The following is a 54,895-nucleotide window of genomic DNA, read 5'->3' as shown; positions in this document are numbered from 1 at the left end:
CTGCCAGAATGATAGTGGGAGGGTGGACGGCAAGACCAGCGCTGCAAAAGCGGCCGAGAGCACCGGCGTGAAATAGGATGCCGTGGCCAGCGCCGTGGGGTTGCCGCGCAATATGCCGACATTCCACGCGGCATAGGCAAAGCCCATCGCCGCTGCCGCCAGAAGGAGGGTGAACAGGGCCGCCGGCTCGGATGTCCAGGCGATGTCGCGGGAAAAGGCAAGCTTGATCCAGAGGGCGCACGCGGTCAGGCCGAAGAACAGGGTGACGCCGTTCAGTCCACCCGAGAGTTTTGGAGTGACCACGCAGTAGGCGGCCCAGATGATGGCGCCGACAAAGGCGAGGCCGTAGCTGAGGGGATTGCGAAGAACATTTTCGGTCATGCCGAACAGATCAAATCCCTGATCGCCGCCAAGGACCCAGACAATGCCCGTCATCGACAGGAGAACCCCAGGGACAATGAGCGGGCTGGTTTTCCGGCGGTGGAAAAGGATGGTGCCGACAAGGGTAAAGGTGGGCCAGAGGTAATTGACCATGCCCACTTCGATAGCCTGCCGGCTGGTGGTGGAATAGCCGATGGAGAGCGACAGGCACAGCTCGTAGCTGACGAAGAGCAAGCCACCGATGAGCAGATAACGTCGGGGAAAGCGCCTGACATCGCCAAGTCCTACGCTCAGCATGAGGCAGACCGTGGCCAGAGTATACAGTAGGGCGGCACCGCCAGTGGCCCCGAAGCTTGTCGATACAGACTTGATCAGGCCGACGACCGACGCCCAAAGCAGAACAGCAACAAGGCCGATTCCGGTGGCCCGCAGGCTGGCGGATGTAGGGGAAATTGGCATATGGGACGCCTTGCCGGACGCGCTAGCGCGCCTCCAGATAGTCCTTGGCCTCCATGGCGGCCTGGCACATGGTCGTGACGTCGGCCTGAGGAGGCAGACCGGCAGCCTTGCCGAGGAGACCCCGGAACTGGCTCAGCTCGGCCTCTGACAACCGTGCCAGGACGCGCGCCTCGACTTCATCCACGGACCGCGCCAGGCGTTTCAGCGTGGCGTTGCCCTGAACAGTCAGATTGACATGTCGAACGCGACGATCGGCCGGGTCGGGCGTGCGCCTAACCAGATCCTGACCCTCCAGGCCGTCGAGCAGGTATGTCACCGTCGTCCGGTCAAGGCCAAGCCGCTCGGCAAGAGCGACCTGGCTATGGCAACTGTCCGAGGCAATGGCTGACATCATCATGTAGCTGCGTGACCCGCCCGGCAGTTCCTCGAGGCGATCGTCAACCTGCCGCAAATAATCACGCAGCAAAGACGTTAGGGCCCAGCCAAGATTGGTGTCTGTTGTCGGCATGTTCGGCGCAGGTCCTTTGGTGTCGTCACCATGTTACCGCCCCCGACCCAAGACGTCACCCCGTTACGCTCAGGCTGCGGCCGCGATGGTAAGACGCGCGGACAGCGAACGACCGTGCTCTTCGGCGCGGGCCTGCGCGGCGGCCAGGTTCTGCGCGGCCTGTGGCCGGAGGCTTTCCATGGCAGGCGTCACATCGGCAAGCGTGAGTTCGCACTCGATCAGCTCAACCTCGAGCTTCAAGACGTCAACCAGCATGCGCATGTACCAGCCGGTGGCGTGGTCCCAGCCATGGCGTGGAGCCTGGGGGCCATAGCCGCCGCCCTTGGCGACGATGAGACGAGCGGGCCGGCCGGCAATGGGGCTCTCGGTTCCAGGAGCAAAACGGGCATCGGTGAGGAGGAGGTCGATCCAGGCCTTGAAGTGCTGGGAGACGCCGTAATTGTAGAGCGGCACGGCAAAGATATAGGCGTCGGACGCCAGCAGTTCGTCCGCGATCGTTGCGGCCAGGGTGAGGCCCTCGACCTGCTCGGGGGTGCGCTGGTCCGCCGGCGTATAGGGGCCAAAGACGGCGCCGGCCCAGGCTGTCGAGGGCAGGGGCGCATTGCCAAGGTCGCGGATGGTGATGGAAAGGTCCGGTCGGGCGGCGGCGGCGACAAGGCGATCAGCGATGTCACGGGTGAATGAGCCGTCCTGGCGGATGCTGGCATCAAGGCGGAAAAGGGAGGACATGGTTCGTCTCACAGATGATCTTAATTTAAGATGATCTATGTTACTGACGATATTTTTTCAAGATGGTTCTTGCTGGACGGAAAAAGAAAAGGCCCGCCGGGTTGGGCGGGCCTTTTTGAAAGGAATGTCATGCGGCGGGCTCATCCTGAGCCCACAAGGCGTCAGCTGGAGCCGGCGCCGTCCTGGCGGACGAAGGCGATACGAAGCATGTTCGTCGCGCCGGGGGTGCCCAAGGGCACACCGGCCGTGATGGCGATCCGATCGCCGGGGCGGGCGAAGCCCTCCTGATAGGCGATGACGCAGGCCCGATCGACCATGTCTTCGAGATTGACCGCGTCTTCGGTCTGCACGCAGTGAATACCCCACACCACCGAAAGGCGACGGATGGTGCGCAGGTTGGGCGAGAGCGCGATGATCGGCTTGGAGGGCCGCTCGCGCGCGGCGCGGATGCCCGTGGAACCGGAGGCCGTATAGGTGACGATGGCGGCCAGATCGAGGGTCTCAGCAACCTGACGCGTGGCGGCCGAAATGGCGTCGGCAGCGGTGGCTTCAGGCTCCGTCTGAGCGGCACGGATGATGTTGCGATAATTGCCGTCGCTTTCGACGGCGACGGCGACCTTGGCCATGGTGGTGACGGCTTCGACCGGGTACTGACCCGACGCACTTTCTGCCGAGAGCATGACAGCGTCGGCGCCTTCAAAAACGGCGATCGAAACGTCGGAGACCTCGGCACGGGTCGGGACCGGTGCGGTGATCATGGATTCCAGCATCTGGGTGGCCACGACCACCGGCTTGCCATAGCGACGGCACATGCGAATCATGCGCTTCTGCAGGCCTGGGACCTGTTCGAGCGGCAGTTCCACGCCCAGATCGCCACGGGCAACCATGATTGCGTCGGAAAGCTTGACGATTTCCTCGAGGCGCTCGATGGCCTGGGGCTTTTCGATCTTGGCCATGACGCCGGCGCGACCCTGTACGATCTTGCGCACGTCGATGATGTCTTCGGGACGCTGCACGAAGGAGAGGGCGACCCAGTCGACCTCGGCCTTGAGCGCTTCGAGCAGGTCCGCGTGGTCCTTCTCGGTCAGCGCACCGGTCGGCAGGAGTGTGTCGGGGAGCGAGACGCCCTTCTTGTCGGAAAGCTTGCCGCCATAGACGACTTCGGTCTCGATGACGCCGCCTCCGACTTTAGTCGCCTTGAGCTGCAGCTTGCCATCGTCCAGAAGGAGACGGTCGCCGACCGAAACGCTTTCGATAATTTCGGGATGCGGCAGGTAAACGCGATCTGCATTGCCGGTGTCGTTCTGCTCGCTGTCGAGCGTGAACTTCTGACCGGCGACGAGATTGACCGAGCCGCCCGTGAACTTCCACACGCGCAGTTTGGGACCCTGCAGGTCGGCGAGAATGCCGATGGGATAATTGAGACGCGCCTCAACGGCGCGGATGCGCTTGACGGTCTGATGCAGGAGCTCATGGCTGGCATGGCTCATGTTGATGCGGAAGACGTCAGCACCGGCCTTGGCCAGTTCCTCGATCATGTTCTCCTCGTGGCTTGCAGGCCCGAGGGTGGCGAGGATCTTCGCGCGTCTGATCCGTCTCATTGCGTATCCGTATTGTCTGGCGTTGAGGATGGCGGGGCGTCTACCAGGAAAGCCGGATCTTCTAGATCTTCGCCCAGATCCGGACCGACGACGCTTGGCACACCTTCATTTTCGGTGAGTTGCAAGGTCCAGTCGGAGCGGTTCTGTGTATCGATTTCAAAGAACCCGGTGCGCTCATAGCCCCGGGCGAGACAATCCTCAACCCCGAATATTGTGAAGGTTTCGTCACGGGTGCACATGAAGACCTGGCCATCCCAGGCGCCCCCGCCAATGTCGTCAACGGCGTAGAGATAATAGAAGCGGCGTTGCAGGTCGCCCTGATAGAGCGTGCGGCAATCGCCCGGAGGGGCCTGCCACCAGCCTTCGCTCATCCAGCCGCGGTCAGCACGATAGCCGAGGGCAAGCGACACAAGATTGGCCGTCTCGTTGCAGACCCGCAATTCCGCATGCGCCGGAGTGCTGGCCGCCATGGCCATGAAGCCACCGAAGCCGGCGAGCAGGAGGGTCGAGCCGAGGCGGAAAGAAGTCACCATTGTGCTGGAAATCACCGAAAAACGTGCCCTTCTTTGATCGCATGGGAGAGGTGAGGTCAATGGCTAAAGGCCCGATTTGACGGAATTGCGGGCATGTCGCACACGGTGGTGAGAGGAGCCATCGCGGCAGCGCGGCCAACGGTTTTCCACCGGGGGGCGGGCGCATGTGGATTGACCCACAAAGGGGTTGAACGGCGCCCGGGCTTGGGGTTCATGGGGGCCGGACAATTCCGGTTTGTTTTATGGGCCGGCAGTGCGCATGTGAGCGGGCTGCCGCGACCACAATTAGAGGTTAGCCATGGCCGTTGAGGACAGCGTCGCGCAGGACCAGCTGCGCGCTTTCATCGAGCGCATCGAGCGCATGGAAGAAGAAAAGGCGGCGATCGCGGCCGATATCAAGGAAATCTACGCCGAGGCCAAGGGCAACGGCTTCGATACCAAGATTCTTCGCAAGATCGTGACCATCCGCAAGCAGGATGCGAACGAACGCATGGAGCAGGAAGCGCTGCTCGAGCTCTACATGTCCGCGCTGGGCATGGTGGAAGCGCCGCCGGAGCGCTGAGACGTCCTAGACGAGAATATCGAGCAGGGCCTTCGACATGTCGGAGGCCGCGCTCACGACCTTGGCGGAGGCCGTGAAGTCGTTCTTGGCGGTAATGACGTTGATCATCTCGGATGTGATGTCGATGTCGTTGCCTTCGACGCCAATTCGCGCAATGCGGCCCGCGCTGACCTCGAGCTGGTGGCTTGCCCGCTGCATACCGGTGGTGCCGATGGAAATGCTGGAAATGGTCATTCGCCGTTCCGCTGTTTGCGGAATGCAGCAAACGCCTGAATGATTGACGGGCCGTTAAGCGGCCAATGACGCAAAAACTTCAAAATCGCGGCAATCGACCTTGCCGTCGATGACGACCATATGAGTGCCCGGCGCCACCGGTCGCCAGAGCTGCGCCGTATCGCCAAACGGTTCCGAGGCCACGGCAATACCTGTCTCGAGCTGGCACCAGTAGAGCGAGGGCGGATGGTCGTCGCTCGACCAGCGAAAAGCATGCAGAGCCTTGCCGTCGGAGAGGATGGCGGTAAAGCGCAGCGGCTGAGCGACGCCGTTGGCTTGCTGGATGCGCCGGCAGGTTCGCAACATAGCGGCGATGGCACCCGCCGGATCCTGGCTCATGCTACCGCCCATAGCGGCCAGGAACATAGCCTCGCTGTCGCTGTTGCCGCGCCGGGAGTGGTAGAGATCATCGGGGATGAGCGCCTCGATCGAGCGGCGGATGCTCTCGTAGCCGCCGATCTGGCCATTGTGCATAAACAGGTGCCGGCCCGAAGCGAAAGGGTGGCAATTGGCCATGGTCACCTCGCCCGACGTGGCCGAGCGCACATGGGCAAGAAAAAGCCCCGCTTCCACCTGATGGCAGAGCGAGGCGAGGTTGGCGTCGGACCAGGCCGGGAGGATGCCCTTGTAAAGGCCGGGTTCGGGCCGGGCGCCGTACCAGCCCACTCCGCAGCCGTCGCCATTGACGACGGTCTTGGCTTCCCGCGCCGCCAGGGATTGCCGCACGAGGGAGGCGTTTGGGGCGATGAGCAATGTGTCGAGAAAGATGGCGCGGCCCGAATAGGCGAGGAACCGGCACATGATCAGGCCGCCTTCACCATGGCGCCTGACAGCGCGAACCGCACCGCCGCATCGGCATGAATGGTGGTTGAGTCATATCCGGGCAGGGCAAGGGCATGGGGGTCGAGCAGCATGCCGATCTCGGTGCAGCCCAGAATGACGCTATCGGCCCCGGCAACCCGGGCCTTGTCGATGATGGACAGATACGCGTCGCGCGACCTGTCACATACATTGCCCTGGCAGAGCTGATCGAAGATCACATCATGCACAAGGGTGCGGTCGTCCGCTTCGGGCACGATCACGTCGAGGCCGAGGGCCTTCATCCGCGCCGCATAGAAGCCGTGCGCCATGGTATAGCGGGTGGCCAGAAGCAGCGGGCGCCTCCGGCCGTCGGCCTTGAGCGCGGCGGCGGTCTCGGTGATGATGTCGACGAGCGGCACGCTCACCATCGAGGCGACCGGTTCGGCCACCAGATGCATGGTATTGGTGCAGATCAGGATGCAATCGGCCCCGGCACGGGCCAATCCGGCACCGGCCTCGCCCAGCATCGCGCCTGCCAGATCCCAGCGACCCGCTTTCTGCAGGGCCACGACTTCGGTGAAATCGAGCGAGCGCATGGCGATGTCGGCCGATGCCAGACCGCCGCGCAGGCGGCGCACTTCTTGGTTGATATGCCGATAATAGACGGCCGTGGATTCCCAGCTCATCCCGCCGATAAGGCCAATCGTCTTCATGCCGCTTCTCCTCGATTGGATGCCAGTGTGACGTGGTTTCGGATCACGTCGAATGCAGAAATGCGGGCTGCCGACGAATCCAATGCATCCAGTTTGCGCATGTCCCTTATTGTGCGCTATTTTCGTGCGTGAATGAGAGGTTAAGCAATGCTTGATGATCGTGACCGAAGGATTTTGAGCCTTCTGCAGGTTGATGCGGATATCGCTGTTGGCGAGATCGCCGAGGCGGTAGCGCTGTCGGCGTCTGCATGCTCGCGGCGGATCGCGCGGCTCAAGGACGAGGGCTATATCGCGCGTACGCTGGTGGAGCTGGATCGCCGCAAGGTCGGACTGCCGACCACCGTCTTCGTGATCGTCCGTACTGGCAGCCATGCCGCAGACTGGCTGGAGCGCTTCCACGCGGCCGTCGGCGCCATCCCCGAAATCGTCGAGGTGCACCGGCTGACCGGCAATTTCGACTACATCCTCAAAATCGTACTGCCCGACGTCGAACATTACGACGTGGTCTACAAGCAGCTGGTGGGCCGCATCGAGCTGTTCGACATGTCGGCCTATATCTCGATGGAAACCGTCAAAGCGGCAAAAGGCGTGCCGACGAATTACGCGTGAGGGATGGTGGCCTAGACCGTCGCCAGGGCTGCCTGCATGGCCGCCTGGTCGTAGCCGAGGGCCGTCAGCGCCGTCGCGACGATGCCGGCGCGATCGAGACCGGCGGCGGCATACATATCATTCTGGCTGGCGTGCTCGACAAAGGAATCCGGGATCATCAGCGGGCGGAAGCGCAGCTTGCCGTCGAGAAGTCCGTTGGACGCCAGGAATGTCGCGACATGGCTGCCGAAGCCGCCAAGCCCGCCTTCTTCTGACGTCACCAGGACATCATGAGACTGGGCGAGGGAGGCGATCAGCTCTTCATCGAGAGGCTTCATGAAACGCGCATCGGCGATGGTCGGGTTCAGACCCAATGCCGCGAGCTTGTCGGCCGCGGCCAGCACTTCGGCGAGACGCGTGCCATAGGACAATAGGGCGATCGTCGAGCCCTGGCGCAGGACACGACCCTTGCCGATGGTCAAGATCTCGCCACGGCTGGGCATGTCGACGCCCATGCCGTCGCCGCGCGGATAGCGGAAGGTGATCGGTCCATTGTCGTAGGCAGCGGCGGTCGCGACCATATGGCGGAGCTCGGCCTCGTCGGCGGCGGCCATCTGCACGATACCGGGGATGGCACCGAGATAGGCGTTGTCATAATTGCCGGCATGGGTGGGGCCGTCTGCGCCAACATAGCCGGCGCGGTCGATGGCAAAGCGCACCGGCAGTCCCTGAATGGCGACGTCGTGGATCACCTGATCGTAGGCGCGCTGCAGGAAGGTGGAATAGATGGCGCAAAACGGCTTCATGCCTTCACTGGCCATGCCGGCCGCGAAAGTGACGGCGTGCTGTTCGGCAATGCCGACATCGTAGATGCGGCTGGGGAACAGTTCGGCGAACTTGTCGAGGCCGGTGCCCGATGGCATGGCGGCGGTGACGGCGACAACGCGCGGATCGGCCTCGGCTTCCTGGATCAGGGACGAGGCAAAGACGGAGGTATAGGAGGGGGCATTGGACGGCGCCTTGGCCTGGGCGCCGGTGATGACGTTGAACTTGGCCACGCCATGATATTTGTCTGCCGAATTTTCCGCCGGAGCGTAGCCCTTGCCCTTCTTGGTCACCGCGTGGATGAGGATCGGGCCCTCGCCGAAGTCGCGGACGTTTTCCAGGATGCGCAGGAGATCGTCGAGATTGTGCCCATCGATGGGACCAACGTAGTAGAAGCCCAATTCCTCGAACAGGGTGCCGCCGGTGAAGAAGGAGCGGGCGAATTCCTCGGTCTTGCGCGCGGGTTCATGAAGGAACGGCGGCAGCTTGTGGACGATGGTCTTGGCCGCTTCGCGCGTGCCGCGGTAGACGGGGCCGGACACGAGGCGCGCCAGATAGCTGCGCAGTGCGCCGGTGGGCGGGGCGATCGACATGTCATTGTCGTTGAGAATGACGATGAGGCGTGCGTCCATGGCGCCGGCATTGTTCATGGCCTCATAGGCCATGCCGGCCGACATGGCGCCGTCGCCGATCACGGCGATCACATTGCGCGAGACGTCGAGATGCTTGCTGGCTTCCGCCATGCCGAGGCCGGCCGAGATCGACGTCGAAGAATGGCCGGCACCAAACGGGTCGTAGTCACTTTCGGCGCGGCGCGTGAAACCGGAAAGCCCATCCTTCTGACGGAGAGTGCGGATGCGATCGCGACGGCCGGTGAGGATTTTGTGCGGATAGGCCTGATGCCCGACATCCCAGATGATGCGGTCATTGGGGGTGTCGAACACGGTGTGAAGCGCCACCGTCAACTCAACCACGCCCAGGCCTGCGCCAAGGTGGCCACCGGTCACCGAAACCGCATCGATCATCTCAGCGCGCAGTTCATCGGCCAGTTGGCGCAGATTTTCGCGCGGCATGGCCCGCAGGTCGGCGGGCGACTGGACGGTATCGAGCAGCGGCGTTTTGAGCTTTTCGGCCAAGCGGGTCCCCGTAAATAAGTGGCAACCCTGTTTAGGCGCAGGGTTCGTGCTTGGCAATGGCAGCGAACCCGGCGCCCTGGGAGGGGCCGACGATCTCTCGTCGAGCATTCTGGCTTTTGCGGGGCAAAACGCCGTCAGTTGACCTGGGCGGGCGCCTGGACCGAGCGGGTAAACCGGTTGTGGACGGGGACGCTGTTGTCGGTGCCGACGCCCAGAACGGTGACGTGCCGGCCCATTTCAGGCGTCGGGTCGAAATCGGCCAAATCGCGATCAAAGATCACGGCATAGCGGTCTGATGTCAGTGACGAGGGGTCGGTGAAGATGTCTGCGACATGTTCGAGATCGGGTGCCACCAGAGCGGGCTTGCGCATGTCCGCTGGGGCGGGGCGTGCTGCCACATGCCGCGCCAGCGCTTGGGCGAGGGGTGTGGCCTTGGCGGCATCGGTGGCGCCGAAGGTATCGCTGAAAAGGCCCTGCGGAGCGGTGGACGCGCCGCCGCCGAGCGAGGCAGTGCGCATAGTGTCGGTAGACAGCTGCCGCAGCGGCGGCAATTCGGTGGATGGAAGGGGCGCGGGCGTGACGCTGGCCGTGGTGTTGTTCTGGATGATCATTTCGAGCGCGCGCTGGGCGCCCGGATCGGCGGCGGGTGCCGCAGCATAAGCGGTGAGAATGTCGGACGGCGGATCGGTCATGATGACGCGCGGCGTCGGCATGGTGGGAGCTGTCAGCGCTGCGAGCGCAGTGACCGCCGAATTTTCACGCAGGTCCGATGGCATGGAAACCGGCATGGTCACTGCGGCGACCGCGATTTCGTCGGACGTGAGTGGAGCGCTTCCGGTGGTGGAAAAGGGAATGGCGGTATTGGACACCGAGGCGACCGCAACCTCGTCACCACCGAGATCGGTAGGACGCAGCACCGGCATGACGGGCGCCACCTGGCGGGTGGGCTGAGGAGCAAGAGACGCGGTCTGGATTTGCGGCGCCGGGGCGGAAGCCGGTGCAGACTGACCGGACGACTGGTTGCCACCAAACAGCACATCCATCAGGGTGCGGCCGGAGCCGCCGGAGCTGGCGACCTGCGTGCCGGAAGACGAGCCGTTGCACGGATAGGCGTGGCAGCGCTTCCATTCGGCCATGGCGACCTGATAGCCCTCCTGCGAGAGCGGCTTGCCATCGGTGGGAAGGTGCATGGTGCGTCCGTCAGGGAAGACTTCCTGCAGCTGCGCACGGGTCATCCGCGGCCAGGCGCGAACCGACCCGGTATCGAGATGAACGAACGGACTGCTCGATGTCGGGTAGTAGCCGACGCCGCCGACCTGCTTTTTCATCGCGGTGGCGCGAAGACGTGCGAGGGGGACGCCGGGAATAAAGAAATCCATCGCCGTGCCGCGCATGTGCTGCGAGTTGTCGGCGACACCCGAGGAATTGGCGGCAAGCATGGCATTGGTCTTGGGCGAGCGATATGCCGAAACGACATTGATCGGCTGCGTGCCGCCCACTTCCTGGTAGACTTCCCAGACCAGGTCGAAAAGTCGCGGATCCATGTTGGCGGGCTCGTTCTGCCGCCAATCGCGCAGGAACTGATTGAGCTCGTTAAGGCCGGACTGAACGTACTGACCATTGCGCTTGAAGACGATCCGCGCCGTTTCCTTGGTATGGGTATAATAGAGATAGAGAGCCCGCTCGGACGCCGCCTGCACCGGCACTGCCGGAAGCAATGTTGTGATGCTCACAACCGCGGCGGCAAGAAGCCGCGCGGCACGTCGCCAAATGTTAGACCCCATAACCGTCACGCCAAACTCTGCCCGGTGGTTTTCGTCAGATGATGGTGGACGTTAGCGCTCAAATCGCACGAATTGATTAACGCTAACCAGTTGTGAACTGGCCAATAGCCCCCTCACGCCCTCGTTATTAAGGGCAAAAGCGGGCGCAACCAAGGCGAAATTGTAAAGCAGCCATTAACGGACTTGGCACGACGCTAAAGGATCAGGGAGAAAGTTCTGCCGGTGCGGTCTCGACCTCAGCGACGATGGCCGGTTCGGCATCGGTCGAAAGACCCAGCGCGCGGATGACGGCCTCGTTGTGGCCGTAGACGTCGCCATAGGCGCGGATCGTACCATCGGCGTCGACGCGCAAGGTGAAGTAGGCCAGGTGGACCGGGATCTGGGTCTGCGGGTTCACCCACTTTTCCGATGGCCCGAACATGCCCTCGAGCGAGGCGCGAGAAATGCTCGGTTCATTGGCCATCAGCGCGCCAGCGAAGGCCATGGGATCTTCGACGCGCACGCAGCCGTGGCTGAAGGCGCGGTAGGATCGGCTGAAAAGCCCCTTGGACGGCGTGTCATGCAGATAGACGTCGTGCTTGTTGGGGAAGAGAAACTTGATCTGCCCCAGGGCATTGCCGGCACCGGGGCGCTGGCGCACGCGGAACGGGAAATTTGAGGACGAGACCTGGCTCCAGTCGACCTGCCAGGGGCTCACCGGCGTGCCGTTATAGAGCAAGTCCATGTTGTGGCTGTCTGTGTAGCCCGGGTTGCGCAACACCGCTGGAGCGATCTCGCCCCGAATGATGGACGAGGGCACATTCCAGTAGGGATTGACCACGAGATGTCGGATATTGTCCGAGAAGACCGGGGTCTGGTTCTTGGTCGTGCCGACGACGACGCGGGTCGTGTATTCGGGTTGGCCGTTGCGGTCGATCCAGAGACGAAATTCGGGAATGTTGACGAAGACGTTGAAGTCGCCCAAGTCCGAGGGCATCCAGCGCCAGCGTTCCATATTGGCGATGATGTCTTCGCGGCGGGTGGCGGCGCCACCATTAAGGGCGGCGACGGTTGCCGGTCCGATGATGCCATCGACCTCGAGGCCCTGGCCTTCCTGAAAGGCTTCCACTGCAGACACAGTCAGGTCGTCGTAGAGTTGGGACGTCGAGGCGGCCAGCTTGAGACGCGCGCGGATCGCCGGCACGCGGGCGTCGGAATTACCGGGCCGCAATACCGCGCCATCGCTGATGGGGGCGGGGCGTTCGGCGCTGGACTGCTCGAAGGTGGCAAGAGCCGCCTTGAGCGCCAGGAATTCGGGGTGGGTGGGTTCGAGCTTGCCCAGCACGGCAGCCGGATCGTCGCTGGCAGCCAGTTCGGCAAGCAACGCAGCTTCGTCGATCGGCTTGGCCTTGATGTCTAGGAGCGGGCTGACGGCGAGCGGATCGAGACGACCGTTATGGATGTGGTTGGCGTAGCGCATGGTCGCGGCGGAGAAGGCCGTTTCCAGGGTCGCCAGGGCAATGCTGTCGCCGGTCAGCTTGTCGCGCGAGATCGATGGGGTCAGGTAGTCGGCCGGGTCAAGGCCCTCGGCGGCCGCCTGTTCGAACAGCGTGACGATCTTGGCGGCGGCCGGCGAGAAGACGACGCCGCCCTGGGCATTTTCAGACAGCCAGATCGGCTCGAAATGTCGTTCGCCGTAAAGAAAATAGAGCCGCTGCGCTTCCTTTTGAACTGCGGTGTCCGGGCGCGCGCCATAGTAGGCCGCGGAGAGGCCGGATTTGATGGTGCGGGCCAGGTCGCTCTTGGGCGGGGCGATGACGATGCGGCTGGTTTCGAGGCTGGCGACCGGTTGTGCGAGCGCCATTCCCACAGGAGCGGACGCCACAACGAGAGCGACCAGACTGACGAGAACCTTGTTCATCACTGCTCCTGACGGCGGCACGTTTGGACGAGGCAGGCCGAATCCGGCTGTCGGGGCCCGCCGCAGAATCTCAATACTCTGCAAACCTTAACGGGAGCAATCGATCGCAGATTCGTGAGCCTACGATGTGGCGGACCTGCAACGCTGCGCTAGTCAGCGGCTGTTTCGAGCGGCGTTTCTGGCGGCTTCTTCGATGGCCTGCGCGTCGATTTCGAAGTGGCGGTAGAGGTCGTTGACAGTGCCTGTCTGACCGAAATGCTCGACGCCCAACGCGATCGTGCGATGACCGAGGACGCTGCCCATCCACCCCAACGTCGCCGGATGGGCATCGATGGCGGTGACGAGGCCGGCATGTCGCGGCACGTCCGAAAGCAGCTTTTCGATATGGCTGGCATCGCCGTCATTGCCGTGGAGGCGCGCACGCTGGGCGGCTTGCCACCCGGCATTGAGACGGTCGGCCGACGTGACGGCCAGAACGGCGACATTGCGCCTGTCGCCACCGAGCCGCCCGGCGGCCTCGATCGCTTCGCTGGCAAGAACCCCTTGGTAGGCGATGACTACGTCGCATTCTGCCGTTGGCGGCTTCAACCAGTAGGCGCCGCGGATAATGTCGTCGGCCAGAGTCGGGTCGACGGTGCGGGGCACCTGATCGATGCTGCGCGTGGAAAGGCGCAGGTAGACCGAGCCGCCGGTGATGTCGCGCGGCCAGTCGGCCAGGTCGGGCCGGGCGTCGCCGCTTCGCTGCATATAGTCGAAGGCCCAGTCGATGATGATCGAGAGTTCGTCGGCGAAAGCGGGCTCGAAGCTGGCCAGCCCGTCCTGCGCCATGCCGATCAGGGGCGACGAAATGGATTGGTGCGCGCCACCTTCACCGGCCAGAGAAACGCCAGATGGGGTCGCCACGAGGAGGAAGCGGGCGTCCTGGTAGCAGGCATGGTTGAGCGCATCGAGGCCCCGGGCGATGAATGGATCGTAGAGCGTGCCGATGGGCAGGAGGCGCTCGCCAAACAGGGAATGGCTGAGCCCGGCAGCGCCCAGCATCAGGAACAGGTTCATTTCCGCAATGCCCAGTTCCAGATGCTGTCCGTCCGGACCGAAGCGCCACTTCTGGGTCGACGGTATGGCTTCCTTTTGGAAGAGATCGGCCATTTCGGTGGAAGCAAAGAGATTGCGGCGGTTCACCCAGGCGCCGAGGTTGGTGGAGACCGTCACGTCGGGCGAGGTCGTTACAATACGGCGGGCCAGTTCACTATCGGTCCTGGCGATGGCGTCGAGGATCTTGCCGAATGCCGCCTGCGTCGATGTCGCGCCCGAACCCACGTATTGCGGGCCGATCGTTGGGACAGGTGGCGACGTCAGGCGCCTCGAGCCAGGTCGGTTGAAGGGCACATCGGCGAGGAAGGTTTCCAGGGCATCGGCGTGGTCGAGACCTTCGAAACGCTCCCATTCGTGGCCTGCCCGAATTCGATGCGCGGACTGCAACTGGGCGATCTGCGCCGATGTCATCTGCCCGGCGTGATTGTCCTTGTGGCCGGCGAGGGGCGTGCCCCAGCCCTTGACGGTATAGGCGATAAACACAGTCGGCTGGTCGCTGCCGGCTGCCCCGAACTGCTCGAGCAGGCTTTCCACGCAATGGCCGCCGAGATTTGCCATCAGCGCGGCCAGTTCATCATCGTTGCGGCGGTTGAGGAGAGCCGAGACGTCGCCCTGGTCGCCGATTTCGTTGTCCAGCCGTTCACGCCAGGCCGGCCCGCCGCGGAACATGAGGGCGGAGTAGAGGGCATTGGGACAGCTATCGATCCAGGCCTTGAGACGCTCTCCACCGGGTTCGGCGAAGGCGGCGCGCTGCAACGCGCCATATTTCAGTGTGACGACCTTCCAGCCGAATGCGGAGAATATCGCTTCGATCCGGTCGTAGAGACCCTCGCGCACGACGCCGTCGAGGCTCTGCCTGTTGTAGTCGATGATCCACCAGCAGTTGCGCAGGCCGTGCTTCCAGCCCTCCAGGAGACACTCATAGATATTGCCTTCGTCGAGCTCGGCATCGCCGGCAAGCGCGATCATGCGGCCCTCGGACGTCTCCTTCCCGGACCAGTCCTTGGCGCGCACATAGTCCTGGATCATCGAGGCAAAGGCGGTGAAAGCAACGCCGAGGCCAACCGAGCCGGTCGAGATATCGACATCGTCAGTATCCTTGGTGCGCGACGGATAGGATTGCGCACCTCCGAAGGCCCGGAAGTCGATCAGCTTTTGCAGGCTCTGCCGCCCCATGAGGTATTGGAGGGCGTGGAACACCGGGGCGGCATGCGGCTTGACGGCCACCCGATCCTCCGGCCGCAGCACGCCGAGATAAAGCGTCGAGAGCAGTGTTGCCATGGAGGCGGAACTTGCCTGATGGCCGCCCACCTTAACGCCATCGACATTGGGTCGGATGTGGTTGGCGTGGTGCACCATCCAGCTGGCCAGCCAAAGCGACTTTCTCGTCAGCGCCTCGATGGCCTCAACCCGCCCCAAGTCCCGCTTCGCCATGGCTATCCTCCCACTTTCCAAAACGGATTTTGCCTCTTGTGAACTGGCGATTTCCGTCTAATTTCACTCCGTTTTCGTATCTCTGCGCATGTTTCCTCCACCATTCAGGTAAAATTCGATGGCATCTGCCAATTTTGACGTCAACGCCACGGACCGACGCATTCTGCGTGCGTTGCAGGAGAATGGGCGCATGACGGTGCAGGCCCTGGCGGAACGCGTCGGGCTTTCTCCCTCGCCATGTCTGAGGCGGATCCGGCAGCTCGAAGCTGCAGGGATTATCGCAGGCTATAGCGCCGTGGTGGAGCAGAAAACCGTTGGCCTGCCGGTGTCGGTTTTCGTGTCGATCAAGCTCGAGCGACAGCGCGCCAACAACCTGGACGCCTTCGGCGAGGCGATCAGGCGCTGGCCGGAAGTGATGGAATGTTACCTGATGACCGGGCAGTTCGACTTCCTGCTGCGCGTCGTGTGCGCAGATCTTGAAGCTTACGAACATTTCCTGCGCGAGAAGCTGACGCAACTTGAGGGCGTGGCATCGATCGAAAGCAGCTTCTCTCTGGGCGCGGTAAAATTTTCCCGCGCCCTGCCGCTTTGAGTTCTCAGGCCGCGCCTGTTTCCATAGCCGCAGCGCGTGCCGCTTCGACGAAGGCGGCGATCCTGGCGATGTCCTTGCGGAAACCGCCACCGGGCAGCGGCTTATTGGTGTGGGTGAGGGAGTCCACGCCCCAAGGCTGAACGGCAGCGATGGCCGGCGCGACATTTTCGGGGTTGAGGCCGCCTGCGAGAATAACGGGCCGCTTGCTGCGCGCGACGATTTCCCGGCTGATCGACCAGTCGTGCGTGACGCCGGCTGCGCCGATGCCGCCGATATGCGGCGCCACGGAATCGAGAATGAACATGTCCGAAACAGCCTCGAAAGCGGCAGCGTGGTCGAGAGCCTCCGGGCCCGTCATGGGAATAGCCTGAAGGATTTCGAGAGCCGGGAAGGCGCCCTTGAGAATATCGCGCAGCTTGCCGACCTGTCCGGGCGTCACCAGGTCGATGTCACCACAGAGATGGAGCACATCGGGGCGTACGGCACGGACCATGTCGGCAATGTCCTCGATGTCGCTCTCGACTGACAGCGCGACGCGCTTGGCCTTGCCTTCGAGTGCATCGACGATCTCGCGCGCGGTTTCGAAATCAATCTCGCCGGGAAGGCCGCGATCCGAGGGGGTGACGCCAAGATAATCGACGCCGACGGCTGCGGCCTGCAGCGCTTCTTCGACGGTTTGCATCGTATAAATCTGGACGATCACTGGGGGCCTCTTTGGCAATCAATCAAATGGATTTGGGCAGGATGGCGTTGACCATCCGCTCTTCGGTTCGCTGGGCGCTTTCGACATTGCGCGCCGCTGCCGCCACATAGAGGGCATCGACCAGCGTCAGTTGCGCGATTTGTGCCGCCATCGGCTCGCTGCCCTGCTCGTGGGAAACCGTGACCAAGACGACATCGGCGAGCCTGGCCAGCGGCGAGCGGCTGTTGCCGGTAATGCAGATGGTCGAGGCGCCGCGCGCCCGCGCTTCCTGCATCAGCAGCACGGGGTCGCTCGTGATCCCGGAATAGGAAATGGCGACGACGAGGTCGCCCGGTCCGGTCAGGCCGGCATGCATGATCTGGAGCTGGGAATCGATCGGGGCATCGCAGCGAAGGCCGAGCCGAAAACAGCGCTGGTAGAAGGCTTGCGCAACTATCCCCGAGCCGCCGACACCGCCGACCAGGATATGCCGCGCGCCGGCCATCAGATCGAGGGCGCGATTGAAGGTGGTCTTGTCGAGAACGCTCAACGTGTCGCTGAGGGCCTGCCGGTTGGCGGCAAAGACGCTGCGGACGGCGCTGAGCTCATCGGCCGGCTGCGGGTTGGCGCTGTCGACCGGGATGCCACGAGGTTCGCGGGCGAGGGCCAGCTTGAGATCGGTGAAGCCCTCGAAGCCGGCGGCGCGGCACATGCGCAGCACGGTCGTGTCGCTGACTTCGCAAGCCTGCGCGATGGCGGACATGGATTGACGAATGGCAGCCTTGGAATTGTCGAGGATCCACAGCGCTGCGCGCCGTTCGGAATCGGAGAGGGTGGGGAGCACACTCCGCAGCCGACTGACTGCCGAGCCCTCGGCAACATCTATTTCTGCGACCATGGTCCGCCCTCGGGCACATTTCATCGAAGCAAAACGCTAGCATGCACATGTTGTGGTGTCACTGTAGACATCCAATTTTTTGTGTGGCACCACTTCATGCCAGTGGCTCCGTACCACACAAGGGAGAATGTCATGAGGTTGAGAGGTCTTTTCGGCGCGGGTCTGGTCAGCTTGCTTGTTGCAATGCCTGCCGTTGCCGGTGAGTTGTCGTTCTGGCACGCCTATGCGGGCCAACAGGACAAGGTGGAATTCATCGATTTTGCGCTGGCCGAGTTTGCCAAGGCGCACCCCGATATCACCCTCGACGTGGTGGCATCCGAGCAATCGGCCTACAAGACCAAGCTCAACACCGCCATGGCCTCGGGCAACCCGCCCGACGTCTTCTACACCCTGCCCGGCGGCTTCCTCGGCGCGTTTGTCGATGGCGGGCAGATGTATGCCCTCGACGACGACCTGGCCAAGGACGGCTGGGGCGACAGCTTCCTCGAAAGCGCCCTTGCCCAGACCACGATTGATGGGCACGTCTACGCTGCACCCGTTGACGTCGACTCCGTGGTCTTCTGGTACGACAAGGGCCTGTTCGAGGAAATGGGCTGGACCGTTCCGACTACCTGGGACGAGCTGATGGCCCTTGCCGAGGAAAGCAAGTCCGCCGGTATCATCCCGTTTGCCCTGGGCAACAAGGACAGCTGGCCAGCCACGTTCTGGTTCCAGTATCTCGAAATGCGCCTCAAGGGCTCGGGTGTCGTATCCGCATTCGTCAACGGCGATGCCGATGCAACGCTGGGAGCGGAAGCGACACAGGCGTTCCAGATCGCCGCCGACGTCGCTGCCAAGGACTATTTCCCGATCGGCTTCAACGGTCTCAGCGATCAGGAAGCCAACATGCTGTTCCTCAACAGCCAGGCAGCCATGATGCTCAACGGCACCTGGCAGATCGGCGCTTCCGCCGATGCACCAGAGGGCTTTGATCTGGGCTACTTCGCGTTCCCATCCGTGCCTGATGGCGCTGGCGACCAAAGCGACGTGCTTGCCGGTGTTGCGGCAGCGTTCGGTATTTCGGAAAAGGCCGAGAACAAGGAAGACGCGGTTACGCTCGTGCGCTTCCTCACCTCGCCCGAGGTGATGAACAAGTATGTCGAGCTGCGCAAGACCATGGTCACCGTCAAGGGTGCCACCACGGAAGAGGCTGCCGGCCCCGTGCTCTACGGAATCGCCAACGACCTCATGACCGCGGCCGGGCACCTCGACCCGTTCTACGACACCGCGATGCCTCCTGCGGCGACCAACACCTACTACACTTCGCTTCAAGGCGTGCTGGACGGCTCCGTTGCCCCTGCAGACGCAGCCCAGCAGCTTGAAGCCGCGCTCAAGGCAAACTGATCGCCTTTGAGCCGCCGGTGCGGCTACGGCCGCACCGGTTTTTGACGAGGACCCCCGATGAACCGTACAACCGCACCGCAGGGCTATGCACTGCCTGCAATGCTGTTTCTGGCACCGGCCCTGATTCTGGTCGCCGTGTTCGTCGCCTACCCCATCGTCTATGCGGGCTGGCTGTCATTCTACAAATGGAACGGCGTTTCACAGCCCCTGTTCATCGGGCTCGACAACTTCATCCGTCTTGCAGGCGACGCCACCTTCTGGCTGTCGTTCGGGCGCAATATCGTCGTGGCGGGTGCAGCGCTGGTGCTGCAGGTCTTCGTCGGCCTCGCCATCGCCTATTGCCTGGTGCGCGTCGTACCGTTCGTCAGCCGGTTTTTCCTGTTCTGCTATCTCGTGCCAGTCATGGTCAGCGAGATATGCATCGGCCTGCTCTGGCGCTTTCTCTACAATCCCTATTTCGGCCTCGTGAACGGCGGGCTCAAGGCAATCGGCCTGGGTGACCTGCAGCGCGGATGGCTGGGCGAATCCGATACGGCCTTCCTCGCTGTCATCGTGGTGATGAGCTTCACCTATCTCGGGCTCTATGTGCTGCTGTTCACCGCCGCCGTGCGCAGCGTCCCGGAATCGCTCTACGAAGCCGCCGACATCGACGGCGCAGGGCATTTCATCAAATTCTTCCGCATCACCATCCCCATGGTGTGGGACGCGGTGCGCGCCAACGTGCTGCTTGCGATCATCGGGTCGCTCAAGACGTTTTCGCTGGTGTTCGTGCTCACCAATGGCGGGCCGAACCAGGCCAGCGAAGTGGTTTCGACCTATCTCTACAAGGTCGGGTTCTCGAGCTTCGAGATGGGCTACGCGGCCACGATCGGTTTTGCCCAGATGGTGCTGACGGCGCTGGGCGCCTGGATCATCTTCCGCTTTCTGCGCCGCGCAAGCGGCGGCGGCGAGGACTAGGCCATGCGCGTCGGCAGCCGTTTCACGCCCACAACTTTGATCGTGCTCGCCGTGCTGGCGCTGCATGTCGTCGTCGTCATCTTCCCGTTCCTGTGGATGGCCTACAGCACCTTCAAGACCAATCGCGAATTCATGAGATCGGTCTGGTCGTTGCCGCAGAACTGGTCATGGGACGCCTATGTGGGTGCCTGGAGCGGTGGCGCCCTGGGCGCCTATGCGCTCAACTCGCTCTGGATCATGGCTGGCGCGACGATCCTCACGGTGATCGCGGCGACGCTGGCAGGCTATGCGCTGGCCATCTACCGTCCGCGATGGATGGCCGGGGTGGAGCTGGGCCTCACCGCCGCCATGGCAATTCCCGCCTATGTCGCGCTGGTACCCCTGGTGGTGATGCTGCGCACGGCGGGGCTGCTGGACACCCATCTGGGCGTCATCCTGCCAACGGCCGCCTTCAATATTCCCGTGACGATCTTCATCATGCGGGCCTTTTTCGCAACGCTTCCCAAGGACCTGTTCGATGCCGCCCGCGTCGACGGAGCGAGCGAGTGGCGGATCTTCTATCGAGTGGCCCTGCCGATCGCGCGGCCGGCCATGTTCACCGCCGGCATCGTCAACATGATCTGGGTGTGGAACGACTTCCTGTTCCCCATGGTCTTCATCAACAATCCCGCCCGCAAGACGCTGCCCGTGGGCCTTACCGATTTCGTCGGCGAACACATCACAAATTACCCGGTGATGCTGGCCGCCATTCTCATCGCTGCAATCGCGCCCCTGGTCCTGTTCGTGATCTTCGAGCGCCAGGTGACCGCAGCCCTCCTGGGCGGCGCGGTCAAGGAATAACGGAGACGTCTCATGTCCAAGGACCTCAACAAGGATCTCAATTTCGCCAGCCAGGCGGTGTTCTACGATCCGGAAGAACATTCCCAGTCGATCAGCTACCCGATCTACATGTCGGCCAACTTCCAGTATGCCGGCGACATCTACGACCAGATCGTCGACGGCGCCCGCAAGGAAGTGAACATCTATTCGCGCTGCGGCAATCCCACCGAATACAAGCTCGAAGAGCATATCGCCAAGCTGACGGGCGGTACCGCCTGCCTCGCTACCGCTTCGGGCATGGCCGCAATCTCCCATGCGCTGTTCGGAATTCTGAAGGCTGGTGATCACCTCGTCGCCGACCTCACGACTTATTCCAGCACGCACGAATTCTTCGACCACCGTGCGCAGGATTTCGGCCTCAAGGTGAGCCTTGTCGACTGTACGGACGTCAAGGCCGTGGAAGCCGCATTCACCGACAAGACCAAGGTGCTCTATGTCGAGGCCATCGCCAACCCGACCATGAAGGTGCCTCCGCTGCGCGCTCTGGTCGAAGCGGCGCATGCGCGCGGCATCGTCGTCATTTGCGACAACACCTTCGCTTCGCCCGCCGTCTGCCGCCCGCACGACTTCGGCGTGGACGTGGTGGTGGAAAGCGCGACCAAGTTCATCGGCGGCCACAACGACGCCGTGGGCGGCGTCATCACGCTCAAGTCGGACATCCTGCCGGCCGACTGGCTGGAAGACGTGCGCTGGAACACGCTCAACAAGCTCGGCGCGCCGCTGTCGCCGTTCAATGCCTGGCTGCTGTTGCGCGGTGCGCAGACGCTGGCTCTCCGCCTTGAAAAGCAGTGCGCCAATGCCCGTGCGCTCGCTGAGCACCTCGAGAAGCATCCCAAGGTAAAGCGCGTTTTCTATCCCGGCCTGCCGTCCCATCCGAACTATGCGGCTGCCAGCGAACAGCTGCGCGACGGTGGCGCCATGCTGAGCTTCCGCGTGGACGACGAGGCCTCGGGCGTGCGGCTGCTCAAGCGCCTGCAGCTGTGTTCGTTCGCCGCAAGCCTCGGCGGCCTGCGCACCACCACGCAGATGCCCGCCACCATGGCGTTCCTTGACATTCCGAGCCAGGAACGCGAAGCGATGGGCGTGGTCGACGGACTGGTGCGTTTCTCCGTTGGCATCGAGCATATCGACGACATCATCGCCGACGTCGACCAGGCGATCGAGCAGATGCATATCGATCTCTAAAGGGGTGCCATGACCGCCGTTGTCTTGCTGGGCGACATCAATATCGACCTGCTGCTAGACGTTCCAGCCTATCCGGCGGAAGGCGGCGAGGCGATCGCCACCCGGCAGACGACCTCCCTCGGTGGTTCTGCGACGAATACGGCCATCTCGGTGGCGCGTCTCGGCTTCGATGCGCGCCTCCTCGGCCGTGTCGGGTCGGACGCCTGGGGTCGACAGGCCGTGGCCGACCTGACGGGAGCCGGCGTGGATTGCCGCTGGATCAGCACGGATGCCGTCGAGCCGACCCAACTCAACATCGTGGCAGTCACGCCCGGCGGTGAGCGCACGATGTTTGCCTATCGCGGCGCCAATGCGCAATTGGGCCCCGACCAGGTGGTTCCGGCGCTGTTCGAAGGCGCAAAGCTTCTTCACCTTTCCGGCTATGCCTTGCTGACCCGTCCGCAACTGGATGCGGCCATGGCCGCAGTCGCCATGGCGCGATCGCACAACATCCCGGTTACCCTCGATGTGCCGGCGGGTGTCGTCCGCGAGATCGCACCGGCACTGTTACCGGTGCTCGATCAGATCGACACGATCATGCTGGGTGAAGCCGACTTCGCTGGACTGGATGCCAGGGGGCCCGATGATCTGTTGCGGGCCGGGGTGCGGCGGGTGGTGGTCAAGCGTGGGCGACACGGCTCGAGCTATTATGCCAAAGCTGTTGCCGTGGACGTGCAGGGGTTCGAGGTCGATGCCGTCGATACGACGGGGGCAGGGGACGCCTTTGCCGCGGGCGTTATCCTGGGCATCCTCGAAAACGCCGATCCGCTCGCGTGCTGCAGGACTGCGAACGCCCTGGGTGCGGCGGCCGTCAGCCATGTCGGGGCGGGGCTTGCCATGCCCGGCCGGGAAGCTCTGCCGGCGGCGGTCTGAAAGGCGACAGACCTGTCAAAGCGAGGGGCCCCTGAGGGCCCCTCGGAAAAAGACTAGAACTTGTAGTTCACGCCGGCGCGGACGACCGAGAAGCGCTGTGTGACGTCGCGGGCGCCGATGCCGAGGCCGTTGTAGGCCTGGCTGCCGAGGTCGACGTAGAGGTATTCGGCCTTGAACGAGAGATTGTTCGTGGCCTGAGCTTCGAGACCCACACCGGCCGTCCAGCCGAAATGGTTGGCAGTCTGGGTAGTGGTCACGCCAGTATCGACCGTAGCCGAGCCGCGACCATAGGCGACGCCGAGCGTGGCATAGGGCATGACCTGACCGACCGGTACGCCAGCGCGGGCACGCAGGGTGCCGAACATATCGGTCTTGGCGGTGAAGGTGCCGCCGCCAATAGGCTCGGAATAGCCGATATTGGCCCATTGCAGGTCGGCTTCGCCGCCCAGGACAAAACCACCCATGTCGACATTGTAGCCGGCCTGGCCGCCCAGGGTCCAACCGCCGCTATTGTTGTTGACCTGGCCGCCCGGGTTGGCCGGCGTGATGCCCGTCGTGCCCCAGCCATAGCCGCCGCTGACACCTGCATAAAAGCCGGTCCACTGGGCCGCGCTGGTGGGCGAATACATGGGCGACGTTGCGTTGTTGTTCGCCCAGTTCAGGTCAGCTGCCTGGGCAGAGGCTGCGGCCAGCAGCAATGCCGAAAGCGCGAGGAGGGAGTGCTTCATGGTGGCCTCGTCATTAATATCTTGGCGCAAATTGCCGCCAATCCCTTAACGGGCCGGTAAGAAACAAGGTTAACGGCACAGGCGCGCGATCACATCCGCACGAGGTCAGGCGGCGTCGTTGATGAGTCCCTCGGCCATGCCGTATTCATGCAGCTTGCGATAAAGCGTCGAACGGCCGATGCCGAGCGCCCGTGCGACACGCGACATGCGCCCGCCGTGATGGGCGATGGCAAAGGCGATTGCTTCGCGTTCTATGTCGGACAGCGCACAAAGCTCTCCATCCTCGGCAAGGAAGCGGTCACGCGTGGTTGGCTCGACCGGTTCAAGGCGCGGCCGGGCTGTCGCCGCATCGATATGCACAGGCTCGCTGGGCGGCGCCTGTACCCGATCCAGGGTGCGAATGGCTTCTTCGCGGCCGGCCGCCTGGGCGACAATCTGCGGGAAATCCTGGACATCGAGAAAAGGGCCATCGGTCAGGACGACTGCCCGGTAAACGGCGTTCTCGAGCTGGCGCACGTTGCCTGGCCAGTCGTAGCCGTTCAGCAGATCCATGACGGCCGGCGAAGCGCCGAGAATGCGCTTTGCGGCTTCGGCGGAAAAGCGGGCAATGAAATGGTCGACGAGGGTGGCAAGATCTTCGCGCCGTTCGCGCAGCGGCGGCACATAGATGGGGAAGACGTTGAGACGGTAGAACAGGTCCTCACGGAACTCGCCGGACTTGGCGAGATTGAGCAGCCGTCGATTGGTGGCAGAGATCAGACGGACGTTCACCTTTTCGGGACGGCTTGCCCCAACGGGCTCGATCTCGCCTTCCTGGAGGACGCGCAGAAGCTTGACCTGGGTGTCGAGCGGCAGTTCGCCCACCTCATCGAGGAACAGCGTGCCGCCATTGGCCTCGGCGAACTTTCCGGCCTGATCGGCATAGGCGCCGGTGAAGGCTCCCTTCTTGTGGCCGAAGAGGACCGACTCGACCAGGTTCGGCGGAATAGCGCCGCAGTTGACGGTGACGAACGGCCTTCCGGCGCGGTCGCCGGTGCCCTGGATGATGCGCGCGACCAATTCCTTGCCGACGCCGGTTTCGCCCTCGATCAGAACAGGAATGGTGCTCTTGGTGGCCTTCGCGCAAAGCGCGATGACCCGCGCCATGCTCGGCGCTGTGGCAATCATGTCGCGCCGGGTGAAAGTACCGGACTTGCGCGCATGCTCGGCGCGGATCGCCGCTTCCAAAGCATCGAGCTTCATGGCGTTGCGCAGGGAGATGATCAGGCGTTCAGGAGCCACGGGTTTGACGAAATAGTCGGCCGCACCCTGCCGCATGGCGGTGATGACTGTTTCGAGTGAAGCATTGGCGGTCTGGATTATCACCGGCGTGGTGATTCCCTCGCGGCGCATCGCTTCCATCACGCCCATGCCGTCGAGATCGGGCATCACAAGATCGAGGATCATGGCGCCCAGCTGCGGATCGTCGCGCAGGATGGCGAGTGCCTGTTCGCCACCGGTGGCCGTGATGGGCTTGAAGCCGGCGCGGTTGGCGATCTCCGCCGTCAGCCGCAATTGCACCGGATCATCGTCGACCACCAAAACGCGCGTCATCTTCACCCCAGATCAAGTCATCGACACGAATCGTGATGTGCCGTTTTGGGAAAGACGATGCCGACCGCTCCTTAAGAGGATGTTAAGCCTAATGAATTTTTCGCTGCGACGGAGGCAGCGGCAATGAAAAAGGGCCGCGGCATTTGCCGTGACCCTCCAGACGCGTTCAGTGTGTATCAGCGCTTACTGCCGCGTTGCGCCTTGAAGTTTGTAGAGTTCGTCCTTCACTTCGAGTTTTTTGCGCTTGAGCGCCGATACCATCAGATCATCGGTTTGCCGACTTTGCATTTCCGACTGGATCCTGCGGTCCAGTTCCTGATGGCGCCGTTCAAGCGCCGCGATGTGGCCTTCAGTCGTCATGACAACTCCTTAAGCGTGGTGGACAGAGGGATCGTCACAAATATTTCACGCTTTGTCGACGCCGTTCGGCCACGCCCTGAAATTCAGATGCAAAACTCACTGTGATCGGTTAACCAAGGGATATGATCGATGCCTGAACATGCCGGTATCCCATGCTGCACCTCGACAAGGAACAGGAAGCTCAACTGGGGCTCGAACTGGCCACCAAACGCCAGGAACACTCGGATCTTGACGCTGCCATCCACACATTGACCCAATCGCAGATGGCCGACCGGATGCTGATCCAGCGCCTCAAGAAGCGTAAGCTTTCGCTCAAGGATCGCATCGTGCAACTCGAGAACATTCTCCTTCCCGACATCATCGCCTAGGCACCACCGGCGCCTTGAGTTGTGGCAGGATTTGGGCTAGAGCGCCTGACGATCCGATGAAATCGAATCGTGCGCTCTAGTTTTGGTTTCGCATCGGATAGCCCCGAAAACCACCTAGCATTTTCGGGTCCGATGCTTGGGTTTCGCGCTTTGCGGAGCGGCACGGGGGAATCGCCATGCTCAAGCCACCGGTCGCCATCGTCATGGGAAGCCAATCGGACTGGCCCACAATGCGGCTGGCCGCCGAAACCCTCGAAAATCTCGAAGTCGAGTACGAGGCGCGGATCGTGTCTGCGCACCGTACGCCCGAGCGCATGGTGGATTTCGCCACCAATGCTCGGGCCGAAGGGATCAAGGTGATCATCGCAGGCGCCGGCGGCGCCGCGCATCTGCCCGGCATGATCGCGGCAATGACGACCTTGCCCGTGTTTGGCGTGCCGGTACGCTCAAAGGCGCTGAGCGGCATGGACAGCCTCTATTCCATCGTCCAGATGCCTGGCGGCATTCCGGTCGGGACGCTGGCAATCGGCGAGCCGGGCGCCATCAACGCTGCCCTCCTGGCCGCGTCCGTCCTGGCGCTCAGCGACGAGGATCTCGCCGAGCGGCTCGAAGCCCATCGCGACCGCCAGACGCAGTCCGTGCCCCAGTTTCCCTCCGACAACGAGTAGCGCCTTGAACGATACCACCACTATCCTTGCCCCCGGCTCGACCATCGGTATCCTGGGTGGGGGGCAGCTGGGGCGCATGCTGGCATTGGCTGCCGCAAAACTTGGGCTGAAGAGCCATATCTACTGTCCGGATCCGCAAAGCCCGGCTTTCGACGTGACCCCGCTCAAGACCGTCGCTGCCTATGATGATGTGGCGGCGCTTCGTGCCTTCGTCGCTGAGGTCGACGTCATCACCTACGAATTCGAGAACGTCCCTGCCGCGACGGCGGACGTCCTCGCCGCACTCAAGCCGCTGCGTCCGGGCGCCAGGGCCCTGGCCATTTCCCAGGACCGGCTGGAGGAGAAAGGCTTTCTGGCCTCCAAGAATATTCCTGTGGCGCCGTACCGCGCCGTCCACGGCCTCGATGATCTCGAGGCCGCGGTGGCCGAGCTCGGGCTACCGGCCGTTCTCAAGACCACGCGGCTTGGATACGACGGCAAGGGTCAGCGCGTCCTGCGAGCGCCCGGGGAGGCCGCAGAGGCCTTTACGGAACTGAAGCCGCATCCACTGGTGCTCGAAGGTTTTGTGCCCTTCGAGAAGGAAATCTCCGTCGTGGTTGCCCGCGGGCTCGACGGCACGGTGCGTGCGTTCGATGCCGCCGAGAACGTCCACCGCCACCATATTCTCCATACCTCGACGGTGCCCGCTGCGGTGCCGCCTGGTGTCGAGAAGCATGCCGCCATGCTGGCCAAGGTTATCGTGGTGGCGCTCGATTATGTGGGCGTGCTCGGCGTCGAGTTCTTCGTCATTGGCGGCGAGCGGCCGAGCCTGGTTGTCAACGAAATTGCGCCGCGCGTGCACAATTCGGGTCACTGGACCGAGGCGGTGTGCCTGACAGACCAGTTCGAGCAACATATTCGTGCCATTGCCGGCTGGCCCCTGGGTGACCCGCGGCGCATGGCCGATGTGGTGATGCAGAACCTCGTCGGCGATGAAGTCGATATGGTGCCAGGCGGTCTCGACGGGGACACGCAGCCGCATCTTTACGGGAAGACGGAGGCCCGGCCGGGCCGCAAGATGGGACACATCAACAGGATCGTGCGGGGCTGAAGGCGGGTCGGCCTACAGCCGACCTTTCCCCAGCGGGGAGGTAAAAAGCAAGTCTTTCAGCGCGCCAGCCAATGCCGCATTGCCTGCACGACCGGCCCCGGATTTTCCATGGTCGGCAGATGCGCAGCGTCTGGGAACGTCACCAGTTCGGCTCCGGGAATATGTGCTGCCATTTCCTGTGCGAGTTCGGGTGGTGTCATCTTGTCGAGGGCGCCGACGCCGACCATGGTCGGCACGTCAATCGCGGCCAAATGTGGCAGGGAATCCACGCGACCCATTATGGCCTTCTGCTGGCGGACATAAACCTCGCCACCGACGCGCTCGGACATCGCCTGAACCTCGTCTGCCAGCGGCGTGCCCAGATGATGGGGCGCCACCAGTTGACCCAGGAGACCGCGGGACACGCCGATGAATTTGCCCTGCTCGATCATGTCTATGCCCTTGCGGCGCGTTTCGCGGCGTTCCTCGGTATCGGCTCGTGCCGAGGTGTCGAGCAGGGCCAGATGGGTGACGCGTTCGGGGGCCTGCCGCATGATTTCCAGCGCGACATAGCCGCCCATCGATAGGCCCGCCAGGGCGAAACGCTGTGGTGCTGCTGCCAGTGTCCGGCTTGCCATGGCTGCGATGGTGTCATCGAGCCTGAGGTCGGCCACCATGGGCGCCACGGTATCGGCGAGGCCGTCGATCACGTCGCGCCATAGCCGCGCATCGCAGATGAGCCCGGGCAGGAACACGATTGGCTTGTGCATGGGTCTCTCCGATAGTGGTGGAAAAGGCCTACAGGGACGCAGCAAAACCCACAAGATGCCAGCATTTTTCATGGAGCAATGTGTGGACAGGCACTGATTGATAAGCTATAGAGCCCGCCACGGTGACCGGCATAGCTGGTCGGCGGCGTGGTTTTTATGGCCCTGTCGCTCCCATCCAAACAATTTGCATAGCTCTGAAAGGGCGGTTGACCTTTGCAAGTAGTCGTTCGCGATAACAATGTTGACCAGGCGCTGCGCGCACTGAAGAAGAAGCTGCAGCGCGAAGGCGTCTTCCGCGAAATGAAGCTGCGCAACTATTACGAGAAGCCCTCTGAGAAGAAGGCTCGCCAGAAGGCCGAGGCCGTTCGTCGCGCCCGCAAGCTGGCTCGCAAGCGCGCTCAGCGCGAAGGCGGTATCGTTGCTGCGCCGGGTCGTCCGAGCTAAGACGATCTCCTGATCGCAAGAGATTTCAAACGCCGGCCCGAACAGGGGCGGCGTTTTTGTTTTCTGCAATGCCGATCAGGGCCGGCGCCGGCGGTCCAGGGTGGCAACGCCTATTGTCAGCAGGGCAATCACGGGTAGCTGGATGACCAGCGCCGTGCGGGCGTCGGGGAACAGGGTGCCCGCTGCCAGTGATCCTACAAAACCGCCGCCGACCTGGAAGAAACCGGTCAATGCGCCTGCTGCCCCGGCGATAGCGCCGAAGCCGGCCATGGCCGCGGCCGTAGCGCTCGGGCTGATGAAGGCTATTCCGAACATCCAGATGCCCACCGGAGCCATGATGGCAACCACTGATGCCGGGAAGAAAAGCGGCAGGGTAGCGAAGCCCAGTCCGCTGGCAGCGAAGGCCACGAGGGCGATAGACACGAGGCGTGTGCCGAGGACACGCCTGGCGAGGTAGCCGGCGGCCAGGTTGCCCAGGATAAAGCTCACCGTCTGTCCCAGCATGGCCATTGCAAACTGGAATGGCGTGAGGCCCATGTCATCGATGAAGATAAAGGGCAGAAGCGCGGTAAAACCGTGAAAGCCCGAAAAGGCCAGCCCCAGCAGCAGCGAGGGGAACAAGAAGTCCGGCGACGACAGCAAGAGACGGTAGTTGCTGAAGACGATCGAGGGACTAAACGGCACCCTTGCCTCGGGCGGCAGAGTCTCCCGGGCTCCCCAGGTCAGCAGTGCCAAAATGGCGAGCCCGAAGCCTGCCATGACCACGAACATGTAGTGCCAAGTGCCCGCGAGCAGGATGACGCTGCCCAGCGTCGGAGCCACGGCCGGGGTAACGGTCAGGATCAGGTTGATGAGCGTCAGGATACGGATAGCCTCGCTACCGACGAACTGGTCGCGCACCATGGCCCGTGAGAGAGCAACGCCTGCCGATACGCCAAAACCCTGCACGAAGCGCCCGAGAAACAGCACTTCAAGGCTCGGAGCGACTGCTGCGATCAGGCTGCCGAGAACATAGATGGCGAAAAAGGCCAGTCCTACGGCGCGGCGGCCGAAACGATCCGAGAGCGGCCCGCAGATGAGCTGCGCCATCGCGAAGGCGGCAAAATAAACCGTCAACGTCAGCTTGCCGGCAGCATCGGTCGTCCCGAAGTCGCCGACGATGGTTGGCAGGGCCGGTGAATAGAGCGTGAGGCTCAGCGGGCCGGTCGCGACCATGAGCCCGCCGATGATGGCGGTGCGCCTAGGCGACATGCCCAGCGGGCGGCGTGGTTTCACCGGGACAGGGCTCTTTCAAAGAAGGCAACGGCGTGGGTCCAGATGCCCGCGGCCCAAAGGTCGGAATGGTCCGCACCTTCGACGATCCATAGCTCGTCCGGATTGGGGGCGAGTGCATAGAGGCGTTCGCCATTGGACACGCCGATGGTGCGATCGGCGGTGCCGTGGGCCACCAGCACAGGTTCTGCGACATCCTTGATCCAGAGATCGTTCCGGAACTGGTCCTGCATCACGAGGCCAACGGGCAGGATGGGATAGCGTTCGGCGGCGACCGTGACTGCGGAAAGAAAGGGAGTCTCGAGCAAGAGGGCGGCGGCGTCGCGCTGGCTGGCGACGTAAGTGGCGGGACCCGAGCCGAGTGACCGCCCCCAGATCAGGATCGGGGCATCCGTGCGGGCGCGCAGCCAGTCGAAGGCCGCCAGGGCGTCGTCGAGGATCCCGGCCTCGGAAATTTCGCCGGGCGAAGCGGGAAAACCTCGGTAATCGAAGGCCAGGAAACCGTAGCCGGCCGCCGCGAACTGTTCGTAGCGCTCGTGCTCTTCAGAAAAGCTCTTGGAGTTGCCCTTGTAATAGAGGATCACCGGCATGCCTTCGCGCGGCGGCTGATACCAGCCATTGACCACCGAGGCGTCGCTGTCGATCGCCACATCCTCAGCGCCGGTCAACAGGGTGTCGGCCAGCGAAAAGACTGGCCCCTGCGCGCTGTACTGCAAGGCACGTTGATTGACATACATATATGCAACCACGCCAGCATAGCCCAGGACGACAAGCACGAGCAGGGTAATAAGCAGGCGACGGAGCAGTTTCACGAGCGAATCCAAGTCTGGAGTGTTGGGCTGTTATAGCAGCCTGCTGCCGTCCCGTCAGAGCTCGGAAATGGTCTTCTCGAGTGCCTGCTTGAACACCTCATCCGGCTGGGCGCCAGACAGGGCATATTTCTCGGCGAACACGAAGAACGGTACGCCGCGAATACCCTGCTGAGCTGCGCTGCTTGCCAGCTGTGCGGTGGTCGCCAGTTCGTTTTCGTCATTGATGGCATCGAGCGCGTCGCCGCGATCCCAACCGAAATCGGCAGCGATATCGACCAGCACGTTGTCGTCGTTGATCTGGCGGTGTTCCAGGAAATAGGCCTCAGCAATGGCGTTGGCCAGTTCGTGCTGATTGCCGTTGGCCTTGGAAAGTCGGGTCAATGTGTGTGCCTTCGCCGTGTTGAACATGCGGGGCTGCTGGCTGAGGTCAAGCGTGACGCCGGCTTTGGCCGCCTCGCTTTCAACCCGGGCCCACATCTCGCTCGGGTCACGGCCGTATTTTTCGCGGAGCATGCTGCCTACGTCGACGCCTTCGGGTGGCACGTTGGGGTCGAGGTAGAAGGGATGGTTCTCGATCTCGACGTCGACATCGTCGGGTAAGTTGGCGATAGCCCGATCCAGCCGCGCTGAACCAACGAGGCACCATGGGCAGACAACATCGGTAAAGACGTCGATCTTGAGCAGCTTGGGCATCGGTCACTCCAAAACAAAACCTGCCGTCCAGATGGCGCTCCGGGCGGCAGGTGGCAAGAGGGTACCTGGAAGTAACCGTCAGGCGGCAGGCGGGGTATTCTGCGTCTGGAGCAGTGCGAAGGGCGGGGCATAGGCGGCAATCGCAAGGCCCATAGCAGCGCTAAGGCCGATCACGGCAAATGTGGGGGTAAGGAGCCAGGCCGCCATCGGCGAAACTTTGCCGGCGCGGATCATCGTCGCGGCGGCGACCAGAAGAACAGCAGTGCAGGTCAGCGCGATCTGTACGGTGTCGAGGTAGGGCGTGATGAACGGAAGGGCCATGTACACGGCGCCGAGTGCCAGGATCCACAGCCGGGCGCTTGCCGAGGCATTGCGTTGCGTGACGCTCCAATAGGCGGCTCCGATCAGCGCGAGCTGCAGCAGATGCGTTGCTGCGCCAGTCCAGGCCGGGAGGCCGAATGGCGTGAAAAAGAGCGGCAGCATGCCGGCCGCCTCGGCAGCAAGATGCAGGATGCCGAACAGACCCAGTGGCAGCGTCGAAAATACCAGCAGCAAACGCGCCGACGACCACGACCGGGTGGTGGGGCGCTCATTGTCTTGAGCCGAATGAAACAGTGCTGTGGTGGCCATTTTCAGCGGCTCCCATTGACGGATCGTGTCGAATCAATGTGCCGAGCGCACAAAGAGTTCCGCTTACGTCAATGCGAAGCACCGCACCGTCGACCTTGCGATGTGGCCAAGTCCGGCCTATTCCGGGGCTCTTGCGCAGGAGAAACGAGCATGTCCGAGGCCGATCACAATGAACGGATAGACGCGCTGGAGACGCGCATCGCGTTCCAGGATCAGACGATCGAAGAGCTCAATGCGGCGCTGACCCAGCAGTGGAAAACCATCGATCTTCTCAGCAAGAAGCTGTCAGCGATGGAAGAACAGGTGCGCTCGGGAAGTTATATCGCGGACCCGTCCACGGATAAGCCGCCGCCGCACTATTGATCGCTGCTGCGCTCCAAGCCGACCGCTTTTCGAAACGCGCGCAGATGCGCGGCAGGAGGATCGCCGTCCTGCGCCGTGTCGGTCCAGTACCAGTTGTGCGTGAAAACCCGCCATCCCAAACGGCCCCAGGTGATTTCGACATTGATGTCGGCAATGCCCGGGCCGAAGCGGTCGCTTCCCGCCAGTGGGCCGGAAATGGCATCGCCAAGTAGAAACAGCGGGGAATCGACACGATCGAAAATGTTGGTCCAGCGGACCGCGGAAAACACCGCCGCGTGATGGGCGGCCATCCCCTTTTGCGGGTCCTCGTAGAGCGCCCCTCGGGTTTCGTCATAGGGCTGGGGCGGGGCGGTAGGCAGGACGCGTTCGGTCTTCATGCGCGTGAAATCGTCATGCCCGTCGGTCACGAGGAATTCCGCACTCGAAAGGGGCGAACCGAGGGTGATGAGGTCCGATATCTTCCAGCCCGAGTAAGCGCTGTCGCCGGTCCCGGGCTTTTGCCCACTGAGGCTGCGGAACAAGCGCCACTGCAAGCGCTGATACCTGCCAACCTCATCGACCGACCATACATCCTTGGGCGCACACCGCACGAAGGCGTCGAGTTCGCCAAAGGCTTCGATGGCTTCCGATGTAGGCGGATTGTCCTTGGTGGGGCCGACCTCGCGCCAGAGAATATGGAGGAGGTCGTAAGCTAGTACCGAGCCCAGCGAGTGGGCGATGATCACAACCCGATCGTATTCCGGGTCATTGTGAAGTGCTTTGAGCAGAGCAAGGCCGCGGTTTCGAACACCCTGACGGCTCTGCACCGTTTCGGTCTGCGCCGAAAGGTAGCTCGCGGCGTCGCCAAAGTAGGGCAGTAACAGCGTGCTCGCCAGGTAGGCCAAGGTGCCCAGCAGCATGAGGTTGAAGACGTGGAAGTTCCAGCCGAAGCTGTCGAGGATGCCGATCGCGATGACGAGGACCAGGCCACGACGGGGCAGGGCCCTGAGGAAGCCCATGGGGCGGAGGAATTTGGGCAAGAGGATCAGCAGGAGACCGGCGAGGCTGATCAACTGGCCGCGGCGTGCTTCGGGCGCAAACACATAGTGGTCGTACCAATTGACGTCGAAGAGCTGCGGAAACGCCAGAATGGCCAAAAGTGCGCTGATGGCGGACAGAACGGTTAGCGCCCAGAAGAAGCGCCAAGGCCATCGCATGTGCTTTGGAACATAGGCCGGGTCTACCCAGAGCAGCCGCTTGATCCAGCGCCACAGATTGCGCAGTGGCGTCGCGTTGAGCAGGTCGGCGTAGTAGAGCTCGAAGAAGTCGCTGCGGCGCCCGTTGTGCTCGGGCGTGGTAATGCGCTGGAGCTCATAGAGTCCGCTCTTGTCGTCGGGCACGATCCAGATAGGGCGGGGACGCGGGTGGTCTTCGCCTGGCGTGTCGAGCTCGGGATTGTCCTGCCAGAGCGCGCGTACGAAGTCGCGGATGGTGCCCATCGGTCGCTGCTCGCCCTGACCATGGACGATCACGATTGCCTGGCGCTTGATGGAACCTGCAGGGTCTTCCGTTGGCGCGCTCACCATGCTGATGCTCTCCTCAAAAAAGACAAGGCCCGCCGAGGCGGGCCTTGCGATTACGGGTGCGGACTTCAGTGGCCAAGTGCCTTGACGATGTCCTCGGTCATCTTCTTGGCGTCGCCGAACAGCATCATGGTGTTGTCGCGGTAGAACAGCTCGTTCTGAACGCCGGCATAACCGGCCGCCATGCCGCGTTTGATGAAGAGCACAGTTCCAGCGTCTTCGACATTGAGAACCGGCATGCCATAGATCGGCGAGGTCTTGTCGGTCTTGGCCGCCGGGTTGGTCACGTCGTTGGCGCCGATCACGAAGGCAACGTCGGACTGTGCAAACTCGGAATTGATGTCTTCCAGTTCGAACACTTCGTCATAGGGCACATTGGCTTCGGCCAGCAGTACGTTCATGTGCCCGGGCATGCGGCCTGCCACCGGATGGATGGCATATTTGACGGTGACGCCCTCCTTCTTGAGAAGGTCGGCCATTTCGCGCAGGGCGTGCTGGGCCTGGGCAACGGCCATGCCGTAGCCGGGGACGATGATGACCTTGCCGGCATTCTTCATCAGGAAGGCCGCGTCGTCGGCAGCGCCCTGCTTGACCGGGCGGTCATCTTCGCCCGCCGCTGCCGCCGCAGAACTGTCACCGCCAAAGCCACCCAGGATCACCGAGATGAACGAGCGGTTCATCGCCTTGCACATGATGTAGCTGAGGATGGCGCCCGAGGAGCCAACCAGCGCGCCGGTGATGATCAGCGCCGTATTGCCCAGCGTAAAGCCGATGCCGGCCGCGGCCCAGCCCGAATAGGAATTGAGCATCGAGACGACCACCGGCATGTCGGCGCCGCCGATGGGGATGATCATCAGGCCGCCCAGGATCAGGGCAAGCACGGTGATGGCCCAGAACATCCAGGCATGGCCGGTCATGGCGAACGCGATGACCAGGAGCACAATGGCCACGCCCATGGCGATATGGATGAGGTGGCGTGACGGCAGGATGATCGGCTTGCCGCTCATGTTGCCATTGAGCTTGGCAAAGGCGATGACGGAGCCGGTGAAGGTGAAGGCGCCGATGGCGGTGCCGATCGACATTTCCACGAGCGCCTGGGCGTGGATGTGCCCCAGCGATCCGATGCCGAAAGCTTCCGGGGCGTAGAGCGCGGCTGCGGCGACGAAGACCGCTGCGAGGCCGACCAGCGAGTGGAAGGCGGCAACCAGCTGCGGCATGTCGGTCATCTTGACGGTGCGGGCCATATAGGCGCCGATGCCGCCGCCGAGGCCGAGTCCGCCGATGATCAGCAGCCAGCTGAGCCAGTCGCTCGGTGCCGCCACGGCCAGCGTGGTGACAACGGCAATGCCCATGCCGATCATGCCGAACAGATTGCCCTGGCGCGCCGAAGACGGATGCGACAGCCCACGCAGGGCCAGAATGAACAGCACGCCGGAGACCAGGTAGAGCAGGGCGGCGATATTTGCGTCGATCATTTCGATCAGCCCTTCTTCTTGTACATGGCCAGCATGCGCTGGGTCACAAGGAAGCCGCCGAAGATGTTCACGCTTGCAAAAACCAGGGCAATGAAGCCGAACAGCTTGGATACCCAGCTCGCGTCATGCGCCAGATGCACGCCAACAGCGAGCAGGGCGCCGACGACGATCACGGACGAGATGGCGTTGGTCACACTCATCAGGGGTGTGTGCAGGGCGGGCGTGACGCTCCAGACGACGAAATAGCCCACGAAGATCGCCAAGACGAAAATGGCGAGGCGGAAGGTGAACGGGTCGATCGCTTCCATTTTCATTACTCTCCCTTGGGGGCCGCGGGCTTCCGCGCGGCAGGCTTTTTCGGAGCAGCTTTGGCTGTCGCAGTGATTTGTGTCGCCGGCTTCGGCGCAGCAGCTTTTTTCGCGGTGGGCTTCCTGGCTGCGACGGCTGCATCGATTACTGCCGCCGCCTTCTTTGCCGAGGCCCGCTTTGCCGGGCTTTTCGGTAGTTCGGCTGCTGCCGGGATCGACTGCTCGACACCGGGGGCCGCCTTCTTGGGCGTGTCGGCCATGGCGGCGACTTCGGTGGCTTTCGTAGCCGGCTTTCTGGCAGTCGTGCGTGTCGCCGGCTTGCCGGTGGCGCCGGTCTTTGCCGGCACGGGCTTGGCCGCGATGGTGCGGACCGGTGCAGCCGGCTTGTCCTTTGGCTCGGCAATGGGCTTGGTCGCCTCGGGTGCTGCGGCGGCCTGAAAATTGGGATGCACCACGGCGCCGTCGCGGGTCAGGACGGTGGCCTTGACCAGTTCGTCGTCCCAGTTGATGGCGAGCTTTTTCTCTTTCTTGTCGATCAGCGTCTCGATGAAAGCCAGAAGGTTGCGCGCATAGAGCTGGCTGGCCGTGGTGGGGATGCGGCCCTGGACGTTGGTGAAGCCGATGATCTTGACACCGTTGTGGTCGACGATGCGGCCGGGCTGGGTCAGCTCGACATTGCCGCCGCGTTCGGCCGCAAGGTCGACGATGACCGAGCCTGCAGCCATGGATTCCACCATTTCGCGCGTGATCAGCCTGGGCGCGGGCCGCCCGGGGATCAAGGCCGTGGTGATGACAATGTCCTGCTTGGCGATGTGCTGGGCGGTGAGTTCGGCCTGCTTGGCCTGATATTCCGCGCTCATCTGCTTGGCGTAGCCGCCGGCGGTTTCAGCCTGCTTGAACTCGTCGTCCTCGACGGCGATGAATTTGCCACCCAGTGATTCCACCTGCTCCTTGGCGGCGGGGCGCACGTCGGTGGCTGACACAACCGCGCCAAGGCGCTTGGCGGTCGCGATGGCCTGGAGACCGGCAACGCCGGCGCCCATGACGAAGGCCTTGGCTGGGCGCACGGTGCCTGCAGCCGTCATCATCATCGGCATGGCGCGGTCAAACACCGCTGCGGCTTCGATGACGGCCTGGTAGCCGGCGAGATTGGCCTGGGAAGAGAGGATGTCCATGACCTGCGCGCGGGTGATGCGCGGCATGAATTCCATGGAAACAGCGGCGACGCCGGCTCCTGCGAGAGCGGCGACGTCTTTTTCATTGCCGTAGGGATCGAGCGCACCGATCAGGAGGGCACCCTTGTTCACGCCGGCAAGCCCGGACGCAGCAGGACGGCGGACGCACAGGACAATGTCGGCGCCTTTGAGCGTCGTCGGCGCGCTGGCGCCGATCGAGGCGCCTGCATCCTGGAACTGCGCGTCGGAAATGCGGGACAGGTCGCCCGCCCCGGTTTCGACCGAAACCTCGGCACCGAGCCCGATCAACTTGGCGACGGTCTCGGGGGTGGCCGCAACGCGGCTCTCACCCTCGACACGTTCGCGCAACACGGCAATCTTCATGGAAACCCTCCTGCCCGCCTGCCCGCGGGCAGGCTCGTTTCAAGTGCCTGCTTGCTGGTTTCGGATCAGGGATTGACCACGAAATAAAGGATCACCATCAGCACCGCGATCGAATAGATCGACCACTTCACCCCGATCACGAAGCCATTGTAGGTCTTTTCGTGTTCGGCGTAGTCCATGGCGGATTCCAGTACGGGGGTCGAATGATGTTCGGGGCGGGTTTTGGCCATCAGGTCCTCAAAAGTATAGTCATCTCTTCGTGTTAAGCCAAAAGTCGTGTCTCAGGGAGACGTGGCTTCGAGCTCGTCGATCAGTCCCTCGATCATCGACAGACCCAGCGACCAGAATTGGGGATCTTTTGCATCCAGGCCGAAAGGCTTGAGCAATTCGGAGTGATGCTTGCTGCCCCCAGCCTTGAGAAGCTCGAAATAGCGCTCCGCAAAGCCATCACTGGCTTTCTCATACTGTGCGTAGAGCGAGTTCACAAGGCAATCGCCGAAGGCGTAGGCATAGACATAGAAGGGCGAGTGAATGAAGTGCGGAATATAGGCCCAGAAGGTCTCGTAGCCTTCATTGGCGATGATGCCGTCGCCCAGCGATTCCGCCTGCACTTCCATCCAGAGAGCGTTGATTTCCTCGGTGCGCAACTCACCCTGGCGGCGGGCGGTGTGCACCTTGCGCTCGAAGGTGTAGAACGCGATCTGGCGCACGACGGTATTGAGCATGTCCTCGACCTTGCCCGAGAGCAGGGCGAAGCGCTGCCGTGGATCGGTGGTCTTGTCCAGGAGGGCGCGGAAGGTCAGCATTTCGCCAAAGACCGAGGCGGTTTCTGCCAAGGTCAGGGGCGTGTTGGCCAGGATCGGGCCCTGCGCGGCGGCCAGCCGCTGGTGCACGCCATGGCCCAGTTCGTGGGCCAGCGTCATGATATCGCGCGTACGGCCGAGATAGTTGAGCATCAGGTAAGGATGGGCGCTTGGCACGGTGGGGTGCGCGAAGGCGCCGGAGAGCTTGCCGTTGCCCGTCGGTGCGTCGATCCAGCCCGAGTTGAAGAAGGGCTGGGCGACATCCGCCAGTTGGGGCGAGAAACGGCCATAGGCGTCAAGCACCGTCGAAACCGCCGTGTCCCAGTCCCAGATGCGCTCGTCGCTGGTCGGCAGCGGCGCATTTCGGTCCCAGGCGTTGAGCTTATCCTTGCCGAACCACTTGGCCTTCATCTTGTAGTAGCGATGCGACAGGCGTGGGTAAGCCGCCTGCACGGCGGTCTGCAAGGCATCGACCACCTCGCGCTCGACCGAATTGGCCATATGGCGGCTATCGGCGATATCTTCGTAGCCGCGCCAACGGTCGGATATTTCCTTGTCCTTGGCCAGCACGTTGGTGATGTGCGTGAACAGGCGGCCATTGGCCTTGAGCACCTTTCCCAGCGCCTTGAATGCGGCTTCGCGCTTGGCTTCATCCTTCTCGGAGAGCAGGTGGAGCGTGGACTCGAGGTTCAGAGTCTCGCCGTCGACTTCGAATTCCAGGCTGGAGAGGGTCTCGTCGAACAGCCGGTTCCAGGCCGAATAGGCAGTGACGGACTTGTCGTGAAAGAGTTCCTCGAGCTTGTCGTCGAGCTGGTATGGCTTGGCCTTCCTCAGGTCGGCGAACCAGGTCTTGTATCGCGCTAGCTCGGGATCCCTCTCGAGCGCCGCATCGAGATCGGCGTCGGGAATGCGGTTCAGTTCAAGCTCGAAGAACAGGACGCGGGTCGAAAGGTTTGTGAGGGCCTCGTTGGTGTCGCCCATGAACTTGGCGCGATCTGGATCCGTCGACTTCTGTGCGTATTGCAGGAACGAGAAAGAACCGATGCGACCGGTGAGATCGCCCAGCTTCTCACTGTCCTTGATGGCCTCGATCAGTTTGTCCGAGCCGGTCAGCGTCGCCAGCTTGCCCTTGTACCTGGCCTCGAAATCGGCAGCCATGGTCTTGGCTTCATCAAGGGCCGCCTTGAACTCCGGGCTATCCTTGCCGGGGTAGAGATCGTCGAGATTCCAGACTGGCAGATTGCCGAACTGGTTGTGGCCCTTCTGTGCGGTGGCGGACATGAACTCGACTCCCGAAACTGTTTTCGGGGCGGACATTAACCAGCGCGAGACTCGCTGTGAAGGTGTCGAGGCGACGCGGGCCCTAAGCGCCCGCGAGGATGCCTGCCACGCCGTCCCAGACGAGCTTGATCGCCAAGAGGAAGACCAGCCAATAGGCAATGCGGTAGAAAAGTTTCGCCGAGATGCGGCGGACAAGGTAGACGCCGATGAAGACGCCGATCACTCCGACCGGAGCGAGGGCAGCCGACAAGGTCAGGTTGTGCGTATTGAGCTGGCCGAGGAAGTAATAGGGCACCAGCTTGGAGGTGTTCACGATGGCGAAGAAGAAGGCCGAGGTGCCCGCATAGATGGCCGGGGTCATGCGGCGCGGCAGGGTGTAGATCTGGTATGGCGGGCCACCGGTATGGGAGATGAAGCTGGTAAACCCGGCGATGGCGCCCCAGAACACGCCCCAGGGTCGGGACGGCGGCAGGCCTTCGAGCTTCTTGCGCAGAGGCAGGATGGCGTCGAGCACGAAGAGCAGCGTGACAACGCCCACCATCAGCAGCACAACCGCGTCGCTGACAACCGCCCACATGGCCCAGCCGGCAAGCGTGCCGATCGCCGCCCCCGGCAGCATGATCTTCAACAGGCCCCAGTCGCATTCGCGGCGGTACATCCAGATGGCGACCGCGTCCATGCAAAGCAGGACCGGCAGCATCATGCCGGCCGCATCGCGGGGCGCCATGATCAGCGTCAGCAGCGGCACGCCCACGACGCCCAGGCCGCCGAGCAGGCCGGCCTTGGACAGGCCGACGATGAGGACGGCGGTGACGGCAATGGCGATTGAGAAAGGGTCGAGCATTGAGAATTACCGATAGGCTATCAAGTACGCGCTCTCCACTTTTGCAGCGCCGCCATCAGCCTTGACCCGACGGCTAGTTGCCAAAGGCACGATGTCGAATGCGGCGCGATTGGTCCTCGGGTCAAGCCCGAGGATGGACCGGTGTGGGAAAGCCAGACGGGACAACAAGAAAATCCCCGCCGAAGCGGGGATTTCTAACTATTCTTCGTCGCTGTTGCCCTTGAGGGACTTGAGCTTGGCGAAGACGGAATCGGCGTCCAGCTCGTCGTCGGCATTATTGGCGCGGCCGGAGGAGCCTTCACCGTCGAAGCCGGCTTCACCCTCAAGCGCATGACGGGCGGTGGCGCGGGCCAGGGCTTCCTCGGCGGTGAGCAGGGTCGTGCCTTCGCTGAGTTCGTGCTGGGCCGGGGCATCCTTGCTGGCGCGCTTGACCTCGAGGTCGAGGTCGATCTGGCTGCAAAGGCCCAGGGTCACGGGGTCCATCGCGGTGAGGTTGGCAGCGTTCCAGTGGGTGTTTTCGCGCACCGACTCGATGGTCGACTTGGTGGTGCCGACGAGGCGCATGATCTGCGCGTCCTTGAGTTCGGGGTGATTGCGAACCAGCCACTTGATGGCATTGGGGCGCTCGTTGCGACGCGAAATCGGGGTGTAGCGCGGACCCTTGCGCTTGACGGCAGCGACGCGAACCTTGGGCTCGCTGACCTTCATGCGATAGTTGGGATCTTTCTCTGCCTTCTCGATCTCTTCGCGGGTCAGCTGACCGTTCTGGATCGGGTTGACCCCCATGATGCCGTTGGCCACGTCGCCATCGGCAATGCCCTGCACTTCCAGCGGATGCAGCGTGCAGAAGGCGGCGATCTGCTCAAAGGACAGGGCGGTGTTGTCCACGAGCCAGACGGCGGTCGCCTTTGGCATCAGAAGGGACTGGGACATGGTTAAATTTCTCCTGCTGGCGCGGCCGGTCTTCCTCCGGGCCGCTCCGCCTCTTGGCCAAATGCTGAGGGGGAACTGACCAGCAATATAGGCAAAATGCCGCGCAATCGCAACGGCTAACTCTTTGTCTCCCCAGCCCCGAACGCGGTCACGAGGACAAGCTTGCCGCGGTGGCCGCGGCTTTCCAACTCAGCGTGGGCATCGCGCGCCTGGTCGAGCCGGTAGGTGGCGAGATCAGGCTTCGTCCAGCCGGGTGCCGACAGCGCTGGCAGGAAATCGGCCCGGATACGCGCGGCGATGGCTGCCTTGGTCGCTGCACTCTGCGGTCGCAGGGTCGAGCCTGATAGCGTCAGGTCCTTGGCCATCATGGCCCGCAAGGACACCGTGGCGGTTGCCCCTTCCAGCGTCGACACCTGCACAATATGGCCGCCTCGCGCCGACGCCTCGATGTTGACCGCGGTCAGCGCGCCACCCACGAGATCGAGCACGCGGTCAGCACCGCGGCTTTCCGTCAATTCCAGCACGCGCTCGGCGATATTTTCGCTGGTGCGATTGATCGCAGCTGCTGCGCCCAGCGTCTTGCAATAATCAGCCTTGTCTTCGGTGGAGACGAGGGCAATGGCCCGTGCGCCCAGAATGGCGCAGATCTGGATCGTTGCCCCGCCAATGCCGCCTGCCGCGCCATGCACGAGGACACTCATGCCCGGTTCGAGGCCGGCACGCATCACCAGTGTCTGGGTGACCGTGAACCATGTTTCCGGCAGGCTCGCTGCTTCGACCATGCTCCAACCACCCGGTATGGGAAGGACCTGGCCCTGCGGCACGGCGACATATTCGGCGTAGCCCCCGCCATTGGTCAGCGCCATGACGCGGTCACCCACCCTCCAGCTGTCGACTGCCTGGCCGAGCGCGACGATTTCGCCGGCGACTTCCAGGCCGGGCAGGGGCGATGCCCCCGGCGGCGGCGCATAATGGCCGCGCCGCTGCGCCAGATCGGGGCCGTTGACGCCCGCGGCAGCGACGCGGATCAGGACATCGTTGGGCGCAAGCTCGGGCAGGGGCCGGCGGACGGGAATCAGGACGTCTGGTCCACCGGGAGCCGAAATGGCAATGGCGGTCATGTCGTTTGGAAGTGTCATGCTGCCATGCTGGCCGAACTGGTCTTGTCCGGCAAGGGGACTGGGCTACACTGCAGGACAACACAGGAGCATGCCATGGACGAAGACATCCGCAAGCCGCCCCGCAATCATGACGTCGGCGCCAATCTCGACGCACTTTCGGTCAACGAACTCGAGGAACGGATAGGTCTGCTCGAGGCCGAGATCGCGCGATTGCGGGCTGCTATCGCGTCCAAGGGCGATTCCCGGGCTGCTGCCGAAGCCGCCTTCAAATTCTGAGGCAGTGGCGCCGTTACACGGCGGCGTCGCCACTTCAACCTTTGGCCAATGGACAAAGGTTGGCTCTAGACCGCAATTCTCGTTGATCCAGGGAGGGCGTGACGATGGTGCGACAAGCAGATCGGATTCTCGAAGGCGTGAGCGAGGGCGAAGTGGCCTCGCTCCGGGCACTGGCAGATGGCCACGGCATTGCTGTTGGGCGCGACATCGCGCCACTCCATGCCAAGGGTTGGGTCGATGTTATCGGCGGCGACGCCATCATCACCCTGACGGGCCGCACGCTTCTCGAGCGCAACAGGCTCGGTTGAGAGCAAGTCAACGCGCAGGGTTAAGAAATCTCTGCGCGTTAAGCTCGAATTAATCTTTGGGCGGTAACGTCTCGTTATTCAGATTTGTTCTGAATTTTTCAGAGTGGTTTCTCCCTCTGTTTGACGCCTCCCTGTTAACTTCGAGAGCTGCAACCTTGCGGCTCTTTTTCTTTTTGGGGCGGCAGTTTGGCGCGCCACGCTTCAACCACAAAATTAACAATACTGGCACCCGTGAAGTGACCGTTCCGGCGCAGGGCGCTAGTATGATCGGATCGGAGGAATGCTCTTGGCCGACAGTGGTGAAAGCAGACAGGCAATCGCAATTGGTCCGCGCATCGTTGCGTCGGGCGGGTTCGATGCACTGTATCGCGAGGGCATGGGCCTGATCGAAGCGGTGGCAGCGTACCTGGACGCCGAAGGGCGCATCGAAAGCCGCATGCTCCCCCGCGATGCCGGTTTTCTCTACGCAACCGAATCCATGCGCCTCACCACACGGCTCATGCAGCTCGCATCATGGTTGCTGCTGCAGCGCGCGGTCAACGAAGGCGAGATTTCCCGCGACAGCGCTCGCTCCGAAAAGGAAAAGGTGAAGTTCTCGGCGACGCCCAGCCAGCGGGGCGGGCCTGGCTATGATGAATTGCCGGGAACGCTGCGCGAGTTCATCGACAAGGGCGATCGCCTGTTCGAACGGGTGATGCAGCTCGACGCGCTGGAGAAGGGCAACCTGCCCGACGTGACGCCAGGCGTTGCCAATGGCGTGGCCGACCAGCTCTCCCGTCTCAAGGCAGCTTTCGCCCGCAGCGAATAGTCATCCGGCCCGCGGCGCGAAGAAAATCACCGCCGCGCCTGCCAGAGCCAGTGCCGCTCCCAACAGGTCCCAGCGATCGGGCCTTATCCCCTCGAAGCCGGCCATGAAGGCGACCGACGCCAGGATGTAGATGCCGCCATAGATGGCGAATGCGCGACCGGCGCTATCCGAGCCGGCAAGCGAGAGAAGATAGCCGAACACGGCCAGGCATAGCACCGCAGGCACCCACAGCCAGAGATGGCCGCCGCGCATGGCCTGCCAGACCAAAAAGCAGCCGCCGATCTCGAAGCCCGCAGCGGCGAAAAAGATCAGAAAGGGCAATGCCTTCTCCGAACAGCAAAAAGCCCGGCACGACGGCCGGGCTTTGAATTTCTTGGCGCTTGGCTCAGATGCCGAGGCCCTTGAAGCGCTCCTTGAACCGCGACACGCGACCGCCGCGGTCCATCAGCTGGCCCGTGCCGCCGGTCCAGGCGGGATGGGTCTTGGGGTCGATGTCCAGCTGCAGCGTGTCGCCTTCCTTGCCGTAGGTCGAACGGGTCTGGTAGGTGGTGCCGTCGGTCATAACCACGTTGATGGTGTGGTAGTCGGGATGGATATCGGTCTTCATCGCTTGCCTCAAATCAAACGGGCGCCGCGGCGCCCGGAGAGCATCAATCTGGTGTTGGGCGGCTTCCTACAGCAGAAGATCGGGTTCTGCAAGGGCTGCCAGCGCTTTGCCGTGAACAAGTGGCGCGGCAATATTGCCCGGCCCCTTTGGTTGCGGGGCGAGGGGGCAGGGCCTATATGGGGTCGATCGCCGGCCGGAGCCGGTCCCCGAGCGAAAGCGGCGTGATCCAGCCATGACAGACCAGGCCGTTTCGGCAGCGTCCGATCCCGACAAGATCGTCTCTGAAGTGCAGGACGCGCCGCGGCAAATCCAGCCGCTTCGCCGACTGCTGCCGTTTCTCCTCCGCTATCCGGTGCGGCTTTCGCTCACCGTGTTTTTCCTTCTGATCTCGGCCACCACTTCCCTTGCCATTCCCGCGCTTCTGGGCGGCGCCATCGACGAAGGCTTCGTCGCCCAGAATATCGATATGGTCGGCCAGTACGGCTGGCTGATCATCGGTATCGCCGCGATCATGGCCATTGCCAGCGGCGCACGGTTTTACTTCATATCGGTCATCGGTGAACGCGTGGTCGCCGATCTGCGGCATGACGTCTTCGCACATCTGCTCAAGCTCGAGACCGGATATTTCGATCGCCATCGCGTCGGCGAACTCACCAGCCGCCTTAATGGCGATACGGTGTCCATTCGCAATGCCGTGGGGTCCAGCTTCTCGCTGGCGCTGCGTTCGCTAGTCACCATTATCGGCGCGCTGACGATGATGATCCTGACGAGCCCGGTCCTGACACTTGCCGTGGTCGTTGCCCTGCCCGCCATCCTGATCCCGGTCATGGCCTATGCCCGGCGGCTGCGCGGCATGTCGCGCAAAACCCAGGACGCCCTGGCCGATCTTTCCGCCATGGCTACGGAAATGCTTGGCGCCAATCGCACGGTCAAGGCCTTTACCCAGGAAGACGTACAGTCCGTCCACTACAGCCAGAGCAGCGAGGCCAGCTACCGTGCCGAGGTCAAGCGTCTAGGCGCGCGCGCCGTGCTGGTCGGCATGGTCATTTTCCTTGGTACCGCTGCACTCGTGGGCCTGGTCTGGTGGGGTGCCCGCTCCGTGTTCGAGGGGACCGTCACTGCAGGACAGCTGGCGCAGTTCCTTGTCTATGCACTCATGGCCTCCGGCGCCCTGACCAATGTGTCGGAAGTGCTGGGTACGCTGCAGAGCGTTGCCGGTGCGACCGAGCGGCTGACGGAAATTCTCGATACCGAGCCTGTGATCGTCGATCCGGCAAGGCCCGTTCCGTTGCCGACGCCGGCCTTGGGGACCGTTGCCTTTGATCGCGTCAGCTTCGCCTATGGCGGGGCCGGCAATGAGCCGGTGCTGCGCGATGTCTCATTTGCTGTGGGCAAAGGCGAAACGGTGGCGCTAGTGGGTCCGTCGGGCTCGGGCAAGTCGACGACACTGTCTTTACTGCAACGCTTTTACGACGTGACGGCCGGGTCGATCCTCGTCGACGGCATCGACATTCGCAATCTGGCGCTCCGCGACCTCAGGCAGCGCTTCGCCTATGTCGAGCAGGAGCCCGTCATCTTCGCCGGCACCATTGCCGACAATATCCGCTTCGGCAAACCTGGGGCGGGGATGGACGAGGTGGTTGCTGCCGCCAGGGCAGCCCTGGTCGACGACTTTGTCGCCGACATGCCCAAGGGTTACGATACGATGGTGGGCGAACGCGGCGTGATGCTGTCGGGCGGCCAGAAGCAACGCCTCGCCATTGCCCGCGCGATTCTCAAGAATGCGCCGATCCTGCTTCTCGATGAGGCGACATCGGCTCTCGATGCCCAGTCCGAGCGGCTGGTGCAGAAGGCCCTCGAACACCTGATGGAAGGTCGCACGACGCTGGTCATCGCCCATCGCCTCGCCACCATCCGGGACGCCAACACGATCCTGGTTCTCGACGGCGGCGAAATCATCGATCAGGGCACCCATGATCAGCTGGTGGCCAAGGGCGGCCGGTATGCCGAGCTGGCCAAGTTGCAGTTCCGCCCGGATGAGGCGCTCTAGGGGGTGTCCCCGCCTCGCAGGCACACCTCCACCAGATCCCAAAGCCGTTCGCGTCCCAGAATCAGCAGCCAGGGCGTATCGTCCTTGGGTACGATGTCGACCACTCCGCCCGTACCTTCGTTCGATGTCCCGAGCCGTCCGGCGGGATCGAGGAGCAGATCGTTCATTGGATAGAACAGGCCCCCGGTGCGCTCGAACACGATGGGCACCAGTGGGTGAATTGAAATGCGCTCGCCTCGGGCCGCGTGGAACGAGAACGGGCCGGATATGGCAAGAGCCACATCGGTTTCGTCCACGAGGATCACCTTGCGATGCGGCGCCACTTCGAGCAGCGCACCAAGTGCTGCCAATGTGTGGTCGAGCCGCTTGCCGGTCATGCCCAGGGCCAGGGTCACCGGTGCTGATGTCGAATAGAGCGCCTTCTGAAAATCCGTCGTGATCTGTTCGGGGATGTGGATGACGCGAGTGCGCTGTTCCCAGCTGTCGCGGTCATCCAGCGAATCAAGGTCGCCCAGGATGGCCTCGGGCACGATGCCCACGTCGCCGATGGCATTGCCGCCGCCGTCGGCGCCGACCAGTGCTACGCCACGCGCCGCAAGGTCTTGCAACAGGCCTGGTTCAACGGCGCCGCCGCCAACGACGGCGAGCGGCCGATCAAAACGCAGCAGCACCTTGCCGCCGTCTGGATTGGGGGATTGCACTCTCAGTTCACTCTCAATATGGTCCGGACCGTCTCGCTGGGGTGTTCCGGTTACCGCCGGAGCTGAGAGTTACCCATAGAACCTGAACCAGGTCATGCTGGCGGAGGAAGTTCGAGATGGCAAGGGTGCCCTCGTGCATCCTCACCATTGACACATCCCTTCACCCATGGCCGCACACCACACGAAGGGAGACCATCATGGTCAAATCCTCCTCGCTGGCGCTTGCGGTCCTTCTTGCCGGATTTACCGGCACGGCCATCGCCCAAGACAAGCCCACGCTCACCATCTACACCTATGACGGCTTTGCCTCCGAATGGGGCCCGGGCATACCGCTCAAGGACGGTTTTGAAGCCACCTGCAACTGTACCGTCAACTTCGTTGCGGCCGATAGTTCTATCGGCACACTGCGCAAGGTGCAGCTCGAGGGCGACAGCACGGACGCCGACATGATCCTCGGTCTCGACACGGCCATTGCGGGCGAAGCCCGCGCGACCGGACTTTTCGCGGATCACGGTCTCGACCTCACCCATCTCGACCTGCCAACCACATGGACCGATGCGCAGTTCGTGCCCTTCGACTATTCGCACTTCGCTTTCATGCACGACACGGATACGATGCCGACCCCGCCATCGTCCTTCGAAGAGCTGATCGCGCTGCCGGACGAGGTCAAGATTGTGATCCAGGATCCGCGCTCGGCAACGCCGGGGCTTGGCCTGCTGCTGTGGGTCAAGGCCGCATACGGCGATCGCGCTCCGCAAATCTGGGCCGGTCTCAAGCCGCATATCCTGACCATCACGCGTGACTGGAGCGAGAGCTACGCGCTGTTTCTTGATGGCGAAGCGGACATGGTGCTCTCCTACACGACCTCGCCCGCCTACCATATCTTCGATGAGGACGATCACACCATCAAGGCAGCGATGTTCAGCGAAGGGCACTTCCCTCAGATCGAAGTGGCCGGCATTCTCAAGTCGTCCGATCATCAGGACCTGGCGCGCGACTTCCTCGCCTTCCTCACCTCGGAAGCCGGACAGAAGGTCATCCCGACAACGAACTGGATGTTCCCGGTCGTCGATCTCGGCGCCGACCTCGATCCGTCCTTCGAAGGCCTACCGCAGCCGGACAAGACGTTGACCATTCCCGAGGCCGAGATCACTGCCAATTCGTCTGCCTGGATCGACGAGATGCTGGCGGCGGTCCAGTAGGCGGCATGACATACGTGAACGCGCCGGCATACCCTCCCCCTTGCTGGCAGCGATGGGGAGGGGGGGAATCCCGAGCACCGATTGCTTAGTGCATCCCCTCCCAACCTCCCCCATCAAGGGGGAGGTGCCGCATCGTGCGCATGGACACGTCATTTCCCATGCTGATACTCCCGCACCGCCCCTTCCGCATCACCTCCGCCACGGTGCTTACCGTCATCATCGCGGCGCTGATCGCTGCAGTGTTCTGGGCTATCGTTGGCGCCGCGACGGAGGCAGAGCCCGGTTCGCGGGTCGACATTGCCCATCTGCTGCGCATGACGGCGCTGCAGGCGGGGCTGACAATGGTGCTGTCGCTGGCGGTGGGCGTGGTGCTGGCCTGGGCGCTGAACCGGCTCCGGTTTCCCGGGCGCGATCTCGTGGTCGGTCTTTTCGCCGCCGCCATCGTCACGCCGGGCATGGTCGTGGCTTTCGGTCTTCTATCGATCTGGGGTCGGAATGGCTGGATCAACCAGATTGCGAGCTGGCTTGGGATCAGTTTCGATAGCCCGGCCTATGGTTTGAGTGGCATTCTCATTGCCCATGTGGTGCTCGATGGGGCCTTTGCGGCTCGCATCCTGCTGGCGCGCCTCGACACCATTCCGTCGTCCAAGCTCAAGGTCGGGCAATCGCTCGGACTGTCCGCCTGGCAGCGTTTTCGGCTGATCGACTGGCCGGCGTTGCGCGGTAGCCTGCCGGGCCTGGGAGCGATCATCTTTCTGCTCGCCTTCACGAGTTTCCCGATCGTGCTGCTGCTTGGCGGCGGACCGGCCAACCAGACGCTGGAAGTGGCGATCTACACGGCAGTCCGGCTCGATTTTGATCTTGTCGGGGCGGTGCGGCTGGCGCTTGTTCAGATCGCCGTTTGCTCCGTGGTCATCCTCGTTTCATCGGCCTTCACGACCGTTCCTTCCGCATTGTCCCGGTCGGCGCAGCCGACATGGCGCGATGCTCGTGGGGTGCGCGTGCTGCAATGGTTCGTGCTGGCCCTGGCGACCGCAGGCTTCGCGTTGCCGCTGTTGTCGGTACTCTATGACGGGTTGACGAGCGGCCTTCTTCCCGTGCTCGAACAGGCCAGTTTCTGGCGGGCGACGATGACCAGTGTTGCCATCGGCTCGGCATCGGCGCTCCTGACGCTCGTCCTGGCGCTGCTGCTTGCCCTGGGCCGCAGCGCAGCCGCCAGCCGGGCTGCGCGCACGGTTCTCGGCGTGCCTGCATATGCCTATCTCGCGGTGCCGGCAGTGGTGCTGTCGCTGGGCTTCTTCCTGCTCGTGCGATCGCTGGGCGTCCCGTCCGGCGTCGCTGCTCCTGTGGTCGTGGTGATCGCCAACAGCCTCCTGTCGCTGCCTTTCGCCATGGCAACGCTGGCGCCGCCACTCGACGCCATCGTGCGCTCGCGGGGCAAGCTTATCCGCTCTCTGGATCTGTCCGGATGGCAGCAATTCACTGCCATCGAATACCCGCTACTCGGCCGCGATATCGGGTTGATGCTGGCGTTGGCATTCTGCTTTTCGCTCGGAGACCTCGGCGTCATTGCCCTGTTCGGGACGCAGGATTTCCAGACGTTGCCGCTCCTGATGTACCGGGCGCTCGGCTCCTATCGCAGCAACGACGCAGCGGCGATCGCTGCCCTGCTGCTGATCTTCACCATTGCGGCCTTTGTCGGCCTGCCGCGCCTTGTCGAAAGGATAGCGCATGCTTCGCGCCGATGACCTGATCTTCGCCTATCCGGGGCAAGGTCAGCCCTACCGGTTCAGCCTGGCCGCCGAGCCTGGCGCCGTCACGGCCATTTCGGGATCGAGCGGTTCGGGAAAGTCGACCTTGCTCGATCTCCTGGCCGGCTTCACGCAGCCCTCCAGCGGAACGCTTGCGCTGGACGGCGTCGATCTCCTGCCATTGCCTCCTGAAAACAGGCCGGTGTCCCTGCTGCTCCAGTCCGACAACCTCTTCGAACATCTGAGTGCAGAGGAAAACGTGCTGCTGGGGCTGCCTCGGGGAACCACTAAGCCACAGGGAAAAGCGCAGGCGCTGGACGCTTTGGACGAAGTCGGCCTCGCAGGGTTCGCGGGCAACGTCGCGTCAACGCTTTCAGGTGGGCAGAAACAGCGCGTCGCACTGGCGCGCACGCTTCTGCGCGACCGTCCGGTCCTGTTGCTGGATGAGCCCTTTTCGGCACTTGACGACGAAACGCGCGGCCTCATCCGGGTACTGGTGGGAGAGCTCACTCAACGACATGGGTGGCACACCGTGCTGGTCAGCCACCATGCCGACGATATCGCGGCACTGGCCAGCGCGCATTACCGTATCGTGGATGGACGGACCGAACGCGCCTGAGGCGCGCTCGGCTGTTTACTCTGCCCAGGCGGCGAGAACCTTGTCGAACAGCGCCTGCGCGTCCTGATCCTTCTCCAGCGTCAGGATGGCGTTGCGACCAGTTCCATAGACAATGGCGAGGTCTAGCCAGCGGCGAGCGTCGAGAAGGTCGAGGTTCGACGTGACATCGGCTGGCGAGGCGCTCAGCGCGAAAAGGAATGAGTTCCCCACGACGCGGGCCGCGGCGCCTGACAACGCGGTTCCGGGCACCAGTTCCTGATCCTTGAGCAGGACGCCGGCAAGGGTCGAAATCGACCCGCCGATAAAGGTGTCCGGCACATCGAAGGTGATCTCCATCAGGTGGCTGGCGGGCAGCACAGGATCGTTGTTCTTGCGGATGATGATCGAGACATTGAGGTTGCGGGCCGGAATGCTGGCTTCCGCAAGCAGCGTCGGCAATCCGATTTCATCCGTTCCCTCGGTCCATTCCACCGTGCCCGAGAACGGGACGGCGCCGCCCTGGCCATTGGCAGAGGCTTCGAGCAGGAGCGACTGGTTGCCCGCAAGCACTGCCGGGTCGACACTGGCTGCCGGATCGTTCGTAGCGGAGATCGTGGTATCCGCGCCCGAGAGCCGTTCCTCGGTCTTGGTCTCGCCATTGATCGAGGGAAGGACCGTTTCGCCGCCGGTCGGCGTCACCGCTTCGGGCGTCGGCTCGAGGCGGTCGTCGGTTGCTTCGAGAGCGCTTGTCGGTTCGGTTGCGGCGGTCGTGGCGGTATTACCCGGGCCGGAAGCACCTTCCTCGTTGGGGGGCGTGCTATCCATCGTCGGGCCGACCGGCTGCTCCGTCGTTGCGACGGTTTGGGTCACGGCCTGTCCGCCGCCGAACATCTGGTCGAGATCGACATAGCCTTCGCGCCAGGCCCAGAAGCCGGCGCCACCGACGCCTGCCAGCAGCACGGCAGACACGATAAGGAAAATAGTCAGGCCAGCGCCCGAACGACGCTCGGCGCCGACAGGTGCGAAGCCGGCATCCTCGTCCTGGGGGAGGGGCGTTCCGGCAGGGGCGCCATCGCGGTCCGGCAGCGGATCGCTGGCTTCGCCGCGTGCTTCGCGGTCCAGTGTCTCGATGGCCCGCTCGATTGCGCCTTCGGCTTCGCGAGCATCGTCCTGCTCGACCTCCACCTCGCGCACCGCCGAAAGGGCGGTATCCACGGGAAGAGCCGGTGCGATGATCGGCTGTTCGCTTAGTGCGGGCTGGCTGGCCAGCGCGGTGCTGCCCAGCACGGGTTCGACGCGGGGCGGTAGGACGGCGGCTGCGGCGGCTGGAACGACCGGCACGGCCGGGGCCTGCGGATCGACCCGGCGCGAGAAGAAGGAGGGGCGTACCGGTGTCGGGCCGCTGGGCGGCGCGGCTTCGGTGAAAGTCGGCTTCGGAGGTGCCGGATCGACCGACACGCGCTCGACCGCTGGGGCGGGCGCCTCTGGTTCGGGCTCTGCCTCCACGACAACGCTCGCGCCGCTGGTCTCTGCGGCCTCGGCGATGATTTCCTCGATCGATTTGGGCGGCGGCGGCGGCGCAAGCGGCGTCGCCGGTTCGGTTCGAGGCCGGGTGGTCGAAGGGACGATGGTCGGGGCGGTGACAGGGACCGCCGGCGGCACATCTATTTCCGGTTCCGCCTCTGGTTCCGGCGGCGGCGCGACAGGCTGGGCGGCGGGAACAGGGGCCTCCGGCACGGGCTGCGGAGCCGGCCTAATGGGCGTCGGCGCAGGCCTTGCGGCCAATGCGCCTTCCCGTCCAAGGCTGATAACAGCTTCGCTGGCTTCCTGTTCGACCTGGCGGATGCAGTCTTCGAGTTGCAGGCGGTGCTGAGTGATATCGCGCGCCGGAAGCGGGGGCTGAATAGCACGCAGCTGGCCGACAAGGGCCGAACGTGCCTTTTCATAGACCGCGCGCCGCGCGGCCCCGTTGTTCTCCGGCAGCGCCGAGATCGCCCGACGCAGCAGCTCCTTGTAATCCGCCATTGGCTACTTGGTACTCACTCTGACAGCGCAGTCTTTTAACAAAATTTCTCAGTCTTGGAATGGGTCAACCACAAGGATGGTATCGGCCCGTTCGGGGCTGGTGGACAAGAGGGCAACCGGCGCGCCGATCAGTTCTTCGATATAACGCACATATTTGACGGCCTGTGCGGGCAGTTCCGCCCAGGACCGGGCGCCGGCCGTTGTTTCCGACCAGCCTTCGAGAGTTTCGTAAATCGGCTTAACGCGCGCCTGTGCTCCCATTGAGGCAGGCAAATAATCAATGCGTGAACCGTCGAGCTCGTAACCGACGCACACCTTGATCTCCTTGAGACCGTCGAGCACGTCGAGCTTGGTCAGTGCTATGCCGGTGATTCCCGAGGTCTTCACCGTCTGGCGGACCAGCACCGCATCGAACCAGCCGCAGCGGCGCGGACGGCCGGTGTTGACGCCCACTTCACGTCCGACAGTTGCAAGATGGTGACCGATTTCGTCGTCAAGTTCGCAGGGGAACGGACCTTCGCCTACGCGGGTCGTATAGGCCTTTGTAATGCCCAGCACGTAGCCGATCGCCGTCGGTCCGAGGCCTGAACCAGCGGCGGCGGTGCCTGCCACGGTGTTGGACGATGTGACGAAAGGGTAGGTCCCGTGATCGTTGTCCAGCAGCGCGCCTTGTGCGCCTTCGAACAGGATCCGGGCACCGGCCTTGCGCTTGTCTTCCAGCACACGCCACACCTGGTCCATGAACGGCAGGATTTCGGCGGAAATCGACGCCAGTTCGTCGTAGATGGTCTGGGCCGCGATTTCTGTGAGGCCCATGCCCCGGCGCAGGGCGTTGTGATGGGTCAGCAGGCGCTCGATCTTGGGCATCAGCGTATCGGGCTCGCTGAGGTCGACGAGACGGATGGCGCGACGGCCCACCTTGTCCTCGTAAGCCGGGCCGATGCCGCGACGCGTGGTGCCGATCTTGAGCCCGGAATTGGCGTCCTCTCGGATGCCGTCCAGTTCGCGATGCAGCGACAGGATCAGCGGGGCGTTGTCGGCGATGCGCAGGATTTCAGGCGTGATCTTGACACCCTGGCCGCGCAGCTTTGCCATTTCCTGAACGAAGTGGTGCGGATCGACCACCACGCCATTGCCGATGACCGAAAGCTTGCCCTGCACCAGACCCGAGGGGAGCAGCGCCAGCTTGTAGCTCACGCCATCGATGACCAGAGTATGGCCGGCATTGTGTCCGCCATGGAAACGCACGACGACGTCGGCACGCTCCGAAAGCCAATCCACGATCTTGCCCTTGCCCTCGTCGCCCCACTGCGAGCCGACGACAACCACATTCGCCATATTTCAGTCTTCCCCAAATCAGGCACATGAAAAGGAAATCCGGCCGGTCGGCTGGTTCCTCGATGATCGGACAAAGCGTCCTGGCGGCCACCTTTGTCGGGTTTGATTGTGGCCGAATAACTGATAAGTCCGATTGTCCTTACATCACCTAGGCGACGATGACAAAGCCGCAAGACAAGCAAAATAGCGGCATTTTCGCAGGTCTTTTGGATCAGCCATACCTTCTGCTCGTGATGGCGCCGCTGTTCTGGGGCGGCAATGTGGTTGCGGCCAAGCTGGTCGTGGGGGAAATCGACCCTTTCCTACTCCTTGCTTGCCGCTGTGTGTTCGCGACACTTTTCATCCTACCGTTCGCGGTCCGACACTTGCGCGCCGACTGGGCAGTGGTGCGGCGCCATTGGCTGGTGCTGATGGGATTTGGTGCCGTCGGATATGCCGTCTTCAATGTGCTGCTCTATATCGGGCTGAGCACCACGACCGGCATCAACGCTGCCATCGTTCAGGCCGGCCTGCCCATGATGATCCTGGCCGCCAATTTCATCATCTTCCGCGTTCAGGCCACGAGCGTGCAACTGCTCGGAGTGTTGCTGGCGATTTCCGGCGTGTTGCTAACCGCCACGCAAGGCAACCCGGCTCGGCTTTTGACGCTGGACATCAATATCGGCGACGGCTTCGTCGTGCTCGCTTGCTTTGCCTACACGGCCTACACCCTGGCGCTGCGGTTCCGGCCAAAAATGCACATAATGAGCTTCATGGCAGTGTCCT

56 protein-coding genes, 1 pseudogene and 1 riboswitch (2 of these 58 cut by a window edge) are annotated in these 54,895 nt (G+C 63.0%); of the genes and pseudogenes, 21 read left to right on the top strand and 36 right to left on the bottom strand.

Going from position 1 to position 54,895, the window contains the following annotated elements:
- The 5 genes from yddG to CCK88_RS11880 all read right to left on the bottom strand — a co-directional run.
- Window positions 1-840 carry the 5' portion of an aromatic amino acid DMT transporter YddG gene (gene yddG / locus CCK88_RS11900; protein WP_086470630.1) on the bottom strand. 81 nt of this gene lie to the left of the window's left edge, so 840 of the gene's 921 nt are visible here — the first part of the coding sequence; its start codon is at window positions 838-840; its stop codon lies beyond the left edge, outside the window.
- A 22-nt stretch (window positions 841-862) separates the two neighbouring features.
- Window positions 863-1,348: a MarR family winged helix-turn-helix transcriptional regulator gene (locus CCK88_RS11895; protein ID WP_086470629.1), complete on the bottom strand. Its 486-nt coding sequence runs from the start codon at window positions 1,346-1,348 to the stop codon at window positions 863-865.
- Between the two features lie 69 nt (window positions 1,349-1,417).
- The gene (locus CCK88_RS11890; RefSeq protein WP_086470628.1) at window positions 1,418-2,077 is read right to left on the bottom strand and encodes an FMN-dependent NADH-azoreductase; all 660 of its coding nucleotides are present in this window, start codon (window positions 2,075-2,077) and stop codon (window positions 1,418-1,420) included.
- 161 nt (window positions 2,078-2,238) lie between these two features.
- Window positions 2,239-3,678, bottom strand: a complete 1,440-nt coding sequence (pyk, locus tag CCK88_RS11885; protein ID WP_086470627.1) for a pyruvate kinase — start codon at window positions 3,676-3,678, stop codon at window positions 2,239-2,241.
- Window positions 3,675-4,211 carry a DUF1036 domain-containing protein gene (locus CCK88_RS11880; protein ID WP_086470626.1) on the bottom strand — a complete coding sequence of 179 codons (537 nt, stop codon included), beginning with the start codon at window positions 4,209-4,211 and terminating at the stop codon, window positions 3,675-3,677. The genes pyk and CCK88_RS11880 overlap by 4 nt, the downstream gene beginning before the upstream one ends.
- Before the next feature lie 298 nt (window positions 4,212-4,509).
- Between CCK88_RS11880 and CCK88_RS11875 the strand changes: the two genes are divergently transcribed.
- Window positions 4,510-4,773, top strand: coding sequence for a DUF2312 domain-containing protein (locus CCK88_RS11875; RefSeq protein ID WP_061907597.1), 264 nt, complete (start codon window positions 4,510-4,512; stop codon window positions 4,771-4,773).
- A gap of 6 nt (window positions 4,774-4,779) precedes the next feature.
- Here CCK88_RS11875 and CCK88_RS11870 read toward each other — a convergent pair whose 3' ends face one another.
- From CCK88_RS11870 to CCK88_RS11860, 3 genes are read right to left on the bottom strand one after another with little or no spacing between them, the layout of a single operon-like run.
- Window positions 4,780-5,007 carry a flagellar basal body rod C-terminal domain-containing protein gene (locus tag CCK88_RS11870; protein ID WP_086470625.1) on the bottom strand — a complete coding sequence of 76 codons (228 nt, stop codon included), beginning with the start codon at window positions 5,005-5,007 and terminating at the stop codon, window positions 4,780-4,782.
- A gap of 54 nt (window positions 5,008-5,061) precedes the next feature.
- Window positions 5,062-5,847, bottom strand: coding sequence for a class II glutamine amidotransferase (locus tag CCK88_RS11865; protein WP_086470624.1), 786 nt, complete (start codon window positions 5,845-5,847; stop codon window positions 5,062-5,064).
- A 2-nt stretch (window positions 5,848-5,849) separates the two neighbouring features.
- Window positions 5,850-6,560, bottom strand: a complete 711-nt coding sequence (locus CCK88_RS11860; protein ID WP_086470623.1) for an aspartate/glutamate racemase family protein — start codon at window positions 6,558-6,560, stop codon at window positions 5,850-5,852.
- A gap of 147 nt (window positions 6,561-6,707) precedes the next feature.
- Between CCK88_RS11860 and CCK88_RS11855 the strand changes: the two genes are divergently transcribed.
- On the top strand, window positions 6,708-7,169 hold the full coding sequence (locus tag CCK88_RS11855; protein WP_086470622.1) for an Lrp/AsnC family transcriptional regulator: 462 nt from the start codon (window positions 6,708-6,710) through the stop codon (window positions 7,167-7,169).
- An 11-nt stretch (window positions 7,170-7,180) separates the two neighbouring features.
- On the opposite strand, the gene dxs is transcribed toward CCK88_RS11855, so the two are convergent.
- From dxs to CCK88_RS11835, 4 genes are all read right to left on the bottom strand, one after another.
- Complete coding sequence (dxs, locus tag CCK88_RS11850; protein WP_280173818.1) at window positions 7,181-9,109, bottom strand: 1-deoxy-D-xylulose-5-phosphate synthase; 1,929 nt, start codon at window positions 9,107-9,109, stop codon at window positions 7,181-7,183.
- Window positions 9,110-9,243: 134 nt separating this feature from the next.
- Window positions 9,244-10,893, bottom strand: a complete 1,650-nt coding sequence (gene mepK / locus CCK88_RS11845; RefSeq protein WP_086470620.1) for a peptidoglycan L,D-endopeptidase MepK — start codon at window positions 10,891-10,893, stop codon at window positions 9,244-9,246.
- A 202-nt stretch (window positions 10,894-11,095) separates the two neighbouring features.
- Window positions 11,096-12,793 carry a L,D-transpeptidase family protein gene (locus CCK88_RS11840; RefSeq protein WP_086470619.1) on the bottom strand — a complete coding sequence of 566 codons (1,698 nt, stop codon included), beginning with the start codon at window positions 12,791-12,793 and terminating at the stop codon, window positions 11,096-11,098.
- A gap of 153 nt (window positions 12,794-12,946) precedes the next feature.
- Window positions 12,947-15,322: a transketolase-like TK C-terminal-containing protein gene (locus CCK88_RS11835; protein ID WP_086470618.1), complete on the bottom strand. Its 2,376-nt coding sequence runs from the start codon at window positions 15,320-15,322 to the stop codon at window positions 12,947-12,949.
- Between the two features lie 118 nt (window positions 15,323-15,440).
- On the opposite strand from CCK88_RS11835, the gene CCK88_RS11830 reads away from it, so the two are divergent.
- The gene (locus CCK88_RS11830; RefSeq protein ID WP_086470617.1) at window positions 15,441-15,914 is read left to right on the top strand and encodes an Lrp/AsnC family transcriptional regulator; all 474 of its coding nucleotides are present in this window, start codon (window positions 15,441-15,443) and stop codon (window positions 15,912-15,914) included.
- A gap of 4 nt (window positions 15,915-15,918) precedes the next feature.
- Here the strand turns inward: CCK88_RS11830 and CCK88_RS11825 are convergent, their stop codons facing one another.
- Together CCK88_RS11825 and CCK88_RS11820 are read right to left on the bottom strand one after the other, a co-directional pair.
- Window positions 15,919-16,617, bottom strand: coding sequence for a phosphoribosylanthranilate isomerase (locus tag CCK88_RS11825; protein ID WP_170926443.1), 699 nt, complete (start codon window positions 16,615-16,617; stop codon window positions 15,919-15,921).
- A gap of 22 nt (window positions 16,618-16,639) precedes the next feature.
- A complete protein-coding gene (locus tag CCK88_RS11820; RefSeq protein WP_086470616.1) occupies window positions 16,640-17,494 on the bottom strand; it encodes a MurR/RpiR family transcriptional regulator in 855 nt (284 codons plus the stop codon).
- Between the two features lie 132 nt (window positions 17,495-17,626).
- Between CCK88_RS11820 and CCK88_RS11815 the strand changes: the two genes are divergently transcribed.
- From CCK88_RS11815 to CCK88_RS11795, 5 genes are read left to right on the top strand one after another with little or no spacing between them, the layout of a single operon-like run.
- Window positions 17,627-18,877, top strand: a complete 1,251-nt coding sequence (locus CCK88_RS11815; RefSeq protein ID WP_244557479.1) for an extracellular solute-binding protein — start codon at window positions 17,627-17,629, stop codon at window positions 18,875-18,877.
- A 57-nt stretch (window positions 18,878-18,934) separates the two neighbouring features.
- Complete coding sequence (locus CCK88_RS11810) at window positions 18,935-19,834, top strand: carbohydrate ABC transporter permease (RefSeq protein WP_086470614.1); 900 nt, start codon at window positions 18,935-18,937, stop codon at window positions 19,832-19,834.
- 3 nt (window positions 19,835-19,837) lie between these two features.
- Window positions 19,838-20,674, top strand: a complete 837-nt coding sequence (locus tag CCK88_RS11805; RefSeq protein WP_086470613.1) for a carbohydrate ABC transporter permease — start codon at window positions 19,838-19,840, stop codon at window positions 20,672-20,674.
- A 12-nt stretch (window positions 20,675-20,686) separates the two neighbouring features.
- The gene (locus tag CCK88_RS11800; protein WP_086470612.1) at window positions 20,687-21,898 is read left to right on the top strand and encodes a trans-sulfuration enzyme family protein; all 1,212 of its coding nucleotides are present in this window, start codon (window positions 20,687-20,689) and stop codon (window positions 21,896-21,898) included.
- 9 nt (window positions 21,899-21,907) lie between these two features.
- Window positions 21,908-22,810 (top strand): carbohydrate kinase family protein, encoded by a 903-nt coding sequence (locus CCK88_RS11795; protein ID WP_086470611.1) that lies wholly within the window; start codon window positions 21,908-21,910, stop codon window positions 22,808-22,810.
- A gap of 53 nt (window positions 22,811-22,863) precedes the next feature.
- On the opposite strand, the gene CCK88_RS11790 is transcribed toward CCK88_RS11795, so the two are convergent.
- The 3 genes from CCK88_RS11790 to CCK88_RS11780 form a co-directional block, all read right to left on the bottom strand.
- Entirely contained in the window at window positions 22,864-23,538 is a 675-nt protein-coding gene (locus CCK88_RS11790) for an outer membrane protein (RefSeq protein WP_086470610.1), read from the bottom strand.
- Window positions 23,539-23,643: 105 nt separating this feature from the next.
- A complete protein-coding gene (locus CCK88_RS11785; protein ID WP_086470609.1) occupies window positions 23,644-25,131 on the bottom strand; it encodes a sigma-54-dependent transcriptional regulator in 1,488 nt (495 codons plus the stop codon).
- A gap of 183 nt (window positions 25,132-25,314) precedes the next feature.
- A complete protein-coding gene (locus CCK88_RS11780; protein WP_086470608.1) occupies window positions 25,315-25,491 on the bottom strand; it encodes a YdcH family protein in 177 nt (58 codons plus the stop codon).
- A 152-nt stretch (window positions 25,492-25,643) separates the two neighbouring features.
- On the opposite strand from CCK88_RS11780, the gene CCK88_RS11775 reads away from it, so the two are divergent.
- The 3 genes from CCK88_RS11775 (at window position 25,644) to CCK88_RS11765 (ending at window position 27,617) form a co-directional block, all read left to right on the top strand.
- Window positions 25,644-25,859 (top strand): YdcH family protein, encoded by a 216-nt coding sequence (locus CCK88_RS11775; RefSeq protein WP_086470607.1) that lies wholly within the window; start codon window positions 25,644-25,646, stop codon window positions 25,857-25,859.
- A gap of 176 nt (window positions 25,860-26,035) precedes the next feature.
- Window positions 26,036-26,527, top strand: coding sequence for a 5-(carboxyamino)imidazole ribonucleotide mutase (gene purE, locus CCK88_RS11770; protein ID WP_086470606.1), 492 nt, complete (start codon window positions 26,036-26,038; stop codon window positions 26,525-26,527).
- A gap of 4 nt (window positions 26,528-26,531) precedes the next feature.
- Complete coding sequence (locus tag CCK88_RS11765) at window positions 26,532-27,617, top strand: 5-(carboxyamino)imidazole ribonucleotide synthase (RefSeq protein WP_244557478.1); 1,086 nt, start codon at window positions 26,532-26,534, stop codon at window positions 27,615-27,617.
- A 56-nt stretch (window positions 27,618-27,673) separates the two neighbouring features.
- On the opposite strand, the gene CCK88_RS11760 is transcribed toward CCK88_RS11765, so the two are convergent.
- Window positions 27,674-28,366, bottom strand: coding sequence for an alpha/beta fold hydrolase (locus CCK88_RS11760; RefSeq protein WP_086470605.1), 693 nt, complete (start codon window positions 28,364-28,366; stop codon window positions 27,674-27,676).
- 213 nt (window positions 28,367-28,579) lie between these two features.
- Here CCK88_RS11760 and rpsU point away from each other — a divergent pair, with 213 nt between their 5' ends.
- A complete protein-coding gene (gene rpsU / locus CCK88_RS11755) occupies window positions 28,580-28,810 on the top strand; it encodes a 30S ribosomal protein S21 (RefSeq protein ID WP_086470604.1) in 231 nt (76 codons plus the stop codon).
- A 75-nt stretch (window positions 28,811-28,885) separates the two neighbouring features.
- Here rpsU and CCK88_RS11750 read toward each other — a convergent pair whose 3' ends face one another.
- The 4 genes from CCK88_RS11750 to CCK88_RS11735 all read right to left on the bottom strand — a co-directional run bounded on the left by CCK88_RS11750 (window position 28,886) and on the right by CCK88_RS11735 (window position 32,217).
- Window positions 28,886-30,085 carry a multidrug effflux MFS transporter gene (locus tag CCK88_RS11750; protein ID WP_086470603.1) on the bottom strand — a complete coding sequence of 400 codons (1,200 nt, stop codon included), beginning with the start codon at window positions 30,083-30,085 and terminating at the stop codon, window positions 28,886-28,888.
- A complete protein-coding gene (locus tag CCK88_RS11745) occupies window positions 30,082-30,894 on the bottom strand; it encodes an alpha/beta hydrolase (protein ID WP_086470602.1) in 813 nt (270 codons plus the stop codon). The genes CCK88_RS11750 and CCK88_RS11745 overlap by 4 nt, the downstream gene beginning before the upstream one ends.
- Window positions 30,895-30,948: 54 nt before the next feature.
- The gene (locus CCK88_RS11740) at window positions 30,949-31,587 is read right to left on the bottom strand and encodes a DsbA family oxidoreductase (protein ID WP_086470601.1); all 639 of its coding nucleotides are present in this window, start codon (window positions 31,585-31,587) and stop codon (window positions 30,949-30,951) included.
- 78 nt (window positions 31,588-31,665) lie between these two features.
- Window positions 31,666-32,217 (bottom strand): hypothetical protein, encoded by a 552-nt coding sequence (locus CCK88_RS11735; protein ID WP_086470600.1) that lies wholly within the window; start codon window positions 32,215-32,217, stop codon window positions 31,666-31,668.
- A gap of 150 nt (window positions 32,218-32,367) precedes the next feature.
- On the opposite strand from CCK88_RS11735, the gene CCK88_RS11730 reads away from it, so the two are divergent.
- Window positions 32,368-32,580: a SlyX family protein gene (locus tag CCK88_RS11730; protein ID WP_086470599.1), complete on the top strand. Its 213-nt coding sequence runs from the start codon at window positions 32,368-32,370 to the stop codon at window positions 32,578-32,580.
- Here the strand turns inward: CCK88_RS11730 and CCK88_RS11725 are convergent.
- The 9 genes and pseudogenes from CCK88_RS11725 to CCK88_RS11685 form a co-directional block, all read right to left on the bottom strand.
- A complete protein-coding gene (locus tag CCK88_RS11725; protein ID WP_086470598.1) occupies window positions 32,574-34,145 on the bottom strand; it encodes a hypothetical protein in 1,572 nt (523 codons plus the stop codon). The two genes, CCK88_RS11730 and CCK88_RS11725, sit on opposite strands and share 7 nt — an antisense overlap.
- Window positions 34,146-34,210: 65 nt before the next feature.
- Window positions 34,211-35,614 carry an NAD(P)(+) transhydrogenase (Re/Si-specific) subunit beta gene (locus CCK88_RS11720; protein ID WP_086470931.1) on the bottom strand — a complete coding sequence of 468 codons (1,404 nt, stop codon included), beginning with the start codon at window positions 35,612-35,614 and terminating at the stop codon, window positions 34,211-34,213.
- An 8-nt stretch (window positions 35,615-35,622) separates the two neighbouring features.
- Window positions 35,623-35,931 carry a proton-translocating transhydrogenase family protein gene (locus CCK88_RS11715; RefSeq protein WP_086470597.1) on the bottom strand — a complete coding sequence of 103 codons (309 nt, stop codon included), beginning with the start codon at window positions 35,929-35,931 and terminating at the stop codon, window positions 35,623-35,625.
- 302 nt (window positions 35,932-36,233) lie between these two features.
- Window positions 36,234-37,484, bottom strand: a pseudogene (locus CCK88_RS11710) (Re/Si-specific NAD(P)(+) transhydrogenase subunit alpha); the annotation flags it as partial.
- 65 nt (window positions 37,485-37,549) lie between these two features.
- Window positions 37,550-37,714: an aa3-type cytochrome c oxidase subunit IV gene (locus CCK88_RS11705; RefSeq protein WP_086470595.1), complete on the bottom strand. Its 165-nt coding sequence runs from the start codon at window positions 37,712-37,714 to the stop codon at window positions 37,550-37,552.
- A gap of 51 nt (window positions 37,715-37,765) precedes the next feature.
- Window positions 37,766-39,568 carry a M3 family oligoendopeptidase gene (locus CCK88_RS11700; RefSeq protein WP_244557477.1) on the bottom strand — a complete coding sequence of 601 codons (1,803 nt, stop codon included), beginning with the start codon at window positions 39,566-39,568 and terminating at the stop codon, window positions 37,766-37,768.
- An 82-nt stretch (window positions 39,569-39,650) separates the two neighbouring features.
- The gene (locus tag CCK88_RS11695; RefSeq protein ID WP_086470593.1) at window positions 39,651-40,412 is read right to left on the bottom strand and encodes a sulfite exporter TauE/SafE family protein; all 762 of its coding nucleotides are present in this window, start codon (window positions 40,410-40,412) and stop codon (window positions 39,651-39,653) included.
- A gap of 198 nt (window positions 40,413-40,610) precedes the next feature.
- Window positions 40,611-41,345: a DUF1013 domain-containing protein gene (locus CCK88_RS11690; protein ID WP_086470592.1), complete on the bottom strand. Its 735-nt coding sequence runs from the start codon at window positions 41,343-41,345 to the stop codon at window positions 40,611-40,613.
- A 116-nt stretch (window positions 41,346-41,461) separates the two neighbouring features.
- A complete protein-coding gene (locus tag CCK88_RS11685; protein ID WP_086470591.1) occupies window positions 41,462-42,484 on the bottom strand; it encodes an NAD(P)H-quinone oxidoreductase in 1,023 nt (340 codons plus the stop codon).
- 75 nt (window positions 42,485-42,559) lie between these two features.
- On the opposite strand from CCK88_RS11685, the gene CCK88_RS11680 reads away from it, so the two are divergent.
- The 3 genes from CCK88_RS11680 to rcdA all read left to right on the top strand — a co-directional run bounded on the left by CCK88_RS11680 (window position 42,560) and on the right by rcdA (window position 43,858).
- Window positions 42,560-42,742 (top strand): DUF1192 domain-containing protein, encoded by a 183-nt coding sequence (locus CCK88_RS11680; RefSeq protein WP_086470590.1) that lies wholly within the window; start codon window positions 42,560-42,562, stop codon window positions 42,740-42,742.
- A gap of 104 nt (window positions 42,743-42,846) precedes the next feature.
- Window positions 42,847-43,050, top strand: a complete 204-nt coding sequence (locus CCK88_RS11675) for a hypothetical protein (RefSeq protein ID WP_086470589.1) — start codon at window positions 42,847-42,849, stop codon at window positions 43,048-43,050.
- Between the two features lie 280 nt (window positions 43,051-43,330).
- Window positions 43,331-43,858, top strand: a complete 528-nt coding sequence (gene rcdA, locus CCK88_RS11670) for a protease adaptor protein RcdA (RefSeq protein WP_086470588.1) — start codon at window positions 43,331-43,333, stop codon at window positions 43,856-43,858.
- Here the strand turns inward: rcdA and CCK88_RS11665 are convergent, their stop codons facing one another.
- Complete coding sequence (locus tag CCK88_RS11665; RefSeq protein ID WP_086470587.1) at window positions 43,859-44,179, bottom strand: YnfA family protein; 321 nt, start codon at window positions 44,177-44,179, stop codon at window positions 43,859-43,861.
- Between the two features lie 64 nt (window positions 44,180-44,243).
- Complete coding sequence (gene rpmE, locus CCK88_RS11660) at window positions 44,244-44,465, bottom strand: 50S ribosomal protein L31 (RefSeq protein WP_086470586.1); 222 nt, start codon at window positions 44,463-44,465, stop codon at window positions 44,244-44,246.
- Between the two features lie 232 nt (window positions 44,466-44,697).
- Between rpmE and CCK88_RS11655 the strand changes: the two genes are divergently transcribed.
- The gene (locus tag CCK88_RS11655; protein ID WP_086470585.1) at window positions 44,698-46,515 is read left to right on the top strand and encodes an ABC transporter ATP-binding protein; all 1,818 of its coding nucleotides are present in this window, start codon (window positions 44,698-44,700) and stop codon (window positions 46,513-46,515) included.
- On the opposite strand, the gene CCK88_RS11650 is transcribed toward CCK88_RS11655, so the two are convergent.
- A complete protein-coding gene (locus CCK88_RS11650; protein ID WP_170926442.1) occupies window positions 46,512-47,216 on the bottom strand; it encodes a thiamine diphosphokinase in 705 nt (234 codons plus the stop codon). The two genes, CCK88_RS11655 and CCK88_RS11650, sit on opposite strands and share 4 nt — an antisense overlap.
- A 27-nt stretch (window positions 47,217-47,243) precedes the next feature.
- Window positions 47,244-47,342: riboswitch (TPP riboswitch) on the top strand.
- A 71-nt stretch (window positions 47,343-47,413) separates the two neighbouring features.
- Between CCK88_RS11650 and thiB the strand changes: the two genes are divergently transcribed.
- The 3 genes from thiB (at window position 47,414) to CCK88_RS11635 (ending at window position 50,788) form a co-directional block, all read left to right on the top strand.
- Window positions 47,414-48,418 carry a thiamine ABC transporter substrate binding subunit gene (gene thiB / locus CCK88_RS11645; protein ID WP_086470584.1) on the top strand — a complete coding sequence of 335 codons (1,005 nt, stop codon included), beginning with the start codon at window positions 47,414-47,416 and terminating at the stop codon, window positions 48,416-48,418.
- A 158-nt stretch (window positions 48,419-48,576) separates the two neighbouring features.
- Complete coding sequence (locus CCK88_RS11640) at window positions 48,577-50,166, top strand: ABC transporter permease family protein (protein ID WP_140048971.1); 1,590 nt, start codon at window positions 48,577-48,579, stop codon at window positions 50,164-50,166.
- Complete coding sequence (locus CCK88_RS11635; RefSeq protein WP_086470582.1) at window positions 50,150-50,788, top strand: ATP-binding cassette domain-containing protein; 639 nt, start codon at window positions 50,150-50,152, stop codon at window positions 50,786-50,788. Before CCK88_RS11640 ends, CCK88_RS11635 begins: the two co-directional genes overlap by 17 nt.
- A gap of 15 nt (window positions 50,789-50,803) precedes the next feature.
- On the opposite strand, the gene CCK88_RS11630 is transcribed toward CCK88_RS11635, so the two are convergent.
- Together CCK88_RS11630 and CCK88_RS11625 are read right to left on the bottom strand one after the other, a co-directional pair.
- Window positions 50,804-52,792 (bottom strand): hypothetical protein, encoded by a 1,989-nt coding sequence (locus tag CCK88_RS11630; RefSeq protein ID WP_086470581.1) that lies wholly within the window; start codon window positions 52,790-52,792, stop codon window positions 50,804-50,806.
- Between the two features lie 48 nt (window positions 52,793-52,840).
- The gene (locus CCK88_RS11625) at window positions 52,841-54,130 is read right to left on the bottom strand and encodes an adenylosuccinate synthase (RefSeq protein ID WP_086470580.1); all 1,290 of its coding nucleotides are present in this window, start codon (window positions 54,128-54,130) and stop codon (window positions 52,841-52,843) included.
- A gap of 158 nt (window positions 54,131-54,288) precedes the next feature.
- Here CCK88_RS11625 and CCK88_RS11620 point away from each other — a divergent pair, with 158 nt between their 5' ends.
- Window positions 54,289-54,895 carry the 5' portion of a DMT family transporter gene (locus CCK88_RS11620; protein WP_086470579.1) on the top strand. Its footprint extends 344 nt past the window's final position, so the window shows 607 of its 951 coding nt (coding positions 1-607); it begins with the start codon at window positions 54,289-54,291; its stop codon lies off the right edge, out of view.

It is taken from the genome of Devosia lucknowensis (assembly GCF_900177655.1).
GTDB classification, from domain to species: Bacteria; Pseudomonadota; Alphaproteobacteria; order Rhizobiales; family Devosiaceae; genus Devosia; species Devosia lucknowensis.
Note: the sequence above shows the minus strand (reverse complement) of the source record. Positions and strands in the feature narration are given on the sequence as shown.

Excerpts from the sequence above, each read along its gene's own strand:
- CCK88_RS11630 (WP_086470581.1), bottom strand. The coding sequence starts at position 52,792 with ATGGCGGATTACAAGGAGCTGCTGCGTCGGGCGATCTCGGCGCTGCCG.
- CCK88_RS11680 (WP_086470590.1), top strand. The coding sequence starts at position 42,560 with ATGGACGAAGACATCCGCAAGCCGCCCCGCAATCATGACGTCGGCGCC.
- CCK88_RS11870 (WP_086470625.1), bottom strand. The coding sequence starts at position 5,007 with ATGACCATTTCCAGCATTTCCATCGGCACCACCGGTATGCAGCGGGCA.
- CCK88_RS11815 (WP_244557479.1), top strand. The coding sequence starts at position 17,627 with ATGAGGTTGAGAGGTCTTTTCGGCGCGGGTCTGGTCAGCTTGCTTGTT.
- CCK88_RS11730 (WP_086470599.1), top strand. The coding sequence starts at position 32,368 with ATGTCCGAGGCCGATCACAATGAACGGATAGACGCGCTGGAGACGCGC.
- purE (WP_086470606.1), top strand. The coding sequence starts at position 26,036 with ATGCTCAAGCCACCGGTCGCCATCGTCATGGGAAGCCAATCGGACTGG.
- CCK88_RS11740 (WP_086470601.1), bottom strand. The coding sequence starts at position 31,587 with ATGCCCAAGCTGCTCAAGATCGACGTCTTTACCGATGTTGTCTGCCCA.
- CCK88_RS11805 (WP_086470613.1), top strand. The coding sequence starts at position 19,838 with ATGCGCGTCGGCAGCCGTTTCACGCCCACAACTTTGATCGTGCTCGCC.
- rcdA (WP_086470588.1), top strand. The coding sequence starts at position 43,331 with ATGCTCTTGGCCGACAGTGGTGAAAGCAGACAGGCAATCGCAATTGGT.
- CCK88_RS11760 (WP_086470605.1), bottom strand. The coding sequence starts at position 28,366 with ATGCACAAGCCAATCGTGTTCCTGCCCGGGCTCATCTGCGATGCGCGG.
- rpmE (WP_086470586.1), bottom strand. The coding sequence starts at position 44,465 with ATGAAGACCGATATCCATCCCGACTACCACACCATCAACGTGGTTATG.
- CCK88_RS11705 (WP_086470595.1), bottom strand. The coding sequence starts at position 37,714 with ATGGCCAAAACCCGCCCCGAACATCATTCGACCCCCGTACTGGAATCC.
- CCK88_RS11875 (WP_061907597.1), top strand. The coding sequence starts at position 4,510 with ATGGCCGTTGAGGACAGCGTCGCGCAGGACCAGCTGCGCGCTTTCATC.
- CCK88_RS11880 (WP_086470626.1), bottom strand. The coding sequence starts at position 4,211 with ATGGTGACTTCTTTCCGCCTCGGCTCGACCCTCCTGCTCGCCGGCTTC.
- thiB (WP_086470584.1), top strand. The coding sequence starts at position 47,414 with ATGGTCAAATCCTCCTCGCTGGCGCTTGCGGTCCTTCTTGCCGGATTT.
- CCK88_RS11695 (WP_086470593.1), bottom strand. The coding sequence starts at position 40,412 with ATGCTCGACCCTTTCTCAATCGCCATTGCCGTCACCGCCGTCCTCATC.
- pyk (WP_086470627.1), bottom strand. The coding sequence starts at position 3,678 with ATGAGACGGATCAGACGCGCGAAGATCCTCGCCACCCTCGGGCCTGCA.
- CCK88_RS11820 (WP_086470616.1), bottom strand. The coding sequence starts at position 17,494 with ATGGTCGCAGAAATAGATGTTGCCGAGGGCTCGGCAGTCAGTCGGCTG.
- CCK88_RS11735 (WP_086470600.1), bottom strand. The coding sequence starts at position 32,217 with ATGGCCACCACAGCACTGTTTCATTCGGCTCAAGACAATGAGCGCCCC.
- CCK88_RS11725 (WP_086470598.1), bottom strand. The coding sequence starts at position 34,145 with ATGGTGAGCGCGCCAACGGAAGACCCTGCAGGTTCCATCAAGCGCCAG.
- CCK88_RS11800 (WP_086470612.1), top strand. The coding sequence starts at position 20,687 with ATGTCCAAGGACCTCAACAAGGATCTCAATTTCGCCAGCCAGGCGGTG.
- CCK88_RS11690 (WP_086470592.1), bottom strand. The coding sequence starts at position 41,345 with ATGTCCCAGTCCCTTCTGATGCCAAAGGCGACCGCCGTCTGGCTCGTG.
- CCK88_RS11865 (WP_086470624.1), bottom strand. The coding sequence starts at position 5,847 with ATGTGCCGGTTCCTCGCCTATTCGGGCCGCGCCATCTTTCTCGACACA.
- mepK (WP_086470620.1), bottom strand. The coding sequence starts at position 10,893 with ATGGGGTCTAACATTTGGCGACGTGCCGCGCGGCTTCTTGCCGCCGCG.
- CCK88_RS11835 (WP_086470618.1), bottom strand. The coding sequence starts at position 15,322 with ATGGCGAAGCGGGACTTGGGGCGGGTTGAGGCCATCGAGGCGCTGACG.
- CCK88_RS11675 (WP_086470589.1), top strand. The coding sequence starts at position 42,847 with ATGGTGCGACAAGCAGATCGGATTCTCGAAGGCGTGAGCGAGGGCGAA.
- CCK88_RS11860 (WP_086470623.1), bottom strand. The coding sequence starts at position 6,560 with ATGAAGACGATTGGCCTTATCGGCGGGATGAGCTGGGAATCCACGGCC.
- CCK88_RS11790 (WP_086470610.1), bottom strand. The coding sequence starts at position 23,538 with ATGAAGCACTCCCTCCTCGCGCTTTCGGCATTGCTGCTGGCCGCAGCC.
- CCK88_RS11840 (WP_086470619.1), bottom strand. The coding sequence starts at position 12,793 with ATGAACAAGGTTCTCGTCAGTCTGGTCGCTCTCGTTGTGGCGTCCGCT.
- CCK88_RS11655 (WP_086470585.1), top strand. The coding sequence starts at position 44,698 with ATGACAGACCAGGCCGTTTCGGCAGCGTCCGATCCCGACAAGATCGTC.
- CCK88_RS11635 (WP_086470582.1), top strand. The coding sequence starts at position 50,150 with ATGCTTCGCGCCGATGACCTGATCTTCGCCTATCCGGGGCAAGGTCAG.
- CCK88_RS11640 (WP_140048971.1), top strand. The coding sequence starts at position 48,577 with ATGCTGATACTCCCGCACCGCCCCTTCCGCATCACCTCCGCCACGGTG.
- CCK88_RS11895 (WP_086470629.1), bottom strand. The coding sequence starts at position 1,348 with ATGCCGACAACAGACACCAATCTTGGCTGGGCCCTAACGTCTTTGCTG.
- CCK88_RS11785 (WP_086470609.1), bottom strand. The coding sequence starts at position 25,131 with ATGACGCGCGTTTTGGTGGTCGACGATGATCCGGTGCAATTGCGGCTG.
- CCK88_RS11780 (WP_086470608.1), bottom strand. The coding sequence starts at position 25,491 with ATGACGACTGAAGGCCACATCGCGGCGCTTGAACGGCGCCATCAGGAA.
- CCK88_RS11830 (WP_086470617.1), top strand. The coding sequence starts at position 15,441 with ATGGCATCTGCCAATTTTGACGTCAACGCCACGGACCGACGCATTCTG.
- CCK88_RS11715 (WP_086470597.1), bottom strand. The coding sequence starts at position 35,931 with ATGAAAATGGAAGCGATCGACCCGTTCACCTTCCGCCTCGCCATTTTC.
- CCK88_RS11700 (WP_244557477.1), bottom strand. The coding sequence starts at position 39,568 with ATGTCCGCCACCGCACAGAAGGGCCACAACCAGTTCGGCAATCTGCCA.
- CCK88_RS11810 (WP_086470614.1), top strand. The coding sequence starts at position 18,935 with ATGAACCGTACAACCGCACCGCAGGGCTATGCACTGCCTGCAATGCTG.
- CCK88_RS11890 (WP_086470628.1), bottom strand. The coding sequence starts at position 2,077 with ATGTCCTCCCTTTTCCGCCTTGATGCCAGCATCCGCCAGGACGGCTCA.
- CCK88_RS11855 (WP_086470622.1), top strand. The coding sequence starts at position 6,708 with ATGCTTGATGATCGTGACCGAAGGATTTTGAGCCTTCTGCAGGTTGAT.
- CCK88_RS11685 (WP_086470591.1), bottom strand. The coding sequence starts at position 42,484 with ATGACACTTCCAAACGACATGACCGCCATTGCCATTTCGGCTCCCGGT.
- CCK88_RS11625 (WP_086470580.1), bottom strand. The coding sequence starts at position 54,130 with ATGGCGAATGTGGTTGTCGTCGGCTCGCAGTGGGGCGACGAGGGCAAG.
- CCK88_RS11775 (WP_086470607.1), top strand. The coding sequence starts at position 25,644 with ATGCTGCACCTCGACAAGGAACAGGAAGCTCAACTGGGGCTCGAACTG.
- CCK88_RS11795 (WP_086470611.1), top strand. The coding sequence starts at position 21,908 with ATGACCGCCGTTGTCTTGCTGGGCGACATCAATATCGACCTGCTGCTA.